48 protein-coding genes and 1 pseudogene (1 of these 49 cut by a window edge) are annotated in these 56,687 nt (G+C 72.1%); 19 read left to right on the top strand and 30 right to left on the bottom strand.

Annotation, left to right across the window (positions count from 1 at the left end; genetic code table 11):
* Positions 1-95, bottom strand: the beginning of a protein-coding gene (locus ACFV8T_RS14040) for a class I SAM-dependent methyltransferase (RefSeq protein WP_385327314.1). It extends 751 nt beyond the left edge of the window; 95 of the gene's 846 nt are visible here — the first part of the coding sequence; the start codon lies at positions 93-95; its stop codon lies off the left edge, out of view.
* A gap of 117 nt (positions 96-212) precedes the next feature.
* Between ACFV8T_RS14040 and ACFV8T_RS14035 the strand changes: the two genes are divergently transcribed.
* Positions 213-824, top strand: a complete 612-nt coding sequence (locus ACFV8T_RS14035; RefSeq protein ID WP_385327312.1) for a TetR/AcrR family transcriptional regulator — start codon at positions 213-215, stop codon at positions 822-824.
* Positions 825-893: 69 nt separating this feature from the next.
* Here ACFV8T_RS14035 and ACFV8T_RS14030 read toward each other — a convergent pair whose 3' ends face one another.
* Positions 894-1,655: a MerR family transcriptional regulator gene (locus tag ACFV8T_RS14030; RefSeq protein WP_385327311.1), complete on the bottom strand. Its 762-nt coding sequence runs from the start codon at positions 1,653-1,655 to the stop codon at positions 894-896.
* A gap of 350 nt (positions 1,656-2,005) precedes the next feature.
* Positions 2,006-4,444 (bottom strand): polysaccharide lyase 8 family protein, encoded by a 2,439-nt coding sequence (locus ACFV8T_RS14025; protein ID WP_385327309.1) that lies wholly within the window; start codon positions 4,442-4,444, stop codon positions 2,006-2,008.
* 376 nt (positions 4,445-4,820) lie between these two features.
* On the opposite strand from ACFV8T_RS14025, the gene ACFV8T_RS14020 reads away from it, so the two are divergent.
* Together ACFV8T_RS14020 and ACFV8T_RS14015 are read left to right on the top strand one after the other, a co-directional pair.
* Positions 4,821-6,104 carry an ROK family protein gene (locus tag ACFV8T_RS14020; RefSeq protein ID WP_385327307.1) on the top strand — a complete coding sequence of 428 codons (1,284 nt, stop codon included), beginning with the start codon at positions 4,821-4,823 and terminating at the stop codon, positions 6,102-6,104.
* Positions 6,101-7,930: a family 20 glycosylhydrolase gene (locus tag ACFV8T_RS14015; RefSeq protein WP_385327306.1), complete on the top strand. Its 1,830-nt coding sequence runs from the start codon at positions 6,101-6,103 to the stop codon at positions 7,928-7,930. Before ACFV8T_RS14020 ends, ACFV8T_RS14015 begins: the two co-directional genes overlap by 4 nt.
* Before the next feature lie 91 nt (positions 7,931-8,021).
* Here ACFV8T_RS14015 and ACFV8T_RS14010 read toward each other — a convergent pair whose 3' ends face one another.
* On the bottom strand, positions 8,022-10,403 hold the full coding sequence (locus ACFV8T_RS14010) for a SpoIIE family protein phosphatase (protein ID WP_385327304.1): 2,382 nt from the start codon (positions 10,401-10,403) through the stop codon (positions 8,022-8,024).
* 159 nt (positions 10,404-10,562) lie between these two features.
* On the opposite strand from ACFV8T_RS14010, the gene ACFV8T_RS14005 reads away from it, so the two are divergent.
* The gene (locus ACFV8T_RS14005) at positions 10,563-11,486 is read left to right on the top strand and encodes a metallophosphoesterase family protein (RefSeq protein WP_385327302.1); all 924 of its coding nucleotides are present in this window, start codon (positions 10,563-10,565) and stop codon (positions 11,484-11,486) included.
* Here ACFV8T_RS14005 and ACFV8T_RS14000 read toward each other — a convergent pair.
* The 6 genes from ACFV8T_RS14000 to ACFV8T_RS13975 form a co-directional block, all read right to left on the bottom strand.
* Positions 11,464-11,829 (bottom strand): VOC family protein, encoded by a 366-nt coding sequence (locus ACFV8T_RS14000; RefSeq protein WP_385327300.1) that lies wholly within the window; start codon positions 11,827-11,829, stop codon positions 11,464-11,466. The two genes, ACFV8T_RS14005 and ACFV8T_RS14000, sit on opposite strands and share 23 nt — an antisense overlap.
* 60 nt (positions 11,830-11,889) lie before the next feature.
* Positions 11,890-12,792 carry a glycosyltransferase family 2 protein gene (locus tag ACFV8T_RS13995; RefSeq protein WP_385327298.1) on the bottom strand — a complete coding sequence of 301 codons (903 nt, stop codon included), beginning with the start codon at positions 12,790-12,792 and terminating at the stop codon, positions 11,890-11,892.
* 103 nt (positions 12,793-12,895) lie between these two features.
* Entirely contained in the window at positions 12,896-13,297 is a 402-nt protein-coding gene (locus ACFV8T_RS13990; protein ID WP_385327297.1) for a MazG-like family protein, read from the bottom strand.
* 54 nt (positions 13,298-13,351) lie between these two features.
* Complete coding sequence (locus ACFV8T_RS13985; protein WP_385327295.1) at positions 13,352-14,269, bottom strand: PhzF family phenazine biosynthesis protein; 918 nt, start codon at positions 14,267-14,269, stop codon at positions 13,352-13,354.
* Between the two features lie 80 nt (positions 14,270-14,349).
* Positions 14,350-14,817 (bottom strand): lamin tail domain-containing protein, encoded by a 468-nt coding sequence (locus tag ACFV8T_RS13980; protein WP_385327293.1) that lies wholly within the window; start codon positions 14,815-14,817, stop codon positions 14,350-14,352.
* Between the two features lie 113 nt (positions 14,818-14,930).
* Positions 14,931-15,704: an SDR family oxidoreductase gene (locus tag ACFV8T_RS13975; protein WP_385327291.1), complete on the bottom strand. Its 774-nt coding sequence runs from the start codon at positions 15,702-15,704 to the stop codon at positions 14,931-14,933.
* 261 nt (positions 15,705-15,965) lie between these two features.
* Between ACFV8T_RS13975 and ACFV8T_RS13970 the strand changes: the two genes are divergently transcribed.
* Positions 15,966-17,594 (top strand): alkaline phosphatase D family protein, encoded by a 1,629-nt coding sequence (locus ACFV8T_RS13970; RefSeq protein ID WP_385327290.1) that lies wholly within the window; start codon positions 15,966-15,968, stop codon positions 17,592-17,594.
* Between the two features lie 22 nt (positions 17,595-17,616).
* Here ACFV8T_RS13970 and ACFV8T_RS13965 read toward each other — a convergent pair whose 3' ends face one another.
* Positions 17,617-18,621, bottom strand: a complete 1,005-nt coding sequence (locus ACFV8T_RS13965) for a Gfo/Idh/MocA family protein (protein ID WP_385327378.1) — start codon at positions 18,619-18,621, stop codon at positions 17,617-17,619.
* A gap of 86 nt (positions 18,622-18,707) precedes the next feature.
* Here ACFV8T_RS13965 and ACFV8T_RS13960 point away from each other — a divergent pair, with 86 nt between their 5' ends.
* Complete coding sequence (locus ACFV8T_RS13960; RefSeq protein ID WP_385327288.1) at positions 18,708-20,030, top strand: multidrug effflux MFS transporter; 1,323 nt, start codon at positions 18,708-18,710, stop codon at positions 20,028-20,030.
* A gap of 53 nt (positions 20,031-20,083) precedes the next feature.
* Here ACFV8T_RS13960 and ACFV8T_RS13955 read toward each other — a convergent pair whose 3' ends face one another.
* On the bottom strand, positions 20,084-20,734 hold the full coding sequence (locus tag ACFV8T_RS13955; protein WP_385327287.1) for a hypothetical protein: 651 nt from the start codon (positions 20,732-20,734) through the stop codon (positions 20,084-20,086).
* A gap of 105 nt (positions 20,735-20,839) precedes the next feature.
* Positions 20,840-22,147 carry a hypothetical protein gene (locus ACFV8T_RS13950; RefSeq protein ID WP_385327285.1) on the bottom strand — a complete coding sequence of 436 codons (1,308 nt, stop codon included), beginning with the start codon at positions 22,145-22,147 and terminating at the stop codon, positions 20,840-20,842.
* A 141-nt stretch (positions 22,148-22,288) separates the two neighbouring features.
* On the opposite strand from ACFV8T_RS13950, the gene ACFV8T_RS13945 reads away from it, so the two are divergent.
* Positions 22,289-23,287: a small ribosomal subunit Rsm22 family protein gene (locus ACFV8T_RS13945; protein WP_385327283.1), complete on the top strand. Its 999-nt coding sequence runs from the start codon at positions 22,289-22,291 to the stop codon at positions 23,285-23,287.
* 16 nt (positions 23,288-23,303) lie between these two features.
* Here ACFV8T_RS13945 and ddaH read toward each other — a convergent pair whose 3' ends face one another.
* Positions 23,304-24,188, bottom strand: a complete 885-nt coding sequence (gene ddaH / locus ACFV8T_RS13940) for a dimethylargininase (RefSeq protein ID WP_353962564.1) — start codon at positions 24,186-24,188, stop codon at positions 23,304-23,306.
* Positions 24,189-24,572: 384 nt separating this feature from the next.
* On the opposite strand from ddaH, the gene ACFV8T_RS13935 reads away from it, so the two are divergent.
* A complete protein-coding gene (locus ACFV8T_RS13935; RefSeq protein ID WP_385327281.1) occupies positions 24,573-25,319 on the top strand; it encodes a bifunctional DNA primase/polymerase in 747 nt (248 codons plus the stop codon).
* 57 nt (positions 25,320-25,376) lie between these two features.
* Here ACFV8T_RS13935 and ACFV8T_RS13930 read toward each other — a convergent pair whose 3' ends face one another.
* From ACFV8T_RS13930 to ACFV8T_RS13900, 7 genes are all read right to left on the bottom strand, one after another.
* The gene (locus ACFV8T_RS13930) at positions 25,377-26,315 is read right to left on the bottom strand and encodes a hypothetical protein (protein WP_385327280.1); all 939 of its coding nucleotides are present in this window, start codon (positions 26,313-26,315) and stop codon (positions 25,377-25,379) included.
* Positions 26,248-27,219, bottom strand: a complete 972-nt coding sequence (efeU, locus tag ACFV8T_RS13925) for an iron uptake transporter permease EfeU (protein WP_385327278.1) — start codon at positions 27,217-27,219, stop codon at positions 26,248-26,250. Before efeU ends, ACFV8T_RS13930 begins: the two co-directional genes overlap by 68 nt.
* Before the next feature lie 53 nt (positions 27,220-27,272).
* Positions 27,273-28,547, bottom strand: coding sequence for an iron uptake transporter deferrochelatase/peroxidase subunit (efeB, locus tag ACFV8T_RS13920; protein ID WP_385327276.1), 1,275 nt, complete (start codon positions 28,545-28,547; stop codon positions 27,273-27,275).
* A 19-nt stretch (positions 28,548-28,566) separates the two neighbouring features.
* A complete protein-coding gene (gene efeO, locus ACFV8T_RS13915) occupies positions 28,567-29,703 on the bottom strand; it encodes an iron uptake system protein EfeO (protein WP_385327274.1) in 1,137 nt (378 codons plus the stop codon).
* 191 nt (positions 29,704-29,894) lie between these two features.
* Positions 29,895-30,737 carry a heme ABC transporter ATP-binding protein gene (locus tag ACFV8T_RS13910; protein WP_385327273.1) on the bottom strand — a complete coding sequence of 281 codons (843 nt, stop codon included), beginning with the start codon at positions 30,735-30,737 and terminating at the stop codon, positions 29,895-29,897.
* Positions 30,734-31,828: a FecCD family ABC transporter permease gene (locus ACFV8T_RS13905; RefSeq protein WP_385327376.1), complete on the bottom strand. Its 1,095-nt coding sequence runs from the start codon at positions 31,826-31,828 to the stop codon at positions 30,734-30,736. The genes ACFV8T_RS13910 and ACFV8T_RS13905 overlap by 4 nt, the downstream gene beginning before the upstream one ends.
* Positions 31,829-31,833: 5 nt before the next feature.
* The gene (locus tag ACFV8T_RS13900) at positions 31,834-32,913 is read right to left on the bottom strand and encodes a hemin ABC transporter substrate-binding protein (RefSeq protein ID WP_385327271.1); all 1,080 of its coding nucleotides are present in this window, start codon (positions 32,911-32,913) and stop codon (positions 31,834-31,836) included.
* Between the two features lie 133 nt (positions 32,914-33,046).
* Between ACFV8T_RS13900 and ACFV8T_RS13895 the strand changes: the two genes are divergently transcribed.
* The 3 genes from ACFV8T_RS13895 to ACFV8T_RS13885 all read left to right on the top strand — a co-directional run bounded on the left by ACFV8T_RS13895 (position 33,047) and on the right by ACFV8T_RS13885 (position 36,864).
* Complete coding sequence (locus tag ACFV8T_RS13895) at positions 33,047-34,444, top strand: HtaA domain-containing protein (RefSeq protein WP_385327269.1); 1,398 nt, start codon at positions 33,047-33,049, stop codon at positions 34,442-34,444.
* 47 nt (positions 34,445-34,491) lie between these two features.
* On the top strand, positions 34,492-36,087 hold the full coding sequence (locus ACFV8T_RS13890) for an HtaA domain-containing protein (protein ID WP_385327267.1): 1,596 nt from the start codon (positions 34,492-34,494) through the stop codon (positions 36,085-36,087).
* Positions 36,088-36,165: 78 nt separating this feature from the next.
* Positions 36,166-36,864, top strand: a complete 699-nt coding sequence (locus tag ACFV8T_RS13885; protein WP_385327265.1) for a PhzF family phenazine biosynthesis protein — start codon at positions 36,166-36,168, stop codon at positions 36,862-36,864.
* Here ACFV8T_RS13885 and ACFV8T_RS13880 read toward each other — a convergent pair.
* Both ACFV8T_RS13880 and map read right to left on the bottom strand, forming a co-directional pair.
* Positions 36,854-37,519, bottom strand: coding sequence for a heme oxygenase (biliverdin-producing) (locus ACFV8T_RS13880; protein WP_385327263.1), 666 nt, complete (start codon positions 37,517-37,519; stop codon positions 36,854-36,856). The two genes, ACFV8T_RS13885 and ACFV8T_RS13880, sit on opposite strands and share 11 nt — an antisense overlap.
* A 270-nt stretch (positions 37,520-37,789) precedes the next feature.
* Positions 37,790-38,647 carry a type I methionyl aminopeptidase gene (map, locus tag ACFV8T_RS13875; RefSeq protein WP_385327261.1) on the bottom strand — a complete coding sequence of 286 codons (858 nt, stop codon included), beginning with the start codon at positions 38,645-38,647 and terminating at the stop codon, positions 37,790-37,792.
* A 58-nt stretch (positions 38,648-38,705) separates the two neighbouring features.
* Between map and ACFV8T_RS13870 the strand changes: the two genes are divergently transcribed.
* Complete coding sequence (locus tag ACFV8T_RS13870) at positions 38,706-38,936, top strand: hypothetical protein (RefSeq protein WP_266420007.1); 231 nt, start codon at positions 38,706-38,708, stop codon at positions 38,934-38,936.
* 42 nt (positions 38,937-38,978) lie between these two features.
* On the opposite strand, the gene ACFV8T_RS13865 is transcribed toward ACFV8T_RS13870, so the two are convergent.
* A complete protein-coding gene (locus ACFV8T_RS13865; RefSeq protein WP_385327258.1) occupies positions 38,979-40,286 on the bottom strand; it encodes an MFS transporter in 1,308 nt (435 codons plus the stop codon).
* A gap of 78 nt (positions 40,287-40,364) precedes the next feature.
* Positions 40,365-40,967: a hypothetical protein gene (locus ACFV8T_RS13860; RefSeq protein ID WP_385327256.1), complete on the bottom strand. Its 603-nt coding sequence runs from the start codon at positions 40,965-40,967 to the stop codon at positions 40,365-40,367.
* 119 nt (positions 40,968-41,086) lie between these two features.
* On the opposite strand from ACFV8T_RS13860, the gene npdG reads away from it, so the two are divergent.
* Complete coding sequence (npdG, locus tag ACFV8T_RS13855) at positions 41,087-41,797, top strand: NADPH-dependent F420 reductase (RefSeq protein ID WP_385327254.1); 711 nt, start codon at positions 41,087-41,089, stop codon at positions 41,795-41,797.
* A 204-nt stretch (positions 41,798-42,001) separates the two neighbouring features.
* Positions 42,002-42,175 (top strand): hypothetical protein, encoded by a 174-nt coding sequence (locus tag ACFV8T_RS13850; RefSeq protein WP_385327252.1) that lies wholly within the window; start codon positions 42,002-42,004, stop codon positions 42,173-42,175.
* Between the two features lie 16 nt (positions 42,176-42,191).
* Here the strand turns inward: ACFV8T_RS13850 and ACFV8T_RS13845 are convergent, their stop codons facing one another.
* Positions 42,192-42,998, bottom strand: coding sequence for a site-2 protease family protein (locus tag ACFV8T_RS13845; protein WP_385327250.1), 807 nt, complete (start codon positions 42,996-42,998; stop codon positions 42,192-42,194).
* A gap of 203 nt (positions 42,999-43,201) precedes the next feature.
* Here ACFV8T_RS13845 and ACFV8T_RS13840 point away from each other — a divergent pair, with 203 nt between their 5' ends.
* Positions 43,202-46,516, top strand: a complete 3,315-nt coding sequence (locus ACFV8T_RS13840; protein ID WP_385327248.1) for a BTAD domain-containing putative transcriptional regulator — start codon at positions 43,202-43,204, stop codon at positions 46,514-46,516.
* A gap of 9 nt (positions 46,517-46,525) precedes the next feature.
* Here ACFV8T_RS13840 and ACFV8T_RS13835 read toward each other — a convergent pair whose 3' ends face one another.
* The 3 genes from ACFV8T_RS13835 to panB all read right to left on the bottom strand — a co-directional run bounded on the left by ACFV8T_RS13835 (position 46,526) and on the right by panB (position 49,419).
* The gene (locus tag ACFV8T_RS13835; RefSeq protein WP_385327246.1) at positions 46,526-47,380 is read right to left on the bottom strand and encodes an ABC transporter permease; all 855 of its coding nucleotides are present in this window, start codon (positions 47,378-47,380) and stop codon (positions 46,526-46,528) included.
* Positions 47,377-48,399, bottom strand: a complete 1,023-nt coding sequence (locus ACFV8T_RS13830; protein WP_385327374.1) for an ATP-binding cassette domain-containing protein — start codon at positions 48,397-48,399, stop codon at positions 47,377-47,379. Before ACFV8T_RS13830 ends, ACFV8T_RS13835 begins: the two co-directional genes overlap by 4 nt.
* A 132-nt stretch (positions 48,400-48,531) precedes the next feature.
* The gene (gene panB, locus ACFV8T_RS13825) at positions 48,532-49,419 is read right to left on the bottom strand and encodes a 3-methyl-2-oxobutanoate hydroxymethyltransferase (RefSeq protein WP_385327244.1); all 888 of its coding nucleotides are present in this window, start codon (positions 49,417-49,419) and stop codon (positions 48,532-48,534) included.
* A 193-nt stretch (positions 49,420-49,612) separates the two neighbouring features.
* Here panB and ACFV8T_RS13820 point away from each other — a divergent pair, with 193 nt between their 5' ends.
* From ACFV8T_RS13820 to ACFV8T_RS13805, 4 genes and pseudogenes are all read left to right on the top strand, one after another.
* Complete coding sequence (locus ACFV8T_RS13820; protein ID WP_385327242.1) at positions 49,613-51,229, top strand: MFS transporter; 1,617 nt, start codon at positions 49,613-49,615, stop codon at positions 51,227-51,229.
* A 140-nt stretch (positions 51,230-51,369) separates the two neighbouring features.
* A complete protein-coding gene (locus ACFV8T_RS13815; RefSeq protein ID WP_385327240.1) occupies positions 51,370-52,020 on the top strand; it encodes a TetR/AcrR family transcriptional regulator in 651 nt (216 codons plus the stop codon).
* Between the two features lie 257 nt (positions 52,021-52,277).
* Entirely contained in the window at positions 52,278-53,306 is a 1,029-nt protein-coding gene (locus tag ACFV8T_RS13810; RefSeq protein ID WP_385327238.1) for an endonuclease/exonuclease/phosphatase family protein, read from the top strand.
* A gap of 269 nt (positions 53,307-53,575) precedes the next feature.
* Positions 53,576-54,766 (top strand): annotated as a pseudogene (locus ACFV8T_RS13805) (MFS transporter); the annotation flags it as partial.
* Between the two features lie 6 nt (positions 54,767-54,772).
* Here ACFV8T_RS13805 and ACFV8T_RS13800 read toward each other — a convergent pair.
* On the bottom strand, positions 54,773-56,527 hold the full coding sequence (locus ACFV8T_RS13800) for an NAD+ synthase (protein ID WP_385327236.1): 1,755 nt from the start codon (positions 56,525-56,527) through the stop codon (positions 54,773-54,775).
* Positions 56,528-56,687 lie beyond the last annotated feature (160 nt).

Here is a 56,687-nt window from a genome sequence, read left to right as displayed (position 1 = left end):
TTCACGCGGTCCCAACGGTCCTGGTTATCGGCCCAGAACGTCCCCTCGTAACCGTTCCATGCCTGCTCCTGCTCCGTGTTGGCTATGTGTCGCATTGATGCTCCCCGGTGAATGCGGGCGCCCGGAGGTGTGGGACAACTAGTATGGGCGGGCGCCCATTCAAGGTATGGGCAATCGCCCATACTGTAAACAGGTCAAGAGGAAGGGGTGCCATGTCACCGCGTGGTGTGACGATCCCGGACGTCCGTGAGCGGCTGTTCGCCGCCGCGGAGCGGGTGCTGGAACGCGAGGGGCCGGGAGCCCTGACGAGCAGGGCGATCACGGGTGAGGCCGGCTGCGCGAAGGGCCTTCTGCACGCCCATTTCGACGGACTGGACGAGTTCGTCGCGGAGTTGGTCCTGGACCGGTTCGCGCGAGTGGCCCGGCACGCCGAGGAGCTCCGGGGGAGGGCGGGGCAGGGCACCGTCGCGGAGAACCTTCTCGGTACCGCTCTCGCGCTGCTGTCCTCGGCCGGCCCCACCGTCGCAGGCCTGGCACTCACCCGTCCCGCGGCGTCCTTGCGCATCCGGGAGGCGTTGGAGGGCGGTGCGCCGGGCTTCGACACGGTCCAGGACGCGATCACCGACTACCTGGACGCGGAACGGCACGGCGGCCGAATCGCCCAAGGAGCCGACACCGCCGCCGCGGCACTCGCCCTGGTCGGGACCCTCCACCACCTGCTCATGACCGGCGGGCACGACCGACAGAACGAGCGGGAGCGGGCCGGGCACCTGGTGGCCCTGCTCGAAGCCGGCCTCCGGCGCGGGCCCTACGACATCGGGTGAGCCGGGGCGGGAGCGGGGGCGGGGGAGTGCCGCCGCGGACCCGTTCCCGCGGCGGCACCCCCGTCCGGTTCAGCTCAGCCGGTTCGCGGCGTACGCCTCGATGGCGTCCCGCTGATACGCGGCCAGGCCCGGCGCGATCGACTCGTACGCCGCGTGCCACTGCTCGTTCTCCACGCAGGAACGCCCGATCGCGCGGTACTCCTCGGCACAGACCCTCCGCAGCGCGGTCAGGGCCCGGTACTGGGCCTCGATCTCGGCCTGCACGGGGTCGGCCCCGGCGGGCACCCCCGCGGCCAGCAGCTCGGCCAGCCGGATCATCTGCGCCGTGCGCTCGCGATGTCCGGCCTCGATCTGCGCCTTGCTCATCGTCGAGGTGTGCCGGTCGATCTCCTCGGCCAGCTCGGGGAAGTCGCGCAGGCTCTCCCTGTACTGGGCGGGCCGAATGCCCTCGAAGAGGTTCTCCGGTCGGTTGATGGCGGTCATGGGACCACCGTCCTTTCTGGACTCCTCCAGTTCGGTGATCGTGCGGGAGACGGTGCCGGCCAGCGCGTCGATCCGGTCGCGCTCGGCGAGGAGCCGGCGGTGGTGACCGCGCAGGGCCTCCACCTCATCGACCTGTGCGGCCAGGATCCGCCCGATCTCGGGCAGACCCAGGCCCAGCGCCCGCAGCACCAGGATCTGCTGCAGCCGCAGCAGCTCGCCCGCCCCGTAGCGGCGGTGGCCGTTGGAGCCGATCCCCGCGGGCGGCAGCAGGCCGATCTCGTCGTAGTGCCGCAGCGTCCGGGCCGTCACGCCCGACATCCGGGCGACCTCCGCGATCGGCCAGACCATCGCCGCCTCCCCTCACGATCACCTCACCGGGCCGGTCTCTCCGGCCCTGGTCAGGACGGTAGAAGCTGCCGCTGCGGCAACCGCAAGCCCGGCATCCAGGATCTCCCGCCGGTGCCCGGGGGGCGCGCCGGGCCGGCCCGTGTTCACGGAGTCCGGCCCGGCGATCAGGGTGGTCACGGAGCCCGGTCCGGCGATCACGGAAGACCCGACCCGCGACCACGGGACCCGGTCATCCGTAATCACCGCACGATCACCGCACGCGGCCCACGATCACCGCACGCGGCCCACGATCACCGCACGCGGCCCACGATCACCGCACGTGGCCCACGATCACCGCACGTGGCCCGCGATCACCGCACCCGGACGCGCACCGTGTGCGTGGCGCCGCGGCTCTTGCTCAGGTCGCCGTAGGTCACGGTCACCGACGAGCCGGTCCGGACGTCGCCGACGCTGTCCGCCTTGGACAGGACGGACTTGACGGGCCGCCGCCAGGTGAGGGTGAGACCGGTGACGGTGCGGGACGGGTCGGAGACGCAGATCGTGGCGGTGCCGTCGCGCTTCTCGTGGATCTGCACGCAGACCGGCGCACTCGCGGTGACCTTGCCCGCCGTGCCCGCCGCCCAGAAGTTGACGCCGGTGAAACCGAGGGAGGGCACCCGGATGCCGGTGCGCCCGGCGTCATTGGCGAGGATCTGCAGCCAGCCGGTGTCCTTGGCACGGGCGGCGGTGCGCGTGCTGCTCGCGCCCGGCAGCAGGATGTACGCGTAGGTGCTGTCCGCCGGGTCGGTGCCGTGGTCCTGCCAAAGGGTCAGGTAGCGGCGGGTGTTGGGCGTGGCGGTGCCGCCGTCGTTGATGTCCTTCCAGGCACCGGTGCGCTCCTCGCGCAGCGCGTGCAGTTCGGCCCCGCCCGGGAAGACGTATCCGGCATGCCGGTCGAGGTGGGCCCAGGTGGTGGTGCGGGTGGTGGTCCAGCCCTGGGTGGTGGGCTGAGCCCGGCCGTCGAGCAGCAGCCGCTGCGTGCCGCTCGCGCCGAGGCAGCGGTTGTCGACGACCGTCTCGACGCCGGCGCCGTCGGCGGAGGTGATGCCGGAACCGAGGCAGACCACGCTGTCGTCCAGCCAGAACCACGACTTGCGGGCATGCATCGTGCTGGCCAGGCCCTGGAGATGCTGGCCGGTGGTGCCGAACTCGCCGTCGCCGGTGCCGCCGACCCACTGCGTGCCCGGCACCGGGTTGGCCCAGGCGCCGCCCTGCCCGTCGGCGAGCCGCTTCCGGGAGACGGTGGTGCCGGGCAGCCGGTACGGGTCGACGGTCGGCCAGTACGCGTCCGAGTACTGCTCCAGACCCGCGCCGTCGCCCCACCACTGCAGCCAGCCCGCACCGGTGTGCCAGCCGCGCTTGTTCTCCCCGTTGCCGAACTCGTAGTGGGCGATCCGCTCGGAGGCCATGGACAGACCGGCGCCCCAGCCGCGGCGGCGGTGGGTCACCCGGTCCATGTTGTGGAAGACGCGGTGCGCGGACGGCTCCGGCGACGCGGTGACGGTCGCGTCGTCCAGCAGCGTCTGCAGCCGGGCGGTGTTGACCAGGCTCAGGGAGCCTGCCTTGAGCGCCGGGGCGTAGTAGTCGCGCTTCAGCCAGCCCTTGACCATGGCGCGCCAGCGGGCGTTCTCCTCGGGGCCGGCGCCCATGCCGAGCAGCACGATGGAGGCCATGACGCCGTGGGCGCGGGTGTGGTCGCTGGAGCCGACGCGGGTGATGCCGCGGCCCGAGACGTTGTCCATCATCAGGCCGTCGTAGATGAACGGGGCGATGGCCGCGTCGATGGTGTCGAGGAACTGCCGGCTGCCCGGATCGGTGATCTCCCAGGTCGAGCCGCGCAGCAGGGCGAAGAGCCGGCCGAGCCCGTCGTTGAGGACCGCGCCGTAGCCACCGATGTACGGGATGGAGGTGTGCTGGACGAAGGAGCCGTCCGGGTAGAAGCCGTCGCCCGTCGTGACGTACGGGAAGACCGGCGAGAGCGCGGCGACCGCCAGCGTGACCTTGGCGGCGTCGGCACCGACGATGCCGCGCAGGATCATGCCGCGGCACAGGTCGACGCGGTTGGCACCGGTGCTGGTGCCGGTGTACGAGCCGACGGCGGAGTCGGGCAGGAACTTGTCGACCGCCTTGCAGTAGGCGGCCCGCTGGGCGTCCGTCAGGGCGTCGTGGAGCAGCACACAGGTGTCCATGAGGGCCTGGGGCGCGCCGATCTGCCAGTTCCACCAGTTCCCGTAGCGGGTGGTCGTCTCGTTGAAGACGTCGGCGTGGAGGTGGTCGAGGCCGGTGATGACCGCGTCCCGCAGGCCGGTGTCGCCGGTGACCCCGGTGCCGGGCTGGGAGTACGCCTCCGCCATGGTGCGCAGCCGGTTGTAGCCGGTGTTCATGTTGGCGGAGAAGCCGAACGACTCGGTGTCGGTGTCCGGGTCGGGGTCGAGATAGACCAGGTCCGGCCAGAGGGAACCGGTCGCGGGGGCCATCGTGGAGCGGTAACCGGTGGCCTGGGCGCCGAGGTCGGCGAGCTTGGACTTGAACGGCTCGGCAGTCGGGCTGAAGCCGGTCCCCAGGTACAGATCGCGCCACTTCGCACGAAGGGCGGCGAATTCGTCGGCGGCGCCGACAGCGGCGGTGGCGGGCGAGGGGGCCGGGAGGGAGGCGGAGTCGGACGCGGACGCGGCGGTCGGCAGGCCGAGGGCGAGCGCCGCACCGCCGCCCGTGGCCAGCAGGGCACGGCGGGACCAGGAAGATGTCATCGAAGCTCCGGGGGAAGAGTGAGCCAGTGCGGGAAGGCCAGCGTGGTAAGCGTTTTCTAGCATGGGGGCGTTGGGGGACTCAAGAGGCTGCTCGGGCCGCTGTCGGTCTCTCGGAGGGGGAGTACGAGCGCGACTGTGCCCCTGGTCACGAACGGGAAAAGGATCCGAGGGATACCTTCCGGCGGGGTTGACGGCCTCGCCGGTCCCGGGTCAGGGTTCGTTTCAAACAGGCAGGCTCCCTGTTTGAAAGAGCGTCATGTCCCTCCCCGTCGGCGGCCTTTCGGGCCGATGCGCGGTGCGTGGCTCGACGCCCGCGCGCCTCCGGGCTGTCCGCGCGGGCCGGCTCCCGACTCCTGCGTACCGAAAGCGAAATGACATGACACGTCGCGCCGCCCGGTCCGGACTCGTCCGGGCCGTCAACGACCGGCTCGCCCTCGATCTCCTCGTGGAGTACGGGCCGTTGAGCCGCTCGGCGCTGGCCGACCGGACCGGCATGTCGAAACCGTCGGTGGCCGAGTTGATCGACCGGCTGCTCGACGCGGGCCTCATCGAGGAGACCGGCATCGGCGGCGTGGGGCGGCGCGGCCCCAACGCCCGGCTGTACGGGCTCGTCCACGACCGGGCGTTCGTGGCCGGGGCGGAGGTCCGGGGCGGCGAGGTCACCGCCGTGATCACCGGCATCGGGGGCCGCGCCGTCGCCGAAGCGGCCATCACCACCCGGCCGCGCGACAACACCATCACCCTGGTGCGGGACGCCGTGGTCGCGGCGGCGGCGGACGGGGGCGCCGACCTGGACCGGCTGCACGGTGTGGTCGTCGGAACGCCCGGCATCGTCGATCCACGGTCGGGCGAGATCGGGTTCGCCGCCGATCTGCCCACCTGGGGAGGCGGGCTGCGGGATCTGCTGCGCCGTGAACTCGCCCACCCCGTACGGTTCGAGAACGAGGTCAATCTCTCCGCGCTCGCCGAGCACCGCGTCGGCGCGGCGCGCGGCCAGGAGACGTTCGCGCTGATCTCGCTGGGCGAGGGCGTCGGCATGGCGCTGATGCTCGACGGCCGGCTCGTGCGGGGTGCCTCGGGCGGCGCCGGGGAGATCGGCTACCTGCCGCTCGGCGACGGCGCCCTGGCACCCGTCCGGCCCGCCGAGGGCACCTACGCCGGAGGCTTCCAGGCGCTGGCGGGCGCACGGGCGGTGCGGTCCCTCGCCCGGCAGCACGGCTTCGACCGGCGCACGGCGACGGCCGCCGTCCGGGCCGCCCACGCGGCGGGGGAGGGCGGAGCCGCCTTCCTCGACGCGCTCGTCGAGCGCGTCGCCGCCGGTGTCGCCGCCGTCTGCACCGTCGTCGACCCCGGGCTCGTCGTCCTGACCGGGCCGCTGGGGCGCGTCGCCGGTGAGCTGCTCGGCGAGCGCCTCGCGGAGCGGGTCGGCGCGGCGACCCCCGTGCGCCCCGAGGTCCGTCCGTCGTCCATCGAGGGCAACCCCGTGCTGCGCGGCGCCGTGCTCTCGGCTCTCGACGCGGCCCGCGACGAGGTCTTCGGCCCCACGCTCCACGCACCGGCTCCGCACTGGTCCCGACACCCCCGGCAGGCACGGGACCGGCACTCCTCACGGGCGCCGGTCCCCCTCGAAGGAGAACAACCGATGGCAAGGAAGAAGTGACCCCCGCCGAGAACGCCGACGCGACGCGATTGCCCGTCGTTCCCGTGCCGCACCGCTGGGTGCCCGGCGACGGGGAGTTCCGCCTGCACCGCTTTTCGCGGCTCGTGCTCGGCGACTCGCTCGCCGACGCGGTCGCCCCCCTGCTGCCCGGTCTGCGGACGCTGACCGGGCTCCCCCTGCCCAGCAGCACGCTCGCCCTCGCCGGTGACATGGGCGTACGTCTCGACCGCCGACTTCCCCCGCAGGGCTACCGGTTGAGCGTCACCGACCGCGCCGTCCTGACCGCCGCCGACCCGGCAGGCGCCTTCTACGGCCTCCAGACCCTGCTGAAACTGCTCGGCTCGGCAGCCGACGGACGCACCCTGCCGCAGGGCGAGATCCGGGACGCCCCGCGCGCCGCCGTGCGGGGCGTGATGCTGGACGTCGGACGAAGGCGGTGGGACCTCGACGGCCTTTGCGCCTTCGTGCGCCGCGCTGCCTGGCTCGGCTGCAACCGGATCCAGCTGCACCTCACCGAGTGGAACGGCTTCCGCGTCCGGCTCCCCGGATTCGAGGAACTGGCGGCCGAGGACGCGTACACCCCCGCCGAGATCAACGAGTTGATCGCCCTCGCCGCCCGCCACCACATCGAGGTCGTGCCCGAGATCGACCTGCCCGCCCATGCCACCGCCCTGATCGCGCACCGGCCGGGCCTGCGCTTCACCGGGACCGGCGGCAGGGCGCTGAACGACGGCTCGGAGTGGACGGGCGAGCCCACCGACGGGTGGGTCATGGACATCACGAAGAAGGACAACCGCGACTGGATCGCCGGACTGCTGACCGCGTTCGTCACCGCGCTCGACTCCCGTACGGTCCACCTGGGCGGCGACGAATGGCCGCCGGAGCCGAAGCTGTCCCGGTGCGCCGCCCTGACCGCGTACGCCCGCTCGCTCGACCCGTCCTACCGGGCGACGGACGCGCTCGTCGCCTTCCTCAACGACATGGCGGGGCTCGTACGCGCCCTGGGGCGCACGGTGGAGCTGTGGAACTGGTGGGAGCACGCGGCGCGCCACGACGTGCGCGTCGCCCCCGACCAGGACATCCGGCTCACGGTGTGGGAACCGCACGACGCCGAACCCGGCCGCGGCACCGACTACTTCACCGACCGGGGTTACGAGGTCATCACCTCCCCCCTGTCCACCCACTACGTGACACCCCGTACGGCCCCGGGCAACCGCCCCGGCAACAACCATGTGGCCCCCGACCCCAGAAGGGTCTACGCCGGCTGGGAAGCCGACCCGGGCGGCGCCCACCAGGTGTGCGTGTGGGCGGACTGGGCCGAGGAACAGCCCGACGCCTACTTCGCCTGGCACGCGCGCCGCCCCCTGGAAGTCCTGGCCGACCGCATGTGGGGCGGCCCGCGCCACGCACACGTGGACCGACTCCTCGACGTGCTCGACCAGTTGGACCAGGACGAGCTGACGCGGGGGCGCGGCGGGCCCGCGGCGCCACGGGCCGAGGCCACGGGGCCCGAGCCGATCGCGCCGGCCGGCGGCCCCACCGTGGTGCGGCGCGTCAGGTTCCGCCCGCCGGTCGGGCCGGACGGCGAGGGCGAAGGTCAGTGGACCGCCGCGACCGCGGCGCTGCTCGACGCGACGCTCGGGGTCCGCTTCCAGGGCGCCGACGGCCCCGACGGCCCTTGGCACGACCTCGCCGAGGTCGTCCACCAGCCCACCGCGACCTGGAACGAACTGCGCGTCGAGGACCCGGCACCGGAGCCGTACCGGTGGCTCCGGGCGTACGGCGCGCCCGGCGGACTCGCCACGCGATGGTACGGAGGGCGCTGAGAGCGCCGAGAGCGCCGAGGGAAGGCGTGATCGGCCGTTTCCGCGTATCCGCCGAAGCGTGCGTGGGCCAGCCGGTCCGCATGCGCGTGGGTCAGCCGCTCCGGGCATGAGGGGCGTGCGGGGTGTCCGGGAACGGCTGCTCGGCCCAGATCGTCTTGCCGCGCCGGGTGTAGCGGCTGCCCCAGCGCGTGGTGAGCTGGGCGACCAGATACAGGCCGCGGCCCCCCTCGTCGGTGAGGAGGGCCCGGCGCATGCGGGGCTGGGTGGCGCTGGGGTCGGAGACCTCGCAGGTCAGCTGTCCCGCTCGGATCAGCCGCACCTCGACCGGGCCGCCGGCATGGCGGATGGCGTTGGTGACCAGCTCGCTCAGCACCAGCTCGGTGGTGAAGACGAGCTCCTCCAGCCCCCAGGCACGCAGCTGGCGGGCCGCGTCCTGCCGTACCCGGGCGACGGCGACCGGGTCGGCGTCCACGGGCCAGACCGCCGTGTTCCCGGGCGGCACCGCGTGGGTGCGGGCGAGCAGCAGGGTGACGTCGTCGGCGAGTTGGTGCGCGGGACGGCCGGAGACGATCTCCTGGCCGAGCTCCCGCAGCGGTGCGGTGGTGGTGCCCGGCCGGGACAGCCGGCGGCTCAGTTCGGCCATGCCCTCGTCGAGGTCGCTGTCGCGTCCCTCGATCAGCCCGTCGGTGTAGAGCACGAGGAGGCTGCCGGGCGCCAGTTCGACCTCTGCCACCTCGAAGGGCAGACCGTTGACGCCCAGCGGCGGACCGGGGTTCAGGGACACGTACGAGACGCTCCCGTCCGGGGCCACGACGGCGGGCGGGGGGTGCCCGGCGGAGACCATCGCGCAGCGCCGGGAGACCGGGTCGTAGACGGCGTACAGGCAGGTGGCGCCGACCGGGTCTGCCCGGTGGCCGCCGGGTCCGCAGGACGCGCCGGGCCGGTCGGGTTCGTCGGGCTCGTTGGGCTCGTCGCGGAGCTGGGAGACCAGGTCGTCGAGATGGACCATCAGCTCGTCCGGTTCGAGATCGAGGTCGGCGAGGGTGCGGACGGCGGTACGGAGCCGCCCCATGGTGGCGGTGGCCCCCAGGCCGTGGCCGACCACGTCCCCGGCAACCAGGGCGACCCGGGCGGAGGACAGCGGGATCACGTCGAACCAGTCGCCGCCGACGCCGGTGGCGGTATCGGCCGGCAGATAGAAGCCGGAGGTGGTCACGGCGACGGTCTCGGCCTGCGCGGGCGGCAGCAGACTGCGCTGCAGGCCGACGGCTGCCCGGTGCTCCCGGGTGTAGCGGCGGGCGTTGTCCAGCGCGAGGGCCGCACGGGCGGCGATCTCGCACAGGAGGTCCAGGTCGGCCGATGCGTAGCCGGGCCGATCGGGGCCGCGCCGGACGGTCACCCGGCCGAGGAAGATGCCCCGGGCCCGCAGCGGGGCGGTCATCGACGCCGGGGAACGACCGACGGCAGGGGCGCAGTCGGCATCGGCCGGGACCACGGTGCCGGTCGGCACCTCCGCCGCCCCCTCCCCGGCCGCAGCGGTCCGGCGCAGCGGCAGCAGCCCGTCCTCGCCGGGAGCGGGCTCCTCGCCCGTGAACACCGACTCCGCGATCTCCACCACGGCGAGGTCGGCCAGTCCGGGCACCAGCACGGCGGCCAGTTCCTCACCGGTACCGGCGACGGACAGCGATCCGCCGACGGCCGCGGTGGCGTGATGCAGAATCGCCAGGCGCTCGTCCGAGCGGCGCTGCTCGGTGACGTCCGTGAACAGTGCGGTGACGCCGAAGACCTGCCCGTCCGGTGCCTGGAGCCGGAACGCCGAGATGGCCATCACCACCCCGCCGCCGGGATCCTCGATGGTCCGTACCGTCTCCTCCGCCAGGATCAGCGGCCGGCCGGTCCGCAGCACCTCGTGCAGCCGTCGCTCGACCGCCGCGGCGCCCTCGGCCTGCAGGAAGTCCCCCAGGCGCCGGTTGCGCAGGTCCGGCGGGAGGCCGGTGTACGGCAGCAGCTGGGTGTTGGTCCTGACCAGCCGCAGCTCCGCGTCGAACACGGCGAGACCCAGCCGGTCCTGCAGGAAGAGTTCCCGGGTGAACGCCTGGTCCTGCCGCCAGCGGTCGACCGTCCCGACCGGGGCCCAGAGCACGAGGTACCCGGTCGCGCCGTCGGCGGACGCCAGCGGCAGCGCGTGGAAGACGATGCCCAGGTCCTCGCCCCGGCCGGTGCGCACCACGGCCTCGCCGGACCAGGCGGTCTCCTGGTATCCGGCCGGCGGTTCGGGACCGGCCGCCGGGTTCGCGAGCAGCTCCAGGGCGGGACGGCCGCAGACCTGCTCGGCCGGAAGCGCGAACAGCTCCGCCGCCGCGGGTGTCCAGCCGATGATCAGTCCGTCCGCATCGAGCAGGGCCCCGGCCGCGCTGTCCGCGAACGGGAGCCCGTTGTGCCCGGGTGCGCCCGGGAGGGTCTTGCCGTCCACCTCGTTCTCAGCTCCCTCTCACGGCCCTGCCGGCGGTCCCGCGCCGCGTCCACGGACGTCTCCATCATGCCTCCGCTCGTTCCGGCCGCCAGTTCCGGCAGCCGGGCCGGTCCGCGGTGGGGCAGTATTTCGTTCAGGCACCTCGGCGGAAGGTTCTGCATGTCCGATCGCACCGATGGAAGCACCGGCTCGCTGCTGGCAGTGAGCGACCTTCATGTGGGGGTGGCGGACAACCGCCCCGTCATCGAGTCCCTGCGGCCCGATTCCGACGAGGACTGGCTGATCGTCGCCGGTGATGTCGCGGAGCGGATGGCGGACGTGGAGTGGGGTTTGCGGCTGCTCGCGGACCGGTTCGCCCGGGTGATCTGGACCCCGGGGAACCATGAGTTGTGGACGCCGGAACGCGATCCGGTCCGGCTGCGGGGCCAGGAGCGGTACGAGCACCTGGTCGGGCTGTGCCGGAGCCTCGGGGTGGCCACTCCGGAGGACCCGTACCCGTTGTGGCCGGGCCCCGACGGGCCGGTGGCCGTCGCGCCGGTGTTCGTGCTGTACGACTACAGCTTCCGGGCGCCGGGCACCACGACCAAGGAGGAGTCCCTGGCGTACGCGCGCCGGACCGGAGTGGTGTGCACCGACGAGTACCTGCTGCACCCCGACCCGTACCCGAGCCGCGACGCCTGGTGCCGGGCTCGGGTGGCGGAGACGGAACGGCGCCTCGCGGCACATGACCCGGAGGTCCCGCTGGTCATCGCCGGCCACTGGCCCCTGGTGCGCGAACCGATGGACGTCCTGTGGTACCCCGAGTTCGCCCAGTGGTGCGGCACGCGGCTCACCGCCGACTGGCACCGGCGCTTCAACGTGACGGCGATGGTCTACGGCCATCTGCACATCCCCCGCACGACCTGGTACGACGGAGTGCGCTTCGAGGAGGTCTCCATCGGCTACCCGAGGGAATGGCGCAAACGGGGCCACCCCAGGGGCCTGCTGCGGAAGATCCTCCCGTACGACGGCGACGGCGACGGCGACGGCGATGGTGACGGCGTGGCCGGGCCGGGGTCCGTCAGCGGTGGCCCAGCACGTTGACGACGCGGCCGTTCGGGTCGCGGACGAAGAAGCGGCGTACGCCCCACTCCTCGTCGCGCAACGGGTACACGATCTCCGCGCCGCTCTCCACCATGGCCGCGTGGGCCGCGTCCACGTCCTCCACCTCGATGCTCATGTCCGGTGTGACCGGGGCGGTCGCGTCGGCGCCCATGATGCTGAGCTGGGCCGTGGGGTGGGAGGCGGAGGCCAGCGTCATGATCCAGCCGTGGTTCATGACCTCCTGGAAGCCCAGCAGACCGTAGAACTGCGCGCTCCGCTCCATCCCTTCGGCGGCGGGGCCACCGGCGGTCCGGATGTTGGGGACGATTCTGCGGACGGACATCGGCAACTCCTGTCGCGGGACTGACTCCGTGCCACCCGTCATCGGCGGACCCGGAGCGGATCAGATGACCGGCGGCCGTCCCAGTTTCGTCATCTGCCACACCGTGCGCCACCGCATCGGCTGCCTTCGCCCGCACGGGGTACGGACACCCTCGGCGAAGCCGCCGGCCCAGGCGCGCAGACCCGTCGCCGACCGGGTGCGGGCCACGGTGAGCAGGGTCCAGATGCCCAGGTAGGCCGGGACCAGGGGGAGGGGCAGGTTCCGGCGGGCCAGCCAGACCCGGTTGCGGGCCGTCATCCGGTAGTAGACGGAGTGCCTGGCCGGGGAGGTCTTGGGGTGCTGGAGCAGCAGATCGGGCTCGTAAAGGATCTGCCAGCCCGCGTCGAGCGCCCGCCAGGACAGGTCCGTCTCCTCGTGCGTGAAGAAGAACTCCGCCGGCCAGGGCCCCGTCTGGGCGAGCATCTTCATCGAGAAGGCGTGGCCGCCGCCCAGGAACGCGGTGACCGGTCCGCGCCGCATCGGGTCGGAGGCGCGCAGGCGCGGTACGTGACGGCGCTGGGTCTCGCCGTGCTCGTCGGCGATCCGGAAGCCGATGATGCCGAGTCGCGGGTCGGCGGCGAACAGCTCCCGGACCTTGCGGAACACCCCGCTGTCGACCAGGAGTCCGTCGTCGTCGAGCTCGATGACGACATCCACGTCGCCGAACTCCGCCAGCTTGGCCAGGGCGACGTTGCGGCCCCCGGGGCAGCCCAGGTTCTCCGCCAGCTCGATCGTCGTCACACCGCCGGGCAGATCGGACAGGCCGGGAAACGCGCCGAAGTCCGGGAGGGGCGATCCGTTGCCCACGACGACGAGCCGGGCCGGACGGACGTCCTGCCCGGCCACCGAGGCCAGCAGGGCCTCGACCTGCTGCGGGCGGTCGCCCATGGTGATGATGGATACGGCGATGCGCGGTTCGGACACGGTCGGCACTCCTGGTCTCGCTGCGGTGTCCGCGATCGTAGCCCCAAGAGATCGTCGCCCGTTGTTCAGCCACCCGTTGCCGCCCTGCCGTGCCCCGTGATTCTCAGGGTGCGGTGCCGGGGGCCTGCCGGGACGGGCCGAGCGGGGACCGCGGACGTGCCGCGACGCGTCGCACATGCCGGTCGAAGACGGCCGCCGCGTCGGGGGTGAGGGTGCGCAGCGCGACCATCGCCGTCACGATGACGTCGCAGAGCTCGGCCTCCACATCCTGCCAGGAATGGCTGGCGCCCTTGCGCGGGTTCTGGCCGGTCGCCCCGATGACGGCCTGGGCGACCTCACCCACCTCCTCCGACAGCTTCAGCATCCGCAGCAGCAGATCCTGCTCGGGCGGGATGCCGGTCTCCGCGTCGAGCCAGCCGTGCAGCTCGTCGATCGTCCGCCAGGTCTCGTGGTCCCGGTCGTGGGGGGTGTCCTGCCGGGGGCGGTGGGTGCTCTGCTGGTCCATGGTGCTCAGCCTGCCAGCCGCGACCGGCCGGCCGAGCGTGTCGGCGCGGGCCCGTCAGTCCCCGATGCGGGTTCCCGTCCCGCTCACCCGCACCCGGGCGTCGCCCGCCCGCAGTTCGACCGTGAGCGTGCCGGGGCGGCCCATGTCCTCGCCCTGGTGGAGGGTGAGCAGCGCGGTGTCGGGAACGAGGCCCTCGGCGCGCAGATAGGCGCCGAAGGCGGCCGCCGCCGCGCCGGTGGCGGGGTCCTCGACGACGCCGCCGACCGGGAACGGGTCGCGGACGTGGAAGACGGCCGGCGCCGCCCGCCACACCAGCTGCAGGGTCGTCAGGTCCAGCCGGTGCATCAGCGCTTCGAGGCGCGCGAAGTCGTAACGGAGGTCGGCAAGCCGCTCACGGGTCGCGGCGGCCAGCACCAGATGGCGGGCGCCCGCGAAGGCGATCCGGGGCGGCAGGGCCGGGTCGAGATCGGCGGCCGGCCAGTCCAGAGCGGCGAGCGCCTCCGCCAGGTCGTCGGGGGCGATGTCCGCGACATCCGGTTCGACGCTGGTGAGCGTGGCGCGGAGTTCGCCGCCCTCCCGGGTGACGGTGACCGGGACCGTGCCCGCGCGCGTGCCGAACACCAGGTCGCCGGGGCCGTCGCGCTCGGCGAGCGCCAGGGCCGTCGCGACGGTGGCGTGGCCGCAGAACGGGACTTCGGCCTTCGGACTGAAGTAGCGGATGGTGTACTCCCGGGCGCCCGACGCCCCCGCACCGCCCGACGCTCCCGCACCGCCCGGCGTTTCTTCCCCACCCGCCTCTTCCCGCCCGGTCAGGAACGCCGACTCGCTGTAGCCCAGCTCCGCCGCGACGGCGAGCATGGCGGCGTCGTCGAGACCGGACGCGTCAAGGACGACCCCGGCCGGATTGCCGCCCTCCGGGTCGGCGGAGAACGCGGTGTAGCGCAGGACCTCGATACCTGGAATCTGACTCATGTCGCAGGTCAACCCTGCCGCGGCCCGGGGCATTCCCTTCCCGTCGGCAAGAAGGGGTGCCCCGGCCGCGGTCGCCCGGCTCAGTGGCAGTTCTTGGTGCCCTTGCTCGACTTCGTCCAGGAGCAGGAGTCCTGGAGCTTGCCGTTCGGCTTGATCAGCCGGGCCTTGTCGCCGGTGTTGTTCCAGACGTACGAACCGCGGTTCCAGTACACGTTGCCCGAAGCGTTCTTGCCCCGGCCGGTGTGGACCTTGACGGTCTTGCCCGCGGCGATGGTGTAGCTGCCGAAGGTGTACGTGTAACCGGTGTTGTCCTTCAGCTTGTAGCCCTTGAGCTGCAGCTTCGACTTGCTGTTGTTGTGGATGTCCACCCACTCGGCGTTGAGGGACGTGTTGCTGCGGGTGTCCTTGCCGGGGCTGTCGTACTGGATCTTGCCGAGGTGCAGCCCGCCCTGGTGCGGGGCGGCGGAGGCGGGGGCGGCGACGAGCAGCGAGCCGGCCAGGGCGGTGGCGGCTGCCAGGGCGAAGGGGGCCGCGGTGCGTATGCGCATGCTGTGTTCCTTGTGTGGAGTTTTGGTGAAGGAGTGTCAGCATAAGGGCAGCGCACGGCGACCCGGCGCGCGGGGGCTGCCGCCCGCGCCGGGGTGTTCGTCGGAGCGTCCCGTCAGCCGCGGCCCACGTATGGCATCGCCGTCGCCAGGACCGTCGCGAACTGCATGTTCGCCTCCAGCGGCAGCTCCGCCATGTGGAGCACCGTCCGGGCCACGTCCGCCGCCGCCATCACCGGCTCGACCGCGAGTTCGCCGTTGGCCTGGAGGACACCGGTCCGCATCTGCTCGGTCATGTCCGTGGCCGCGTTGCCGATGTCGATCTGCCCGCAGGCGATCCGGTACGGACGCCCGTCCAGCGACAGCGACTTCGTCAGCCCCGTCATGGCGTGCTTGGTCGTGGTGTAGGCGACCGAGTGGGGGCGCGGCGCATGGGCGGAGATCGAGCCGTTGTTGATGATCCGGCCGCCCTGCGGGTCCTGTTCCTTCATCAGCCGGTACGCCGCCTGCGCGCACAGGAACGCACCCGTCACGTTCACGTCCACCACCGCGCGCCAGTCCGCCACCGAGAGGTCCTCCACCGGGACGGAACGCGGGCCGAACGCACCGGCGTTGTTGAAGAGCAGATCGAGGCGGCCGAAGCACTCCCGCACCGAGGAGAAGAGCGCGCTCACGTCGTCGGGGCGCGACACATCGGCGGGGACGGTGATCACCCGAGCGTTCTCCCCGGCCAGTGCGGCGGTCCCGGCGAGGGGTTCCGGGCGCCGGCCCGCGAGCGCGACCGACCAGCCGGCACCGGTCAGGGCGAGCGCCACCGCGCGGCCGATCCCGGAGCCCGCGCCCGTCACGACTGCCGTCCTCGCATCGGAATTCAACACTTTGTTGTTCATGGCGCCGCAGCGTACGCCGTTCCTCCCCGGGTGCGCGTGAGGCCACATGGGGTCAAGGCGGCGCGTGGGGCGGCGCGTTCGCACGTCGGCCGGGCGCCGAAGATGATCATTGTCTCGTCTCGGACGCGTGTTTTGTCCCCGCGGACCCATTGCTGCCGCATTCCTCATCCACGCGACGCCCGAGCGACGCGAACACGACAGCCGCTCGATGTGCTGAGCCGGTGAACTGCTCGCGTACACCACCAGCCAGGGGAGGGTCAGATGACAGATTCATCGCACCAGCAGGAGATGCGCGAGGCCGCCAAGCAGGTCGGGCGCCGCCGCTTCCTCACCGTCACCGGCGCCGCCGCCGCGCTCGCCTTCTCGGTCAACCTGCCCGCCGCGGGCACCGCGAGCGCCGCCGAGCTGGACTCCAGGAAGATCGGCGACGACCCGTTCACCCTCGGCGTCGCCTCCGGTGACCCGCTTCCCGACTCGGTCCTGCTGTGGACGAGACTCGCACCGCGCCCCTACGAGGCCGGCAGCGGACTGCCCCGGGCCCGAGTGCAGGTGCGCTGGGAACTCGCCCGCGACGAGCGCTTCTCCCGCGTCGTACGGCGCGGATCGGCCACCGCCCACCCGGAGTTCGACCACAGCGTCCACGTCGAGGTCAAGGGACTCGACGCCGACCGCGTGTTCTACTACCGCTTTCGCACCGGGACGTGGACCAGCCCCGTCGGCCGGACCCGCACCGCCCCCGCCCGCGGCGCCCGCAACAGCTCGCTGAGCCTGGCCGCCGTCTCCTGCCAGGCGTACCACGACGGCTACTTCACCGCGTACAAGCACCTCGCCCAGGAGGACGTCGACGTCGTCTTCCACCTCGGCGACTACCTCTACGAGTACGCCGTCGACGCGACCGGCGGAGCCCGTAAGTACGTCGACCGCAGGCTCCCCGCCCACTACAACCGGGAGACGGTCACGCTGGAGGACTACCGGCTGCGGTACGGCCTCTACAAGTCCGACCCCGACCTGCGCGCCGCCCACGCCGCGCACCCCTTCGTCGTCACCTGGGACGACCACGAGACCGAGAACAACTACGCGGGCGACATCCCCGAGAACGACGTGCCGCCGGAGGAGTTCCTGCTGCGCCGCGCCGCCGCGTACCGCGCGTACTGGGAGAACCAGCCGCTGCGCGCCCCGCAGCGCCCCACCGGCCCGGACATGAAGCTCTACCGGCGCCTGCAGTTCGGCCGGCTCGCCCAGTTCGACATCCTCGACACCCGCCAGTACCGCAGCGACCAGGCGTACGGCGACGGCTGGCAGACGCCCGGACCGGAGTCCCAGGACCCGTCGCGCACCATGACCGGCGCCGCCCAGGAGCGCTGGCTGATCGACGGCTGGCACGCCTCGAAGGCCACCTGGAACGTCGTGCCGCAGCAAGTCACCTTCGCCCAGCGGCGCGACGTCCCCACCGACGCCTTCAAGGTGTCCATGGACGCGTGGGACGGCTACCCCGCCTCCCGGGGCCGCATCCTCAAGGGCGCCGAGGCCGCCGGGGTCGCCAACCTGATGGTGCTGACCGGCGATGTGCACGTCGGCTACGGCTTCGACCTGAAGAAGGACTTCGACGACCCCTCGTCCCGCACCGTCGGCACGGAGATCGTCGCCACCTCCATCACCAGCGGCAAGGACGGCTCGGACCGGCCCGGCAGCTGGAACAACCAGATGCAGGCCAACCCGCACATGAAGTTCTTCAACGGCCGCCGCGGATACGCCGTCGTCACACTGGGCCGGGACCGGGCGCGCGCCGACTACCGCACGGTGTCCGCCGTCACCACGCCCGGCGCCCCCCTCGCGACGGCCGGGTCGTTCGTCACCGAGGTCGGGAACCAGGGCCTCACCCCTGCGTGAGGCCCCTCCCGGACAGCCCCGGTCAGCCGAGGTCGTCGGCCGGGTAGCGGACGCCGACGCGGTCACGTACCGCGTCGAGCGTCCGCATCACGGCGAGCGACCCGTCCAGCGGCACCAGCGGCGACTCCGTCTCGCCCGCCCGCAGCGCCCGCGCCACCTCGGCCTGCTCGAACTGCAGGCCGCGCAGCCCCGCACCGGCCGCCCCGGCGGTGAACTCCTCGGGGTCGTGTCCCGCCCGGTGCAGCACGAACCGCTCCGGGTAGAAGAAGCCGCGCGGGAACTCGATCCGGCCCTTCGAGCCCGTGACCGCCGCGGTCTGCGGAGTGTCCGCGACGACCGAACAGTTCAGCAGCGCCGAGGCGCCCGCCTCCGACCAGCCCAACACCATCGCGGTGTGCAGATCGACGCCCTCGGGGGAGAGCACCGCGTCGGCCTGCACCCGGTCCGGCTCACCCAGCAGCAGATGCGCGAACGACACCGGATAGACCCCGAGGTCCAGCAGCGCGCCGCCGCCCAGCGCCCGGTCGCGCAGCCGGTGTTCGGGACCGAAGGGGCCCGCGAGCCCGAAGTCGGCCTGCACGGAGCGGATGTCGCCGATGGCGCCGTCCCGCACCAGCTCCGTCATGCGCCGGATGACCGGGTTGCAGTACGTCCACATGGCCTCCATCAGGAAGAGGCCGCGGTCCCGGGCCAGCTTCACCAGCTCGTCCGCCTCCCGGGCGTTGAGCGTGAACGCCTTCTCGCACAGCACGTGCTTCCCGGCCTCCAGGCAGAGCGCCGCCGCCTCCCGGTGCGCCGAGTGCGGCGTCGCGACGTACACCACGTCGACCTCCTCGTCGGCGGCGAGGGCGGCCCAGCTGCCGTACGCCCGGGGTATCCCGAACCGCTGTGCGAACGCCTGCGCCGAGGCATCTGTCCGAGATGCGACGGCCACCACTTCCGCGTCCGGCATCGACCGGAGATCCTCGGTGAACGCCGCGGCGATACCGCCGGTCGCCAGCACACCCCACCGCACAGCGCCGCTCATGCCTGTCATGTCTGCTCCCCAAAAGGTCTCGACCAGTCCGGCTGAGCTGAGAGCATAGATGCGGATTCAACGACATGGAGATGAGAATGCCGGAGAGCGGCGCAAGCCGGGCCCAGCAGGAACGCACACACATACCGACCGCCGGGACCGGAGCTTCGGAGCCCGGAACCACCGGCGCACTTCCCGGAAAACCGGCCGCTGCCGAAGCGGCCGGGCGCACCGGACTTCTCGTCACCCTCGTCCTCGGCGGCCTCACCGCGGTACCGCCGCTCTCCATGGACATGTACCTCCCCGCCCTGCCCGCGGTCACCCAGTCCCTGCACGCCCCTGCCGCCACCGTCCAGCTCACCCTCACCGCCTGCCTGACCGGCCTGGCGCTCGGACAGGTCGTCGTCGGACCGCTGAGCGACCGGTGGGGCAGGCGCAGGCCGCTGCTCCTCGGCATGGTCATCTACGTCCTCGCCACCGCGATGTGCATCTTCGCGCCCACCACCGGGCTTCTCATCGGCTTCCGCCTTCTCCAGGGTCTGGCCGGTGCGGCGGGCATCGTCATCGCCCGTGCCGTGGTGCGCGACATGTACGACGGCGTGGAGATGGCCAGGTTCTTCTCCACCCTGATGCTCATCTCCGGCGTCGCGCCGATCGTCGCCCCGCTGATCGGCGGACAGGTGCTGCGGTTCACCGACTGGCGCGGAATCTTCGCCGTCCTCACCGTCGTCGGCCTGGCGCTCACCCTCGTCGTCTGGAAGTGGCTGGGCGAGACCCTGCCGCCGCAGGACCGGCACACCGGTGGCCTCGGCGACGCGCTGCGCACCATGCGCGGACTGCTCGCCGACCGGGTCTTCACCGGTTACATGATCGCGGGCAGCCTCGCCTTCGCCACCCTCTTCTCGTACGTGAGCGCGTCGCCGTTCGTCATGCAGGAGATCTACGGGGCGTCGCCGCAGACGTTCAGTCTGCTCTTCGGCATCAACTCGGTCGGCCTGATCGTCGTCGGTCAGATCAACGGCAAGCTGCTGGTCGGCCGGGTCAGCCTGGACAAGGCGCTCGCCTTCGGGCTCTGCGTCATCACGCTCGCCGCGCTCGCGCTGCTGCTGATGACGACCGGGGTCTTCGGGGAGGTGGGCCTGGCCCCGGTCGCCGCCGGGCTGTTCGTGCTGATGTCGGCGATGGGGATGGCGATGCCGAACACGAACGCGCAGGCGCTGATGCGTACGAAGCACGCCGCGGGGTCCGCCTCCGCGCTGCTCGGCACCTCGTCGTTCCTGATCGGCGCCGTCGCCTCGCCGCTCGTCGGGATCGCGGGCGAGGACACGGCCGTTCCGATGGCTGTCGTCCAGCTGGTGTGCGCGGTGGGCGCGATGGTCTGCTTCCTCGGGCTGTGCCGGCCCTGGCAGCGGACGTCGTGAGGTGCGCGCCGTGACGCGGGGCCTGTGACGCGGGGCGGGCCCCGGTCCGTGGGTCAGCGCCGGGTCTCGCCGCTGATCAGGTCCGGCCCGAAGTGGCGGGAGAGCACGGAGGCGAGCGGCGGCACCGGACCGTCCTCCATCGCGAGCTTGAAGGTGTGGACCACGCAGGTCCGCACCGGATGCGTCGGCCCGCCGGGGTACCCGCTGTCGTCGGCGGACAGCGGCCGGTGCTGCGGGTGCGCCAGGGCGAAGCAGACCAGCATCGTGCGAGGGTCCTCGAACCCGAAGTACTCGGTGATCGCCCGGTTGCCGAAGTCCATGCGGTCGAAGACGACGGCGATGTCCTCGTCGCCGTACGGGGCGGCCCGCAGAGCCGGCAGCACGTCGAGGACCGCGTCACCGGAAGCGAGCAGCCGGGCCTCCTCGTGGGAGTCGCCCCAGGGCGGCGGATCGTCGTTCGGCGGGCACCCGGGGTACGTCTCGGTCCGCAGCGACGTGCCCAAGGGAGGCCGGTCCCAGCGGGCCTGCCCGCTGACGCTGCCCCAGTTCGGACTGGCGTTGACGCAGAGCTTCCCCGCGACGAGCGCCCACGGTGTCCGGACCACGCGCTCACGCGCCAGCTCGACCACGAGACGGCCGAAGGCCTCCGGCCGCAGGAGAGTCGGCTCGGGCGGTGCGATGAAGGCGTCGGTCCAGGTACCCATGCCCTCTTGTAGCAGCGGGGTCCGGAGCGGGGCGAACGGATTTCCGCGCCCCGCCCCGGACCCCGCGACGCCTCTCGACGTTCTCCGCGACGCCCCTGCGCCGCGCTACGACGACCTCGGGTAGCCGATCAGATGCGGGCGGTCCTTCTCGTCCGTCCAGCGGAACAGGCCGACACCGTCCGCCGTCTCCATGCCCGGGACCCGTACGTTCGACGGCAGGGCGCCCGTCGAACCGCTCCTGACGGCGACCGCGACCGGGGCGCCGCCGCCGGCCAGCACGTCCGCCGCGTTGCGTGCGCTCGCCGCGCCGTACGCGGTGCCCTCGTCGTTCACGGACGCCAGCGTCAGCGGCTTGGTGCCGTCCGCCCCCTCGAAGCAGAACCCCCGCTTCGTGGCCAGGTCGAACGCGAGCGGTCCGGCCACCAGGTAGGAGCCCGAGGGCGCGGAGACGAGCTGCGGGTACTGGCCCGGCTTTATCGCGGGCTTGCTGCACTCCACCGAAGCCAGGGTCTTGCCCGTCTCCGCGTCCTGCACCGCCCACATGTCGTGGGTGGTGGCGCGCTTGGCGCCCTTCGCGAGCTGCCACTTCGCCAGGATCAGACCCGGGATCACCGACGTCGGGATCCCGCTGAGCTTGTCCGTGCCCTTGGGGGCGACATTGCGGCTGAACCAGCCGCCCTGCACCCAGAACTCCTTGGACCCGCTGACCAGCAGGCCCTTCTGCGTCAGCCCGCGCACCTCGGTGAGCTGCTTGCAGGTCTTGCAGTCCTTCGGGTACTTGAGCGCGGCAGCCGTGACGTTCGACACCTGGCCGGTCACGGGGTCGACCACCGCGCTGTTCGTCCGGCCGTCGCTGATGAGGATGCCGGGGCCGGTGGTGGAGACCGTCGGAACGGAGTTCCACGGCACCTCGACGCGCCGCCGGGAACCGTCCTCCACGTCGTAGACATCCAGCGAGACGATGGTGTCGGCGGGGGTCAGCGCGTTCTCGCCGACCTTTCCGTACGCCCACGTCACGAAGTACTCGTGGTCGTCGACGGTGACCGGGAGGAGTCTCGGGAACTGGTGCGGGGAAGGAGGCCGCCAGCTCTCGCCGTGCCAGCCGTCCTCCCCCGTCTTGGAGTCGATGGTCCGCAGCTGGTACTTGGTCTCCGACTCCCGCACCAGATAGGCGAGACGGCCCGTCGTCCGGGAGATCGCATAGTCGGGCGAGGTCCCGATGAGCTCCCAGCCGTGCTCCGTCGCGTACGCGGAGGGAACGGTGAGCTGCGTCACCGTCGTCGGGCTCTTCCGGGCCTGCTTCTCCGGCTTGTCCGCGCTCTTCTCGCCGCTGCCGCACGTGGCGAGCAGAAGAAGCATGGCAAGCACGATCACTCCGCCGACCAGAGCCAGGCGCACGATCTTCTGTCTCATGGTTCCCCTCAATGGGCAATCCCGACCTCGCGGCGGTCAGCGTAGCAACTTGCGCAGGCATCGCGGCAGTTCGGATTCCGTGCAGTTCGGCGCGGATACCGGGGCGGGGACGACTGGGTCGGCTTTGCCTACAATTCGTCGGTGAATGCCACCCTCCCCACCGCGGAAGTCCTGCGCGCGGCGCTGGCCGGACTGCTCGACGGGCTGCCGCCCAAGCAGGCCGCCCAGGCCGTCGAACGACTCATCGCCAACTACCGCGGGACCACCCCGACCGACGCGCCGGTGCTCCGCGACCGTTCCGACGTCGCCGCGTACGCCGCGTACCGGATGCCCGCCACCTTCGAAGCCGTACGGTCCGCCCTCGCCGCGCTCCAGGAGGCCGCGCCGGACTGGACGCCCGCCACGCACACCGATGTCGGCGGCGGCACCGGTGCGGCGAGCTGGGCCGTGGCAGGGGCCTGGGAGGGGCCGCGGACGACCGTGCTGGACTGGGCCGAGCCCGCGCTCGCCCTCGGCCGCGAGCTGGCCGGCCTGTCCGGCATCCCCGCCCTGCGCGCCGCCGAGTGGCGCCGGGCCCGGATCGGCGCGGGGCTCGAACTCGCCCCCACGGACCTGATCACCGTCTCCTACGTACTCAAGGAGCTGACGGCGGACGTCCGCGCCGCCCTCGTGGACACCGCCGCCGCGGCGGCGCAGGCGGTCGTGGTCGTCGAACCGGGCACCCCCGACGGCTACGCCCGGATCATCGAGGCCCGCGACCGGCTGATCGCCGCCGGGCTGAGCGTCGCCGCGCCCTGCCCGCACAGCGAGGCCTGCCCGATCGAGCCGGGCACGGACTGGTGCCACTTCTCGGCCCGGGTCAGCCGCTCCTCGCTGCACCGGCAGGTCAAGGGCGGCTCGCTGCCGTACGAGGACGAGAAGTTCAGCTATGTGGTGGCGACCCGCTTCGGGACGGAGCCCGTCCGGGCGCGGGTCACCCGCAAGCCGCAGATCCGCAAGGGGCAGGTGCTGCTGGACCTGTGCACCCGCGACGAGGCCCTGCGGCGTGCCACGGTCACCAAACGGCACGGCGAGCTGTACCGGGCCGCCCGGGACGTCGCGTGGGGCGACGAGTGGCCGCCGCCCGGCGAGAACGTCTGAGGGGCGGCCCGCCCGCTCACCCCCGCAGCTCCTGCGTGCAGCACTTCACGCTGCCGCCGCCCTTGAGCAGCTCGCCCAGGTCCATCGGCACCGGTTCGAAGCCCCGCGCCCGCAGCGGATCGAAGAGCCCCGTCGCGGCCTGCGGCAGCAGCACGTGGCGTCCGTCGCTCACCGCGTTCAGGCCGAGCGCCGCGGCGTCCGCCTCCTCGGCGATCAGCGCACCGGGGAAGAGCCGGGCCAGCACCGCCCTGCTGCCCGGCGAGAAGGCGCCCGGGTAGTACATGATCTCGTCGCCCGCGTCGTCGAGCACGGACAGCGCCGTGTCCAGGTGGTAGTAGCGCGGGTCGACCAGATCGAGCCCGATCACCGGGCGCCCGAAGAACTCCTGCGCCTCGCCGTGCGAGAGCGGACTGGACCGGAAGCCCCGCCCGGCCAGGACGTACGACGCGGTGACCGCGAAGTCGCCCTCGCCCTCGTTGACGTGGTCCGGTTCATGGATCTCGGTGAAGCCGTTCGCCCGGAACCACTCGCGATGGGCCCCGGCCTCCTCGTACCGCTCCTGGTACGCGAAGCGGGCGCCCAGCACCCGGCCGTCGATGACGGTGGCGCCGTTGGCGGCGAACACCATGTCGGGCAGCTCGGGGCGGGGGGCGATCAGCTCCACGGTGTGCCCCAGGGCGCGGTACCGGTCGCGCAGGTCCTCCCACTGGGTCTGGGCCAGGGGGAGGTCCACGGGCTTGCTGGGGTCCATCCAGGGGTTGATGGAGTACGTCACCCTGAAGTGCGTGGGCGCGCACATCAGGTAGCGGCGGGGTGTGGCTTCACGAGGCAACGAAGGCTCCTCACGAAAGGCAGGGGTTGCCTGCCGGGGGACTTCGCACGGGTCTGTGCGTGAGCCCATGGTCCGCTCTCCGGGGCCCGCGCGCAGTGATCCGATCGGGTGGTTCCGCGCGACCGGGAGACGATACGCAGCGACTCGTCCCACTGCTGGATCGACCGGCATGGTAAAGACCCGGCAGCCAGACTCCGGCCGCCGCAGCGAGCGCTCGCGCCGCGCGGTCCATGACGCGGCGCTCGGCCTGGTCGCGGAGGTGGGCAACCCGAGGACCGCGACCACGCCCTGCGCAGGGCCGGCGCCCTGAGACGCACCCGTCATTTCATGACAAGAAGTGGCATAGTGCCCAGCTCGCGGCAGTGTCGTCCGTACCCCGCTTCGGGACTCCGGCCACCCGAGGCGCAGGATGGTGGGACCATGGGCAGGGGCAACGCTGAGGTAAGGGGATAGATGGGCGCCGATTTCGGCCGTTATCGCGGCTCAGAGAGCAAATTTTCCCAATGGCTTCGCCGCCGACCCAAACCGCAGCAGAGCGAGGTCGACGACGCCGCCCGGGAGGCGCTGCTCCTGGCCGTCGCCGAGGCCGGAATGCCGATCGCGCCGGCCGCCCATCCGGTCGGATACCGATGTTCGTGCGAACGCATCGGCTGTCCCACCCCCGCCCGGCACCCGATCTCCTTCGCCTGGCAGACACAGTCCACCACCGACCGGGCCCAGATCGAGCGCTGGGCCCGCAGCCAGCCGCAGGCCAACTTCATCACCGCGACCGGCATGATCCACGACGTTCTCGACGTGCCGCTGTCCGCGGGCAGCCAGGCGCTGGAGCGGCTCCTCGCCGCGGACATCGACGTCGGCCCCGTCGCCCGGTCCGGCGACGACCGGATGCTCTTCTTCACCGCTACCCGCGGTACGCCCGAGGACGAGGACGAATGGTGGCCGTGCGAGCTGGACTGCCACCCCGAGACCATGGACGAGCATCCGGGACTGCGGTGGCACTGCCGCGGCAGCTATGTGCTCCTGCCGCCGGCCCGGCTCCCCGGCGAACTGGACGTGCGGTGGGTGCGCGGTCCGGAGAACCCGCTGCCCGATCCGCTGACCCTGCTGGAGACGCTCACCGACGCGTGCGCGCAGTACGCGGACGAGGCGGACCAGAGCGATCTCGACCATGACTCGGTGGCGTGGCCGCTGAGCCGTTAGCGCACCGTCCGGATCACGACCGGGGCCGTTCCCGCACGCGGGGCGGCCCCGGTCGTGTCACGAGCCCTTCGCCGACGTCAGGCCCGGCAGCCTGTTCAGCACGACCACCTTGCCGCCGTCCTTCGTCGAGCCCTTCTTCGGGACGTACACCAGCTCGCCGGAGACCCGCTCCTTGGTGAGGGTGGACTCCACCTCACCGGTCAGCAGCGCCTCCACGTCCTGGTTGAGCGGCGGGCGCAGCCCCTTGGCCGCGGTCTGCCGCTCGAAGTGCTTGCTGCTGAAGAAGACCAGCGCCCCGCCGTCGTCCGTCTCCAGGCCGAGCGGGCCGAACGTACCGCTGTCCAGCGGCCGGTCGATGTACTGGTACGAGAAGCCCGCCCGCCGGGTGGTCCGGCGCGCCTCCCGCCAGCCCGAGGTGGCGGAGCCGGGGGCGAAGACGTCCGGGGTGCCCTTCTGCAGGTACTGCGTGTACTGGGTGCTCAAGTCCTCGGGTGCCACGGCCAGTTCGGTGCTGTCGGCGGCCACCGGCCTGGCCCGGCCCTCGCCGTCCTTCGCGAAGGACGGCAGCTGGGAGGTGGCGAGGACCGACAGATAGGAGGCCCTCCACCCGGCGCCGGGCCCGGACTTGACGAAGACGACCAGCCAGCGGGTGTCCAGCTTCCCGCTGTCCTGGTCGCGGTTGGAGTCGGTGTCCGCGAGGAACCACCGCGGCCAGCCGGCCTTCTTCGGGATGAGATACCGGGCGTCCGTCAGCTCCAGCGGCGAGTGGTCCGGGTTGCCGTCCGGATGGTTCTTCTGCCGCGCCTTCAGCCCGGCCTGGTTGATCGCACCGAGCGGGCCGGTGACCCGGTCCGCGTCCAGGGCCGGGTCGTACGCCTTGTCCGCCGCGTTGTACGCGGTGGTGAACGCCTTCAGGGCCTGCGCGGCCTCAGACCTGGTTGCCCCCGGCACCACTTCCAGCTCGCCGTGCACCGTCACGCAACCGCTCGCCGTCATGGACAGCACCGTCGCCGTCGCGAGCCCCGTCGCCAGCCGAATCGGCCTCAGGCTTCTCATCCGTTGCTTTCCGCACCTTCTGATCCGTCGCCCTTTCTGACCGTCCGAACCCTACCGGGGCGAGGAACAGCGCGAGGGTGGGGATCAGATACAGCGCCCACACCGTGATCTGGAGAACGGTCGGGTCGGGCTGGAAGTTGAACGTGCCCTTCAGCAGCGTGCCGTACCAGCTGTCCGGCGGAATCGTGGCGCTGATGTCGAACGCCTGGTTGTGGAGGCCGCCGATGAACTCGGCTTCCTGGAGGTCGTGGACGCCGTAGGCGAGCACGCCCGCGGCGACGATCACCAGCATGCCGCCGGTCCAGGTGAAGAACTTCGAGAGGTTGATCCTCAGGGCGCCCCGGTAGAACAGCCAGCCCAGCACGACGGCGGCCGCGATGCCGAGGAGCGCGCCGATCATCGGGTGCCAGCCGTCGTCCGCCGCGTGCACCGCACGCCACACGAACAGCGAGGTCTCCAGGCCCTCCCGGCCCACCGCGAGGAGCGCCGTGGCGACCAGCGCGCCGGTACCCATCGCGAGCGCCGCGTCGAGCTTGCCGTGCAGCTCCGTCTTCAGGTGCCGCGCGGTGCGCCGCATCCAGAAGACCATCCAGGTGACCAGGCCGACGGAGATGATCGACAGCGAACCGCCGAGCGCCTCCTGGGCCTTGAACGTCATCTCCTGCGAACCGAATTCGAGCCCGGCGCCGAACGCCAGGCTGACGACGATCGCGATCCCTACCCCGGTCCAGATCGGCACCAGCTTGTTCTTGTTGCCGGTCTTCACCAGATAGGCGATGAGGATGCAGACGACCAGGCTGGCCTCAAGGCCCTCGCGCAGGCCGATCAGGAAGTTGCTGAACACGTCTCGGTTCTCCTTTTCTGCTTCGAGTCCCGTTACTTCTGCTTCGAGTCCCGTTACGAGAACAGCGCCCGGCCCCACCAGTCGTCCTTGTCGCGGACGCCCGGCGGGACGGCGAAGTGCGCCGAACCCACGTGCTGGATGTACTCGTTGAGTGCGTCGTGCGCCGCCAGGCGCCGCTGGAGCGGGATGAACGCCTTGCGGACATCGCGCTGGTAGGCGAGGAAGAACAGCCCGGCGTCGAGCCGGCCGAGGCCGTCCGTGCCGTCGGTGAAGGAGTAGCCGCGGCGCAGGATCGTCGCACCGCCGTTGCTGTCCGGGTGGGCGAGCCGCACGTGCGCGGTCGGCAGCATCGCCTTCAGGAACGGCTCGTCGCGCTCCTTGGCCTTGCCGACCGGGGCGCCCTCGCCCTTGTCGCGGCCGAAGACGTCCTCCTGCTCCTGGAGCGGGGCGCGGTCCCAGGTCTCGATGTGCATCCGGATGCGGCGGGCCACCAGGTACGAACCCCCGGTCATCCAGTCCGCGTCGTCCTTCGGGCCGACCCACACGTGCTTGTCCAGGGCGGCGGTGTCGGTGCCGGAGATGTTCCGGGTGCCGTCCTTGAAGCCCATCATGTTGCGCGGGGTCTGGGCGTCCGGCGTCGTCGAGGATGTCTTGCCGAAGCCCAGCTGGGACCAGCGGATCGCGGTGCGGCCCATGCCGATCCTGGCGAGGTTGCGGATGGCGTGCACCGCGACCTGCGGGTCGTCCGCACACGCCTGGACGCAGAGATCGCCGCCGCTGCGGGCCGCGTCGAGGTTGTCGCCGGGGAACTTCGGCAGATCGACGAGTGCCTCGGGCCGCTTGTCCTCCAGGCCGAACCGGCCCTTGGCGAAGAGCGAGGGGCCGAAGCCGATGGTCAGCGTCAGCCGGGACGGCTTCAGCCCCAGTGCCTCGCCCGTGTCGTCCGGCGGGGCCTCGGCGAGACCGCCGTACGCCCCGTCGCCGACCGCGTGACCGGCCGTCATCCGCTCCGCCGCCCGCGTCCACTCCTTGAGCAGCGCGATCAGCTCGGCGCGGTCCTTCGTCGTCACGTCGAACGCGGCGAAGTGCAGCCTGTCCTGTACGGCGGTGGCGATACCGGCCTGGTGCGCACCGTGGAACGGCACGGCCGCACCGCTGTCCGCGGCCGGCACCGCGTCGTTCTCCGTGCGTACCGCGGCGACCGCGCCGCCGGCCGCGACGGCGCCCAGCGCGAGACCCGCGCCGCCCCAGCCGAGCAGCGCCCGGCGGGACGGGGCGGGACCGGAGGTCTTCTCCGGGGTTTCGCCGGTCTGTGTCTGGTCGGACATGACCAAAGCCTCCCGCTCGTTACTTCGTCACCGCGGCGGCGAGCCGGGACAGCGGCTCGGCCAGCGCGTTGACCGCGTCCGAGAGCTCCTTGCGGTCCGCCTTGCCGACCTTCTCGTACGAGGTGAACTCGTAGGAGCTCTTGTCCTTGCGGTACTTGTCCAGCAGCGTGTTCAGCTCCGCGAACCGCTTGTCCAGGGTGGCGGTCAGCGCCGCGTCGTTCTTCGAGGCGATCGGCTTCAGCAGCTCGTAGGACTTCTCGGCGCCCTCGACGTTGCCCTTGAAGTCGATCAGGTCGGTGTGGCTGTAGCGCTCCTCCTCACCGGTGACCTTGCCGGTGGCGACCTCGTCGAGGAGTTCCTTGGCGCCGTTGGCCATCGAGGTCGGGGTGATGTCGGCCGTGCCGACCCGCTTCTGCCAGTCGAGCAGGTCCTTGTAGAGGACCGGGGCGAGGGCCTTCTCCTCGGCGCCCAGCTTCTTGTCCTGCCACAGCGCCTTCTCCAGGCGGTGCCAGCCGGTCCACTTCTGGCCGTCCTCCAGGCCGTCCTCGCGGATGTCGACCTTCGGGTCGATGTCACCGAAGGACTCGGCGACCGGCTCGGTGCGCTCCCAGCCGAGCCGGGAGTCGGCGTAGATCTTCTTGGCGGCCTCGATGTCACCGGCGGCGACGGCGTCCGTGAACTTCTTGGCCTTCGGCAGCGTCTCGTCGGCCTGGGCCTGGACGTAGGTGCGGTACTCCGCGACGGCCTTGTCCATCTCGGGGCTGCGCTTGGCCGCGTTGCCGCCGGTGACCTCCAGCTTCTGCCGGATGCCGTGGCCCTTCATGCCGGGCTTGCAGGCGACCTCGTACGAACCGGCCTTGATCTCGGCCGTGATGGTGGCCTTGGTGCCGGGGCCGATGTTCTCGCGCTCGGCGACGATGCGGTCGTCCGGGAAGAGGACGTAGACCTCGGTGACCTTGGATCCCTTGTTCTGCACGGCCAGTTCGATGTGACCGGCCGGAAGCTTCTTCTTCGACACCTCGCAGGAGTCGTCCTTCGCGACGACCTGCAGGGCGCCGTCGCCCTTGCCGTCGCTCTTCTGTGCGCAGCCCGTGACGGCGGTCAGAGCGGCCACCGTGGCGGCAGCGGTGACGACGGAGAAACGAACGGCTCGCATACGGGCTCCACATGAGGACGAAGGAGAAGCGGGAGAAGATCCGGACAAAGTCAGGTGAGGCGGACCTAACTTAACCGAGGCTTACCTGAGCAATAACCACCCGTGCAGTGATTCAGCTCTCATCCGGGCGGCACGGGAACGGGGCGGTCACGGGTGACCCATGAATCACCCAAGTAAAGGTCAAGCAGTGGTCAAGTCCCTCTTGTCGGTACGACGAGAGGCGCCCCGGTCCGCGGGTGCGGGAACACCTCGACCGGCTGCCGGTAGACCTCGCCGAGCAGCTCGCCCGTGAACACCCCGGCGGGCGGCCCCGCCACCGCGATCCGCCCGTCGTGCAGCACGGCGGCCCGGTCCGCGTACGCCGCGGCGAGACCCAGATCGTGCAGCACCACGACGACCGCGTCCCCGGCGGCGGCCCGCTCCCGGCAGATCCGCAGCACCAGTTCCTGGTGACGCAGATCGAGCGCGGCCGTGGGCTCGTCGAGCAGCAGCAGCGGGGCGCGCTGCGCCAGCACCCTGGCCAGTGCGACCCGGGCCCGTTCGCCGCCGGACAGGGCGGAGAAGGGCCGCGCGGCGAACTCGGTGACCTCGGTCGCCGCCATCGACGCGGCGACGGCGGGATCGTCCTCGTCCGCCCGCTCCGTTCCGGCCCACGGCGCCCGCCCCATCCGTACGACGTCCTCCACCGGGAACGGGAACGACAGCGCGGCGGACTGCGGCAGCACGGCCCGGCGCAGCGCCAGTTCGGCGGCCGACCAGTCGCCGACCGGGCGCCCGTCGATCCGGATCTCACCGCCGGCCGCGGGCAGATCGGCGGCCAGCGCCGCCAACAGGGTCGACTTGCCCGCCCCGTTGGGCCCCACCAGCGCCAGCACCTCGCCCGCGTGCGCGGTCAGATCGATGGAGTCGAGCACCGTCCGCGGCCCCAGCAGCACCCGCAGCCCGCGCGCCTCGGCGACGGGGGAGCCGGGGGCGACGGGAGCGGGCAGCAGGCGCCGTACGCGTACCCGGAACGGATTCTTCAGGGACCTCATGCCCAACCACCTTGCTTACGACGGGTCCTGCGCAGCAGCCAGAAGAAGAACGGGCTGCCGAAGAGCGCGGTCAGCACACCGAGCGGCAGCTCGGCGGGATCGGCGACGGTACGGGCCGCGAGATCGCCCACCACCAGGACCAGGGCGCCGCCGAGCGCACTGCCCGGGACGAGGAAGCGGTGGCCGGGGCCGTTCGCCATCCGCAGCAGATGCGGCACCAGCAGCCCCACGAACGAGATGATCCCGGCGACCGCCACCGCGGCGGCGGTCAGCAGCGCCACGACGAGCACGAGCACGATCCGGAGGCGTTCGACATCGACCCCCAGATGCCGGGCGGGCCGCTCGCCGAGCGCGAGGAGGTCCAGCTTCCGGGCGTGGAACGGCGCGACGAGCAGCCCGAGCACCGCGCACGGCAGCACCGCGAGCACCTTGGGCCAGGTCGCCTGGGCCAGCGAGCCCAGCTGCCAGAAGGTGATCTGCGAGATCTGCGCGTTGTCGGCGAAGAAGATGAACAGCCCGATCAGCGCGCCCGCGAAGGCGTTGACCGCGATCCCGGTGAGGATCAGCGTCACCACCTCGGTCCGGCCGCCCGACCGCGACAGCGCGTACACCAGCAGCACGGTCGCGAGCCCGGCGGCGAACGCGCAGACGGTGACCGTCCAGTTGCCGAAGAAGTTCAGCCCGAGCGCGATCGAGGCGACCGCGCCGACCGCCGCACCGGAGGAGATCCCGATCACTCCGGGCTCGGCGAGCGGATTGCCGAACACTCCTTGCATCAGGGCGCCCGCGCAGCCCAGCGACGCCCCGACCAGCAGGGCCAGGACGACCCTCGGCAGCCGTACGTTCCACAGCACGCTCTCGCCGACCCGGTCCAGCGCGGCCCCGCCGAGGCCGAGCCGGTGCTGGACCGAGCCGAGGACGTCGCCGAGCGGGATGCTGTACGCGCCGAGTCCGGCGGAGAGCAGACAGCACACCAGGAGGGCGGCGAGCAGCCCGGCGGTCAGCGCGAAGGACGAGGAGCGCCGGGGCTTCGGTGCCATCGGCCCTTCCGGTGTCGCGGCGGCGTCGGCCCGGGTGTGTTCCGGGGACATGGTGGTCACTTGTCCGCCCCGTCCTCCGGGTGGAGCTGCGCGATCAGTTCGCTCAGCACCCGGTCCGTGCGCGGGCCGTAGTTCAGCAGCACCCCGTCGTCGATGGAGACGATCCGCCGGTCCATCCCGGCCGGGGTCTCGGCGACGCCCGGGATCTTCACGAGTCCGTCGACGCCGCCCACCGAGTCGAGCCCCTTGCTCATCACCAGGATGGCGTCGGGGGCGGCCTTGGCGAGTGCCTCGCTGGTGATGGCGGTGAAGTCCTTCGTCAGCCCGGACGCCTTGCCCGCGTCGACGGCCCCCGCCGCTTCCAGGAGCGAACTCGCGCCGGACTCCCGGCCGCCCAGCAGGTACACCGAGGCCGAGCCGCGCAGGTAGAGGAAGGCGACCCGGGGCTTCTCGTGCCCGTCCGCCGGGGCGGGCACGGACTTCCGTACGGCGTCGATACGCGACTGGGTGCGCGACTCCAGTTCGGCGCCCGAGTCCGGCACGCCCAGGGCCGCCGCCACGGTGCCGATCCGGCGGCCGACGTCGGAGAGCTGCTGGGCCGGTTCGACGACGACGAGCGGGATGCCGGCATCCCGGATCTGGTCGATGGCCTCCGCCGGGCCGGTCGTGGGCTCGGCGAGCACGACGGTCGGCCTCAGTGACAGCACGCTCTCCGCCGAGACGTCATGGGCCCGGGTCACCACGGGGAGTTTCGCGGCCTGTTCGAAGGTGGCGGTGATGTCGCGGGCCACGACCCGCTTGCCGAGGCCGAGCGTGAAGACGATCTCGCTCAGGCCGCCGGTCAGCGGAACGATCCGGTCCGTCGAGGCGACGGTGACCTCGGCGCCGTCCGCCGACTTCACCGTGACGGGCAGCTGTGGCTCCGGCGCGGTGGTGAGGGGTTCGACCCGGTCGGCGGCGGCCCCGGCAGCGGCGGCGGGCGCCTTCGTGTCCGTACCGCCGCCGCAGCCCGTCAGGACGAGGGCCAGGGCGAGAACGGCCGTCAGGGCGCCGAGCGGTCCACGGCTCCCGGACCGCCCGCGCCCCGGCCGTCGGCCGCCCTGACCCGGTGGGGCGAAGTCCTGCGAGAAGCGCACTGGGGCACCGTCCTGTTGTCGTGCGTGGGCAGTTGGTCATGGTTCGCGAGCGATGTGGTGGAAGGGGTACCTCCACGAGACGCGCATTGCTTAGGTTAGCCTTACCTCAGTTTCCAGACCTCGGAGGGGTTCCATGCTGCCGTCCAGACCTGCCCGCGCACTCGCCGTCACGCTCCTGACGGCGGTGCTGGGAGTCCTGCTCCCCGCCACCGCCGCGCAGGCGGCGGGCCGTACGGTGCAGGGCGGCAGGCTGGACTGGGGCATCAAGTCCTCCTTCCAGAGCTATGTCACCGGCCCGATCGCGAACGGCAGTTGGAGCCTGACCGGTGGCGCCGCCACGGTCGGCGGCAGCCAGTTCCGCTTCCACTCCGCCACCGGTTCCTACGACCCGGCGACCGGCGCCTTCGCCTCGGCCTTCGCCGGCGGGGTCCACTTCCTCGGCCACCGGAAATCCGACGGCAGCCATGAACTGGACCTCACCATCAGCCGTCCCACCGTCCGCATCGCGGGCGGCGGCGGCACCCTGTACGCCGACATGGTCAGCAAGGACCGGGGGAGCGGCCGGGTGACCTCGGCCGCCCAGGTGCCGCTCGCGACGCTCGGCCTGTCCGGGATCGACATGAAGGGCGGTACCACCCCCGTCGCCCTCCGCAACGTCCCGGCGACCCTGACCGCACAGGGCGCCAAGGCGTTCGCCGGCTACTACACGGCCGGCACCCCGCTCGACCCGGTCAGCCTCTCCGTGGACACCTCCGCCCCGGCCGGGAAGCCCGCCGCCTCCAAGTCCCCCGGGAAGAAGCCGGAGCCGAGGAAGACCGCGACGGCCGCCGGACGCTTCGAGGACGCCGCCGTCGACTGGGGTGTCCGCCGGACCTTCCGGGAGTACGTCACCGGCTCCATCGGCAAGGGGAAGTGGACCCTCGCCGGGGGCGCCCAGGACGGCGGGGCGCTCTTCCGCTTCCCGCGCGGCAAGGGCACGTACGACCCGGCGAAGCAGACCCTGGACGCCGAATTCGCGGGCAGCGTCCGGTTCACCGGCGCCGACGGGCTCGATCTGGAACTGTCCGCCGTCGCGGTCCGGGTGAAGGCGGGCAAGGGCACGCTCCTGGCCGACGTCCACGGCGACGGCGACCGGCGCAAGGCCGTCCCGCTCGTCACCTTCACCGCGAAGGACTTCGCGCCGAAGAACGGACTCGCCGTCCTCACCGAAGCCCCCGCCACCCTCACCGCCGACGGCGCCGAGGCGTTCGGCTCGCTCTACCGGGCGGGCACCGCGATGGATCCGGTCTCGCTGGCCGTCGCCGTCGATGCCGGGGCCGAACTGCCCGCCCTGCCCGACCTGGGCAGCGCCCCCGACCCGGCCTCCGAGCCGTCCGCCGCATCGACGGAGAAGGCCACTCCCGCCGCGGCTGCGGCAGCCGGCTCCAGCACCGGCCTGTATCCGGTCCTCGGCGGCGCGGGCGTGCTCGCCGTCGCGGCGGGCGCGCTGTACCTCGCCCGTCGCCGCGGCACCCCGCGGAAGACCGACTAGACCCCCGTCCCCCATCTCACCCCCTGTTCCTGAGGAGACCAACGACCATGGCAGCCACCCGCCGCCCCATAGCCCTCACCGCCGCAGTCGCCACCGCCGCCGCCCTAGGCGCCACCGTGTTCGCCCTTCCGGCGCTCGCCGCCGACGGCCCCGCAGCCGGTGGAGCCGCCGCCGCGGCGCCGACGCTGGAGCTGAAGGACGGCACGCTCGAATGGGGCGTCAAGGAGTCCTTCCGCAAGTACCTCGCCTCGTCGTTCTCCGGCGGGAAGATCACCGTCAAGGACGGTGCCACCCAGGCGCCCGACAACGGCGTGTTCACGTTCGGCGGCGGCAAGGGCACGTACGACACCGCCACGCACGGCACCGAGACCGCCTTCGGCGGCGACGTCAACTTCTACGCCCACGGGGGCGTTCTCGACATCACGCTCTCCGACGTGAAGCTCGCCACGACCGGTACGGGCGGCGCGATCACCGTCGACGTCACGACTCCCCAGGGCACCCGCGACGACGTGAAGTTCGCGGCTCTCGACCTCTCGGCGGTGAAGCCAGGCCGGGGCGAGGGCGGCGCGATGGTCTTCAAGGACATCCCGGCGACGCTGACGAAGGCGGGCTCCGAGGCGTTCGACGGCCAGTACAAGGAGGGCGACGCGCTCGACCCGGCCACCCTCTCGGTGAAGGCGGTCACGCCCCCGACCACCGAGCCCACGGAGGAGCCGACCACCGAGCCGACCGGAAAGCCCACCACGAAGCCCACCACGAAGCCGACCGGGCCGACCACCGAGCCGACCGCCAAGCCCACCTCGACCACGTCCCCGTCCCCCTCGGACACCGACAAGCCGGCCGCCGCCGACCGGGGCGACGTCGTCGACGGCACCCTGGACTGGGGCGTCAAGAAGTCCTTCCGTACGTACGTCACGGGCCCGATCGCCCACGGCAAGGTCGAGACGACGGCCGGTGCCACCGCCTCCGGTGACGGCTACCGGTTCCCCGACGCGACCGGCCACTTCGACGCCACGAAGCAGACCCTGAACGCCGAATTCCAGGGCAAGGTCCGCTTCCTGGGCCACGAGGAGAACGGCGCGTACACCCTCGACCTCTCCCTGACCGGCATGGAGATCCAGGTGAACGGCACGAAGGGCACCCTGATCGCGGACGTCTCCACCAAGGACCGCACGACCAAGAAGGTCTCCACGTACACCGGTCTGGCCGTCGCGGACCTGAAGGTGCCGAAGGGCCGACTCGCCGCCAGGAACGGCGTGGTGAACCTCTCGGCCGTCCCGGCGACCCTCACCGCCGACGGCACCAAGGCCTTCGGCGGCATGTACCGGGCCGGTGAGCAGCTCGACGCGCTGACCGTCGCGGTCGCCCTCGACAAGGACGCCGAACTCCCGGGCGCCGCGGGCGGTTCCGGTTCCGCGGGCGGTTCCGGCTCGACGGGCGGCACCGCGACCGCCGGTGGCAGCGCAGGCGGCTTTGCAGGCGGCTCCGTGGGCGGTTCGGCCGGCGGTTCGGTCGGCGGCGCGGGCTCCCTCGCCGCCACCGGCTCCGAACTCCCGGCGGGCGCCCTGTTCGCCGCCTCGGGCGTGGTCGTGGCGGCCGGTGCCGGAGTCGTGATCGCGGCCCGCCGTCGCCGTACCGCCTGACCCGTCCGCCTCCCACGACCGCACCGCCCGGGTGGACCGGCCGAACGGCCGCCACCCGGGCGGTGCTTGAATGCTGACGTGAGCGACAGCGACTTCGACGTACCCGCGGGCATCGACGTACTACGCGTGTTCTGCGGCCCCGACGGCCGGCACGGCAACGCCCTCGGCGTGGTGCGCGACGGCAGCGCCTACCCGGACCGGGCGTCCCGGCAGGCGCTGGCCGGGCGGCTCGGCTTCAGCGAGACGGTGTTCGTCGACGACCCCGAGCGCGGACACGTCGACATCTACACCCCGGGTCTCCGCCTCCCGTTCGCCGGACATCCGCTCGTCGGCACGGCCTGGCTGCTCGACCTGGAGATCCTGGAGCTTCCGGTCGGGGAGGTGTTCGCCCGTCAGGACGGCGAGTTCAGCTGGATCACCGCCCGCCCCGAGTGGGCACCCCCGCGCACGCTGGAGCGGTACGGGTCCGCCGCCGAGGTCGAGGCACTGACCGGGCCACCGTCCGGGGAGGGCTGGCTGTACGTGTGGGCCTGGGAGGACGAGGCGGCCGGCCGGGTCAGGGCGCGGGCGTTCCCCCGGCGCGACGACAACATCGTGGAGGACGAGGCGACCGGGGCGGCGGCGCTGCTGCTCAGCGCGGAGCTGGGGCGCGCCCTCAACATCACGCAAGGACGCGGCTCCCAGATCCTCACCGCTCCCGCGCCCGACGGCACGGTGGAGGTCGGGGGCCGCGTGACACTCGCCGCCGTCCGCGCCCGGCAAGGCGCTACGCGCTGAGCGGGAACACCTCGCCCAGCTCCCGGAACACCGCCGTGTTCAGCGCGAACGCGCGCTTGCACTCGTCGACGATCCGCTGCTTCTCCAGGTCGTCCGCGTCCACCGCGTCCAGCAGCTCGCGGTAACCCCGCTTGAACGAGGCGGGGTTGGATATCTCCTCGAAGACGTAGAACCGGACCCCGTCGCCCCTGCGCGCGAAGCCCCAGGTCTTCTCCGCCTTGTCACGGATGATCTGGCCGCCGGAGAGGTCGCCGAGGTAGCGGGTGTAGTGGTGCGCGACATATCCGGCCGGCCAGCTGCGGGCGCACTCGGCGACCCGGGCGGCGTACGCGGCCGTGGCGGGCAGCGGCTCCAGGCCCTCGCGCCAGTCCGCACCCCGCAGATGGGCCAGATCGCGCTCCAGCTCGGCGGTGCGCATCAGCTCGGGCCGTATGAAGGGACCGGCGACCGGATCGCCGTGCAACGCCTGCGCCCCTTCCTCCAGCGCCCGGTACACGAACCACAACTGCTCGGTGTAGCGCGTGTAGGCGTCCACTCCGAGCCGCCCGCCCAGCAGGTCGCTCATGAAGGTCGAGGTCTCCGCCTCGGTGTGCTGCTCGTGCGACGCGGTGCGGATGAGCGTCGAGAAGGGCGTGGTGGTGGCGGTTGCGTCCAAGGCGGGCCTCCGGGGACCGAGGGGGGACGGGAAGTCCAGAAAGAGACGGAAATATCGGCAGCGACCGCGTACTGCGGCGGTGGCTGTCGACAACCCCGATCTTCCTACTTAGGCTTACCTAAGTCAATAACTTCCCGACGCTCTGTCGGTAAAAACGATACGCCTGGTTCCACCTCTGCGGGGGGTACGCGAAAGCGGCCGCCCGGGGGGCGGCCGCTTTCAGGGAGGAACTGTCCGGGGGGACGGGGGACGGGAGACGGCGACGGGGGACTACGGGAGCGTCAGGATCTCGGCGCCCGTCTCCGTCACCACCAGCGTGTGCTCGAACTGCGCGGTGCGCTTGCGGTCCTTCGTCACCACGGTCCAGCCGTCGTCCCACATGTCGTAGTCGTGGCTGCCCAGCGTCAGCATCGGCTCGATGGTGAACGTCATCCCGGGCTGCATCACGGTGGTCGCGTGCGGGCTGTCGTAGTGCGGAATGATCAGGCCGGAGTGGAACGAGGAACTGATCCCGTGCCCGGTGAAGTCCCGCACCACCCCGTAACCGAAGCGCTTGGCGTACGACTCGATGACCCGACCGATCACATTGACCTGCCGCCCCGGCCGGACCGCCTTGATCGCCCGGTTCAGCGACTCCTCGGTGCGCTCCACGAGGAGCCGGGACTCCTCGTCCACGTCGCCGCAGAGATACGTGGCGTTGTTGTCGCCGTGCACACCGTCGATGTACGCCGTGACGTCGAGGTTCACGATGTCGCCGTCGCGCAGCACCGTGGAGTCCGGGATGCCGTGGCAGATCACCTCGTTGAGCGAGGTGCAGAGCGACTTGGGGAACCCGCGGTAGCCGAGCGTCGACGGGTACGCGCCGTGGTCGCACATGAACTCATGGGCGACCCGGTCGAGTTCGTCCGTGGTGACACCCGGGGCGATGTGCTTCGCGGCCTCCGCCATCGCCTGCGCGGCGATCCGGCCGGCGACGCGCATGCGCTCGACGGTGTCGGTGTCCTGGACCTCCGGACCGGTGTACGGGGTGGGGGCCGGCTTGCCCACGTATTCGGGGCGCCGGATCTTTCCGGGCACGGAGCGGATGGGAGTGATCTCCCCGGGTGCGAGCAGCGACTGGCCAGACATGTCAGCGAGTCTAACCAGCGCGCTTGGGGCAGCATGGCCCCGAGGGAAGGAGCCGCTGATGGCCCTGTTCAAGAAGCGCACGGTCGGCAAGCCGGGCGAGTGGTACTACTGCCTGGAGCATCACAAGGTCGAGGAGGGCCCCGAGTGCCCGGCCAAGGACCGTTTCGGGCCCTACACCTCCCGCGAGGAGGCACAGCACGCCATGGACACCGCCCGGGAGCGGAACCTGGAGTGGGAGAACGACCCCAAGTGGCATGACGGGGGCACGCCGCCCGATCCGGAGGCATGACCCGGGGCGCCGGGCCGGGCCCCCGCCCCGGGGGCCCGCTCCTCAGAGCCTGTCGGGTGACGGGCTGGACTTCCTGGCGTCCCGCCTGCGCAGCGCGTCCTCGTCCGTGTCGGAGTCGTAGGTGAGCAGCTTCGGAAGCGCTGCCGTGAGCAGCGCGACCGAGGCCACGCACGCCACACCGCCGCTCCAGATCGCCGAGCGGGTCCCCGTCCAGCCCGCCATCGCACCGGCCCGCACCTGGCCCAGCTGCGGGCCGACGCTGTACGAGAGCACCTCGATGCCCGCCAGCCGGCCCCGCAGCTCCTCCGGGATGGTCTGGTTCCAGATCGTGGAGCGGCCGAGACCGCTGAGCATGTCGCCCGCGCCCGCCACCGCCAGGCAGACCAGCACCAGCCACACATTGCCGAACCATCCGGCCGCCGCGATGGCCAGCCCCCAGACCGCCGCCCCGAACACCACGAACAGCCCGTGCCGCCGCACCCGCGACGTCCAGCCGCTGGTCAGCCCCAGCACCAGCGAGCCGACCGAGTCCGCGGCGTACATCAGGCCCAGCGCCCAGTCGGCGTGCAGGTCGTCCGCCAGGAACGGGAAGATCGCGTTCGGGAAGGCGAAGAACATCGCGGCCATGTCGACCGCGTACGTCCCCAGCAGCACCGGCCGGCTCCAGGCGTACTTCGCGCCCTCCACGATGCCGCGCAGCGACGGCTTCGCGTTGTCCCGGGCGGGCGGCGCGGGCGTCAGACGCAGACACAGGAGCACGGAGACGGCGAAGGTGGCCACCGTGACCGTGTACGCCGTGGCGTGCCCGGCGTAGGCGACCACCAGCCCCGCCACCGCCGGACCGGTGATCGCGCCGAACTGCCAGCGCAACGAGTTCAGCGCGGCGGCCGCGGTCAGCTGCTCGTGCGGCACGATCCGGGCCATCAGGGAGTCCAGCGCGGGCCGCTGGAGCCCGGCGAGCGCGGAGACCCCGGCCGCCACCAGATAGAGCGGCCAGAGCATCGGGGTGGGCAGCGCCGCGTTGACCAGGAGCACCAGGGCGAGCACCCCCAGCCCCGCCTCGGTGGCCAGGATCACCTTGCGGCGGTCCGCGGAGTCCGCGAGCGCCCCGCCGTACAGACCGAAGACCACCAGCGGCACCAGCTCGACCGCGCCCATCACGCCGACGGCCAGCGGCGAACCCGTCAGCTCCTTGATCTGGAGCGGCAGCGCGATCATCGCCATGAAGCTGCCGAAGTACGTCACCAGGCCCTGGATCCACAGCAGCCGGAAGTCGGCGGAGGAGCGCAGGGGCGAGAGATCGGGCAGCAGAGCGGCCAGCCGGGCGGCCGGGGACGGAGCAGTGGTCACGGGGGGCCATGCTCCGGCGCGGCAGGTGCCGCCGCAACAGCTTTTCCGCGGCGGCCCCTCTGTCCGGCCGCCGGGCTCTCACCAGCGGGCGGGAGGAGGGGACGTCAGCTGGTCGGCGAGCCGGGACAGCCGGTCCCGGAAGCCGCGGCGGCCACGCGGCGCGGGGGCGCTGTTCTCCCCGGCCGCCGCGCTCACCAGATGCTGCACGGTGTCCAGGTCGACGTCGTCGTCGCCGGTCACCGCGAGCGTCTCGTGGGCGAGCCCGCGCACCTCCGGGTCGCCGTCGTTCAGCGAGAGCACCGTGGCCCCCGCGCGCCGTGCGTCGTGCACCCGCTCCAGCAGCCCCGCGCCGGGCCGCTCCGGGGCCACCAGGAGCAGCGTCTCGCCCCGCCCGGCCGCCTCGATCCGGCCCAGACCGACGGCCAGATGCGCGGGGCCGCCCGGCTCCACCCGGTGGCGTACCAGGGTGGGGGCCAGCTCCGGCAGCCCGGACCAGGTGGACTCGTCGACCAGATGCGCCGCCAGATGCCACGGCTCGTACGCCGCCGTCCCCACCAGCAGCAGACCGCCGCCGTGCGGGACGACGGACGACCTCAGCGCTCCGGCGAACCGCCGGGTGGCGGCGGGCCACTCGGTCCCGGCGAGCACTTCACGGAGCAGGGCGACGCGTACGGCATCCATGGCCCGGCATCATGCCCCAGGACCGGTGCCCGGCACCGGGGAACGGCTCCGGACCAGTCGAACGGGGAACGAGGGGTGACACCGGGTCCCGCTCCGTGGCGGGCAGTAATGTCGGAGCCATGACTACGAATGGCAGTGACAGCGCGGCCAAGCCCCCCGCCAAGGACCCCTGGGACCTTCCCGACGTCTCCGGGCTGACCGTCGGGGTGCTCGGTGGCACCGGCCCCCAGGGGCGCGGCCTGGCCTACCGGTTCGCCCGCGCCGGGCAGCAGGTGATCATCGGCTCCCGGGCCGCCGACCGTGCGCGGAGCGCCGCCGAGGAGCTGGGGCACGGCGTCGAGGGCGCGGACAACGCGGAGTGCGCCCGCCGCAGCGATGTCGTGATCGTCGCCGTGCCGTGGGACGGCCACGCCAAGACCCTGGACTCGCTGCGGGACGAACTCGCGGGCAAGCTCGTCATCGACTGCGTCAACCCGCTCGGCTTCGACAAGAAGGGCGCCTACGCGCTGAAGCCCGAGGAGGGCAGCGCCGCCGAGCAGGCCGCCGCCCTGCTGCCGGAGTCCCGGGTCACCGCCGCCTTCCACCACCTCTCGGCGGTGCTGCTGCAGGACGAGGCCATCGAGGAGATCGACACCGATGTGCTGGTGCTGGGCGAGGCCCGCGCCGACACCGACCTCGTACAGGCGCTGGCGGGCCGGATCCCCGGCATGCGTGGCATCTTCGCCGGGCGGCTGCGCAACGCGCACCAGGTGGAGTCGCTGGTCGCCAACCTGATCTCGGTCAACCGCCGCTACAAGGCGCACGCCGGGCTCCGTACCACCGACGTCTGAGCCGGACCGGCCGCCACCGACGTCTGAGCCGGACCGGCCGCCATCGACGTGTGAGCCGGACCGGCCGCCATCGACGTGTGAGCCGGACCGGCCGCCACCGACGTGTGAGCCGGAGCCGCTGCCGGACCCACCCTGCGGCGAGCGGAAAGGGGCATGGGGGACACTGGACGGGACCGTGCATCACCCCCGACAGGAGCCGCCCCCATGCCCCGACTCGCTCTCTACGCCATCACCGTCTGTGTCCTGGCCGTCGTCGCGGCCGTGATCTCGTTCGTCCAGGGCAGCCTGCTCGGGATCGTCTGGGTGCTGCTGGCCGGGCTCTCGTCCAACATGGCGTGGTTCTACCTGCGCCGGCAGCGCGCACAGACCGCCGGATGACGGCCGGTCCGCCGGGTCACGGGCCGACCGCGCAGACCGGATACTCCTCGTTCCAGTTCTCCCAGAACCGGTAGGCGGCGCGGCCGCACTCCGTCCCCAGGCCGTTCACGCCCAGCGAATCCAGCACACCGTGGACCATGTCGAAGAAGACGTGGTTGACCTCCGGGATCCACAGCACGCCGAACACCGCGAGCAGCCCGAACTGCGCGAACGGTTCCACCTGGCGCCGGATCCGGTACGACAGCCAGGGCTCGATCACCCCGTACCCGTCCAGTCCGGGGACCGGCAGGAAGTTCAGGATCGCCGCGGTGACCTGGAGCAGGGCCAGGAACGCCAGCGCGTACCGGAACTCCCTCGGGACGCCGCCCAGCGCGTGCAGCCAGAACGGCGCCGTGCACACCAGCGCGAACAGCACATTCGTCAGCGGGCCCGCCGCCGAGATCAGGCTGTGCCTCCAGCGACCGCGGATCCGCCCCCGCTCGATGAAGACGGCGCCGCCGGGCAGACCGATACCGCCCATGATCACGAACAGCACCGGCAGCACGATGCTGAGCAGAGCGTGCGTGTAGGCGAGCGGATTGAGGCTGAGGTAGCCCTTCGCGCCGACCGAGAGGTCCCCGCTGTGCAGCGCGGTGCGGGCGTGCGCGTACTCGTGCAGGCAGAGCGAGACCACCCACGCCCCCGTGACGAAGACGAAGACCGCGAGGCCGTACGGATATCCGGTGCCCGTCCACACCGCCCATCCCGACACCGCCGTCACGGCGGCGATCCCGAGGAAGACCGGGCTGATCCGCCGGTCGCTGCGGGCTGCTGCGGTGGTCATCGGCGAACTCCTGAGGGTGGCCGGAAGGGAACGGTACGGCGGGCGGCGAGCCCGACCGTACCGCCGACACGCCACAAACGTCTCGCGCCGGGGCAGTGGTTCCGTAAAGGGTGGGGGCATGACGAACGATCCAGGAACACCGCGCACAGGGGCACGGTCGGACATGTGTGCCCATCCCGATCCCGGTCACGGACAATAGGCCGGTGCGCTACTGCATCCTCGGAACGACCCGGGCACTTCGCGACGACGGCACGGCCGTCGCCCTCGGCGGGGCGCGGCTGCGCGCCCTGCTCACCGTCCTCGCGCTGCGTCCCGGCCGCATCGTCCCGGCCGCCGTGCTCGTCGACGAGGTGTGGGACGGCGAGCCGCCCGCCGACGCGGTGGGCGCCCTCCAGGCGCTCGTCGGCCGGCTCCGGCGGGCCGTCGGCCACGACGCGGTGGTCTCCGCGGACAGCGGCTACCGGCTGGCCGCCGAGCCGGACGCCATCGACCTGCACCGCTTCGAGCGGCTCGCGGGGGAGGGGGCGCGGGCGCTGAAGGAGGGCGACGCGGCGAAGGCCCGGACCGTGCTCGACGACGCGCTCGGCCTGTGGCGCGGCCCGGTCCTGGCCGATCTGCCCGACCGCGGCGCCGACGCGGCCCGCTGGGAGGCCCGGCGGCTGGACGCCCGCCGCAACAGGCTCCGCGCGGACCTCGCGCTCGGCCACGCGGACGAGGCCCTGCCCGAACTGGCCGCCCTGTGCGCCGAGCACCCGATCGACGAACCCCTTCAGACGCTGCGGCTGCGGGCCCTGCGCGACGCCGGGCGCACGGCGCAGGCGCTGGCCGCCTACGACGAGGTGCGCACCGTGCTCGCCGACCGTCTGGGCACCGACCCCGGCCCCGAGCTGCGCTCGCTCCACGCCGAGCTGCTCCGCCAGGAGCCCGCGCGCCCGGCCGCACCGGCCGCCCCGCACCCGCCCGCCCGCACCGGGGCCCCCGCCGCACCGCAGGGCAACCTCCGGGCCCGGCTGACCAGTTTCGTCGGGCGCGAGGGCGATATCGACGTCCTGCGCGAGGACCTCTCGCACGCCCGTCTCGTCACCCTCCTGGGCCCCGGCGGCGCGGGCAAGACCCGGCTCTCCCAGGAGGCCGCCGAATCCGTCGCGCCCGCCTGGCCGGACGGTGTCTGGCTGGCCGAACTCGCCCCCGTCGACGATCCCGAGGCGGTGCCGGAGGCCGTGCTGACCGCGCTCGGCGCCCGTGAGACCGTCCTGCGCGGCGCCGGTGCCGAGGAGCTCAGGGTCGCCGAGGGAAACGTGAGCGCCCCCCTCGCACGCCTCACCGAGCACTGCTCCCGGCGCCGCATGCTGCTGCTCCTGGACAACTGCGAACACCTCGTCGGGGCCGCCGCCGCCCTCGCCGACCACCTGCTCGCCCACTGCCCGCACCTCACCGTGCTCGCGACCAGCCGTGAACCCCTCGGCGTGCCGGGCGAGTTCGTCCGCCCCGTCGAACCGCTGCCCGACCCGATGGCGCTGCGCCTGCTCGCCGACCGCGGCGCCGCCGCCCGGCCGGGCTTTCGGGCCGACGCCGACGAGGAGACCGCGGCCGCCGCGGCGGAGATCTGCCGCCGCCTCGACGGGCTGCCGCTCGCCATCGAACTCGCCGCCGCCCGGCTGCGGATGCTCACCCCGCGCCAGATCGCCGACCGGCTCGATGACCGGTTCCGCCTGCTCACCAGCGGAGCCCGCACCGTACTGCCCCGCCAGCAGACCCTGCGCGCCGTCGTCGACTGGTCCTGGGACCTGCTCGACGAACCCGAGCGCGCCGTGCTGCGCCGGCTCTCCGTCTTCGCGGGCGGCTGCACCCTGACCGCGGCCGAGGCGGTCTGCGCGGACGGACCCCGGGAGGCGCGCGAGGTCGCCGGGCTGCTCGGCTCCCTCGTCGACAAATCGCTCGTCGTCGCCGCGCCCGCCGAGGACGGCGAGATGCGCTACCGGCTGCTGGAGACCGTCGGTGAGTACACCGCCGAACGGCTCGGCGAGGCGGCCGAGCGGGACCCCGTGGTCCGGCGTCACCAGGTGTTCTTCCGGGAGCTGGTCCGTACCACGGAACCCCGGCTCCGCGGCGCCGGACAGCGGTCCGCCATCGCGCTCCTCCAGCGCGAGTACGAGAACATCCGCACCGCCCTGCGCCACGCCGTCGCCGCCCGCGACGAGCAGGAGGCGCTCTGTATGGTGCTCTCGCTGTGCTGGTACTGGCAGATGCGCGATCTGAGCAGCGACGCGCTGCACTGGGCCGAAGCCGCCGCCGCGCTGGGCCCCGACCCCTTCGCCCCGCCCGCCGAGCCCGCGCCCTCCATCCACGAACGCTGCACCGACGCACCGCCGCCCATGGGGCCCGAGCTGCTCCAGGAGGCACGCCGCCAGGCGGGCCTGATCCGGCTGGTCAGCATGGAGCACGCCACGGAGAGGTGGACCGACGAGCCGAGCATGGCCCGGCTGCGTGTCATCGCGAACACCTACCGGACCGGCCAGCCGCAGACCTGCCGGGTCCCGGCATCGCTCTGGTTCTTCGCGGTCATGCTCGTCGGGGAGACCGGCAGGCTGCGCGGGCTGCTGGACGAGACGGTCCGCGCCTGCCGGGAGTTCGGCTACGAATGGGAGCTCGCCGCGGCCCTCCAGATGCGGGCCAACGTGCTGGCCAACCGGCCCGAGTGGTCGGGCGAGGCGCGCACGGACGCCGACGAGAGCCTGGCGCTCTTCAGCCGGATCGGTGACGACTGGGGCATCGCCGAATCGCTCTCGGCACGGGGTGAGGCCCACGAGCGGCGCGGCGAGTACGCGCGCGCGGCCGAGGACTACCAGGCCGCGATCGGCTATGCGAACAAACTGGGCGCCCCCTCCCAGGTGGCGGTCCTGCGCACCAGATACGCGGCCGTGCTCACCGAGATGGACCGCGGCGCCGAGGGCGAGGCGATCCTGCGCGAGGTGATCGCCGAGCGGCTCGATGCGAGGTCCATCGCCCGGCTCCATCTGGCCATGTGGCTGGGCCGCAGTGGCCGCACCGGCGAGGCGCGCGAGCAACTGGCCGTACTGCGCGAGGAGTTCCACTCCGAGACCATGGCGATCTTCGAGGGGGTCGTACTGGGCGCGGTGGCCTGGCTGGACAACCAGGACGGGCGGTACGCGGACGCCCTGCCCCGGGGCCTGGTCGCGCTGGAGCGGTCCCACGACCGGCTGTCGCAGTTGGTGGCGCCGCAGATGTCCGTCATCCATCTCGTCTCCCTCGCCCGCTCGTTGGCCGGCATCGGCGGCGAGCGGCGGGCCACCACCGCGGCCCGGCTGCTGGGGACGGGCCGGGAGCTGCTGCCCCGGGGCCATGTGCCGACGTCGATGGAGCGGGACGACTGGGCCCGCGCGGAGGAACTGGCCGTCGGCGTACTCGGCCGGGCCGCCTACGAGAGCGCGTACGCCGAGGGCGGCGGCCTCTCCCTGGAGGAGGCCACCGCCCTCGTGGACGCGTACCGGGAGTGACCCCGTCCGTCAGGACTTCTTGCGGAACCTGGAGACCGCGAGCGGGGCCATCACCGCGGTGATGACCACGGTCCAGCCGAGCGTCACCAGGACCGAGTGGGCGAGCGGGCCGCCCATCATCAGGGCGCGCGCGGCGTCGGCCAGGTTGGACAGCGGGTTGTAGTCGGTGAACGTCTGGAGCCAGCCGGGCATCGTCTTCGTCGGGGCGAAGATCGAGGAGCCGAACTGGAGCGGCATCAGCACGAGCATCCCCATTCCCTGGACCGCCTGGGTCGTCTTCATGGTCAGCCCGAGCAGGATGAAGATCCACATGATGGCGGCGCCGAACGCGGCCGACAGCGCGATGGCCCCGATCAGCCCGAGCACCGACTCCTGGAGCTCCATGCCGAGGGCGAAGCCCATGGCCAGCAGGATGAGGGTGGCGACCAACATCCGGCCCAGCTCGACCACGATCTTCGCGATGAGCACCGAGGAACGGGCGATCGGCATCGTCCGGAACCGGTCCATGACGCCCTTGCGGAAGTCGTCGTTGACCCCGGAGCCGACCGCCATGGCGATGTTCATGCCCATCATCGCCATCAGGCCGGGTATCAGGTAGTTCAGATACTCCTGCCGGCCGCCGCCCATGCTGCCGCCGACCGAGCCGCCGAAGACGTACACGAACAGCAGCGTGAAGACGACCGGCATCAGGAGCGCGTCGAACATCGACTCCGGATCCTTCTTGATCTGGAGCATGTTGCGCCGCACCAGCGCCCCGATGTGCCGCAGATTGTTCCGCAGCCCTATCCGGCCCTCGTCGTGGACCGCCTTCGCCCGGGGGGACTCGGTGGGCGTGGGCGTGGGTGTCAGAGTCGCCGTGCTCATGCCGCGACCTCCTCGGGGATCGTGTCGGTGGCGGAAGCGGACTTCTCGCCGGTGATGGCCAGGAACACCTCGTCCAGGCTGGGCAGCGCGGTGGCCACATGCGCCAGCGGGAAGCCCCGGGTGCCGAGCAGGCCGATGACGGAGGTCAGCTGTTCGTCGCTGAGGATCGGTACGTACAGCAGCCCCTCGTCCGGGACGGCCTGCGCTCCCGCGACACCGTCCAGACCGGCCTCCCTGATGGCCTGCGCCATCGCGGCCAGCTGCGCCGGGTCCGAGGGCCGGATCTGCAGGGTGCGGCCGCCGACCTTCGCCTTCAGCTCGTCGACACCGCCGCGGGCGATGATCTTCCCCTTGTCGATGACGGTCAGCTCGTTGGCGAGCTGCTCGGCCTCTTCCATGTACTGGGTGGTGAGCAGCACGGTCGCCCCCTCCGCGACCATCCGCTGCACCTCGTCCCAGACCTCGTTACGGGTGCGGGGGTCCAGCCCCGTCGTCGGCTCGTCCAGGTACAGGACGGCCGGGCTGCCGATCATCGAGGCGGCCAGGTCGAGCCGGCGCCGCATCCCGCCGGAGTAGTCCATCGCGGCCTTTTTGGCCGCGTCGGTGAGCGAGAAGCGCTCCAGCAGCTCGTCCGCGCGGGACCGGGCGGTCTTGCGGGGCAGGTCGAGCAGCCGCCCGATCATATAGAGGTTCTCCCAGCCGGAGAGCTTCTCGTCGACCGAGGCGTACTGCCCGGTCAGGCCGATGGTGCGGCGCAGCTGCCGGGGCTGCTTCACCACGTCGTAGCCCGCCACGGTGGCGTGCCCGGCGTCGGGAACTATCAGGGTGGAGAGGCAGCGTACGAGCGTGGTCTTCCCGGCGCCGTTGGGGCCGAGCACACCGAGCACGGTGCCTTCGCGGACATCGAGGTCCACGCCGTCCAGAGCCTTGGTCGTGCCGTAGTGCTTGACCAGCCCCCGTACCTCGACGGCGTTCGTGCCGCTCCTGGGGTTCTTGTCGATTCGCGTCATGCCGACCATCGGACCAGCCGCCACCGACAGTCCACCGACAGCGGGCCGACAGCCCGCCGATGGGGGATGTCGGCGGGCTGTCGGTGGTGCGGGCAGTGGTCCGTGCCCCGGGACCCGGTGCGCGACCGGACCCCGGTGGAACTAGTGGAAGGTGTGCTCGGCGGCCGGGAAGGCGCCGCCCACGACCTCTTCCGCGAACTCCTTCGCCGCGTCGCCCAGCACCTTGCGCAGGTCCGCGTACTGCTTGGTGAAGCGCGGCACCTTGCCGCCGGTCAGCCCGACCATGTCGGTGTGGACCAGCACCTGGGCGTCCGTGTCGGGGCCGGCGCCGATGCCGACGGTCGGGATGTGCAGGGTGCGGGTGACCTCGGCGGCCAGCTCGGCCGGTACGAGCTCCAGGACGACGGCGAACGCGCCCGCGTCCTGCACGGCCTTGGCGTCGCGCAGCATCTGCTGGGCGGCCTCCTCGCCGCGGCCCTGCACCCGGTAGCCCATCGCGTTGACGGACTGCGGGGTCAGGCCGATGTGGGCCATGACCGGGATTCCGGCGTCCACCAGCAGCTTGATCTGCTCGTGGCTGCGCTCGCCGCCCTCCAGCTTGACCGCGCCGACGCCGGACTCCTTGATCAGCCGGGTGGCGTTGCGCAGGGCCTGGACCGGGCTCTCCTGGTACGCCCCGAAGGGCAGGTCCGCGACGATCAGGGCACGCCTGGTGCCCCGGACGACCGCGGCGGAGAGGATCGCGATCTCGTCCATCGTGACGGGCACGGTGGTCTCGTAGCCGAGATGGCAGTTGCCCATGGAGTCGCCGACGAGCATGACCGGGATTCCGGCCTCGTCGAAGACGGACGCGGTCATCGCGTCGTAGGCGGTGAGCATGGGCCACTTCTCGCCGCGCTCGGTGGCGGCGGCGATGTCGTGGATGGAGACACGGCGGGTGCTCTTGCCTCCGTACAGCGCCTTGCTGCTGTCGGTGGGGGCCCCCGCGGGGGATGTTGCGGACTGGTTCCGCGCAGCCTGAAGCGACATTGCGAACGGCTCCTTCGTCATCTCGAGGCGCCCTGACGGCGTCCCCGGACCGGTTCCATGGTGGCATCCCGTGACGGTCCACGGGAAGTGGGCCCGCACATTGACGGTGAGCGCATGGCCGGAAGGCGACCTCACCGGTCACATGTTTCCAATACGAGACGGTCTCGTATCGAAATCGGATAAGCTCCTTGCCATGTCGATACCGTCCGGTGCTCGCGCTGCCGAATCCCAGATCCCGGAGGCGGTCCACCGTCGCCGCTGGGCGATCCTCGTCGTCCTGATGTTCAGCCTGCTCATCGTCGTGCTGGACAACTCGATCCTGAACGTCGCGGTCAAGACCATCGCCAGTCCCGCACCCACGGGCCTCGGGGCCACCCAGAGCGAGCTGGAATGGGCGATCAACGCCTACACGCTCGTCTTCGCCGGACTCCTCTTCACCGCGGGCCTGCTCGGCGACCGCATCGGCCGCAAGAAGGTGCTGCTCTTCGGCATCCTGCTCTTCGGCGTCGGCTCCGCGCTGGCCGCCATGTCCGGCTCGCCCGCCCAGCTGATCACCTGGCGTGCCCTGATGGGCCTCGGCGCCGCGTTCGTCATGCCGGCCACCCTCGCCGTCCTGATGAACGTCTTCGAGCGCGACGAGCAGCCCCGGGCCATCGGCATTTGGGCGGGCAGTGTCGGTGTGGCCATCGCGATCGGCCCGATCACCGGCGGGCTGCTGCTCGAACACTTCTGGTGGGGTTCGATCTTCCTGGTCAATGTGCCCGTGGTGATCGTGGCGCTGATCGCGATGGTGCTGCTGGTGCCGGACTCCAAGGACCCGAACCCGGGCCGGACCGACCCGCTCGGTGTCGTGCTCTCCATCGTCGGCCTGGTGATGCTGGTGTACGGCATCATCCGCGGCGGCCAGCTCGCCGACTTCACCGAACCGGTCGTGCTCCTGTCGAGTCTCGGCGGTCTGCTCGTCCTGGCCGGGTTCGTCTGGCACGAGAAGCACACCACCCACCCGGCCATCGACATCTCGTACTTCAGGGAGCCGTCGTTCGCCGCGGCCGTCGCCGCCATAGCGCTGGTCTTCTTCGCCCTGATGGGGGTGACCTTCTTCTCCGCCTTCTACATGCAGAGCGTGCGCGGCTGGAGCGCGCTCCAGGCGGGTCTGATGCTGCTGCCGCTGGCCGCCACCCAGATAATCTTCGCGCCCCGGGCCCGGCTGTTCGTCGACCGTTTCGGCGCCCGCGCCACCTGCACCGTCGGCATGCTGCTGGTCGCGGTCGGACTGGCGGCGTTCGCGTTGTTCGACGGCACCACACCGGTCTGGGTGCTGTGTCTGCTCTTCTTCGTCCAGGGCACGGGCATGGCGCATGTGATGACGCCGGTCACCGTCGCGGTGATGCAGGCGCTGCCCCGGGAGAAGGCCGGTTCCGGATCGGCCGTCAACAACACCTTCCGGCAGGTCGGCGGGGCGCTCGGGGTTGCCGTGCTCGGCTCGGTGCTCTCCACCGTCTACCGGGGCGACATCGAGGGGCACCTCGGCGCGCTCCCGGCCGGTGCCAGGGCGGCGGCGGGGGAGTCGATCGAGGCGACGCTCGGCATCGCGGACAAGATGGGCCCGGCGGGCGCCCCGCTGGTCGCCTCGGCCAACGACGCGTTCCTGAAGGCCATGCATGTCACCGCCGTCGGTTCGGCGACCATCGCCCTGGTGGGCGCCCTCGTGGTCGCGCTGTTCCTGCCGGGGAGGCCGCGCGCCGAACCGGAGCCCGGCGGATCCGGCGAGGGCGACCGGTCGGTGCGCGCGGCGGAGGCGGGCCGGTGAGACCGGCGGCCCGGAAGAGCCGAGAGCGCCGCCCCGGTTCCCGGGCGGACCCCGGGAACCGGGGGCGGCGCACGGAGCCACCGCCACCGTCGGCGAGAATCGGGACGGCGGTCGGACGGTGCGGCGAGAGGTGGAGCGACGTGCGGGTACAGGCACAGGTGCAGGACCGGGACCAGCCGTTCCGGGAGGATCCGGAACCACGACGGGGCCGGCCGCGCAGCGCGGCGGCCGAGCGGGCGATCCTGGACGCCGTCGTCGAACTGCTGGAGGCCGGTGAGCCCCTGGCAGGCCTGTCCATCGAGCGGATAGCCCGGACCGCGGGGGTCGGCAAGGCGACCATCTACCGGCGGTGGAGCGGCAAGGAAGAACTCTTCGTCGACGTCCTGAGGGACATGGAGCCGCCGGAACCCGCCGTCTCCGGCACCGCCGGGCTCGACGACCTGCGGCTGCTGCTGGAATCGCTGCGCAGGCGCGGCCTGGCCCAGCGCTCCTCGGTCCTGCTGCACAACGTGTTCGCGCAGATGAAGAGCCACCCCAAGCTGTGGGCGGAGTACCACTGCAACGTCATCGCGCCCCGCCGCGTGGCCATGCTGGCCGCCGTGCAGCGCGCGGTCGACGCCGGCGAACTCCGCGCGGACCTGGACGTGGGGCTGATGGACGACCTGTTCCTGGGGCCCATGCTCGTACGCACCGTCCACCGGCCCGACGCGCCGCTGCCCGAGGACCTCGCCGACCGCATCGTCCGGGTCCTGGTCGAGGGCCTGGCGCCCCGTCCGGCCGACGACGCCTGACGCTCCCGGGCACCCGGCACCCCCGTACGGCCACTCCCGGGCGCCTGACACTCCCGGACCCGGAAACCGGAATCGGACCCGTCCGATTGTGATCGTTCTGTCACAAGCCCGTATGGCCCCCGCCCGGTCGGAACCCGGCGGACCCCGCCCTTCGTCCTCGTGGCAGTACGGCCGTCGTCGACGGCAGGAAACCCGCCGCTCATCACCTAGGGTCGTGGACGCGGCGACATGCACGGCAAGGCAGTGAGGACAGCGCGATGGTGCAGGCGTACGGAGCGGACACCGGGAACGACCGTGCGGAACCGGAGCGTGCCGGGACGGGATCCCGCCTCCGGGACCTGCGCGACAGGTGGACCCGTGACCCGGGCATCTGGCGGCGCGGCATCGTCCTCGCCCTCTGCTCGGTCCTCCTCACCCTCGTGATGGTCTTCCACGCCAGGATCCCGAACGCCATCGGCAACCTGGGCAGCCTCTCCGAGACGTTCCTGCCGTGGATCGGGGTGTTCGTCCCGCTGCTGCTGGTCCTCGGCCTGGTGCGGCGCTCGGCGACCGCGCTGATCGCCCTGCTGCTGCCGGTCGTGGTCTGGTTCAACGTCTTCGGCGGTCTGCTCACCGACAAGTCCGGCAGCGGCGGCGACCTCACCGTGGCCACCCACAACGTCAACGCCGACAATCCCGACCCCAGGGGCACCGCCCAAACGGTCGCGGACTCCGGCGCCGATGTCATCGCCCTGGAGGAACTGCCGAGCGGCAAGGTGGCGACGTACGAGGCGGCACTCGCCGACCGCTACCCGTACCACTCGGTGCAGGGGACCGTCGGCCTGTGGAGCAAGTACCCGATGAGCGGCACGAAGCCGGTCGACATCAAGATGGGCTGGACCCGGGCGATGCGCTCCACGGTGACGACCCCGAAGGGCGAGGTCGCCGTCTACGTGGCGCATCTGCCGTCCGTACGGGTCAAACTGCACGCCGGATTCACCGCCAACCAGCGCGACGACAGCGCGGACGCCCTGGGCGAGGCCATCGCCGACGAACGGCTCGGCAAGGTGATCCTGCTCGGTGACCTCAACGGCACGATGAACGACCGCGCGCTGAACGGGGTCAGCTCCCAGATGCGCTCCACCCAGGGCGCGGCCGGCGACGGCTTCGGCTTCAGCTGGCCGGCCTCGTTCCCGATGGCACGGATCGACCAGATCCTGGTGAAGGGCGTCGAACCGATGTCCTCGTGGACGCTCGCGGCGACGGACAGCGACCACCTGCCGATCGTGGCGCGCGTGGAACTGTGACGCGGAGGTCCCTTCCGCCCCACCGAGGGCGAACCGTGACGCGCTGAGCCGTTCCGCCACCGAGGACGGACTCCGACGAAACGGTCCGTTCACCCGCGCGCACAAACCGTCTGAGAGAATTTGTTCCGTTCGGGAACCAAGGGCGTCCGGCGACGGCGCCGGACCCGGCCGCGCGCCGGCCCGCCCGGTTCCCTCCTCCGCCTCCCGCCCACCGGTTGGCCCTGCCCGGCCGGGGCGGGCCGGGCTTTCCTGCGGAAAGGTCTCTCCTCATGCCCCTGGCCCTGCTCGCACTCGCGGTGAGCGCCTTCGGCATCGGTACCACGGAGTTCGTGATGATGGGCCTGCTGCCCAATGTCGCGGACGACCTGGGCACCTCCGTACCCACCGCCGGCCACCTCGTCTCGGCGTACGCGATCGGCGTCGTGGTGGGGGCCCCGCTGCTCACCGCCGTCGGCTCCCGGATCCCGCGCAAGCGGATGCTCCTGCTGCTGATGGCCCTCTTCACCGTAGGCAACCTCGCCTCCGCGTTCGCCCCCGGCTTCGGCTGGCTGCTCGGCGGACGGTTCCTGGCCGGGCTGCCGCACGGGGCGTTCTTCGGCGTCGGCGCGGTCGTCGCGGCCCGGCTGGTCCCCGAGGGGCGCCGGGCGCGGGCCGTGGCCACCATGTTCCTCGGCCTCACCGTCGCCAATGTCGTCGGTGTCCCGGCGGCCACCCTGCTCGGCCAGCACCTCGGCTGGCGGGCCACGTTCCTGGTCGTCGCGGCGATCGGGCTCTGCGCACTGGCGGCGCTCGCCCGGCTCGTACCGCAGATGCCCGTCGACGCCCACCAGGGCCTGGGCCGGGAGCTGCGCGCCCTCGGCAACCGCCAGGTGCTGCTCGGCCTGCTCACCGCCGTGTTCGGCTTCGCCGGAGTCTTCGCCGTGTACTCCTACCTCTCGGCCATGACGACCGAGGCGATGGGCTTCGGCGAGTCCGCGGTGACGCCGGTGCTCGCGCTCTTCGGCATCGGCATGACGCTCGGCGCACTCGCGGCGGGACCGCTCACGGACCGGGCGCTGCGGCCGACGCTGTACGGATCGCTCGGCGCGCTCGCCGTCGTCCTCGCCCTCTTCCCGTTCGCCGTCCATGTGCGGTGGGCCGCGCTGGTGCTGGTGGTGCTGCTCGGCGGGGTCGGCTTCATGACGACGACGCCGCTCCAGATGCTGGTCATGAACAAGGCCAAGGACGCCCCGACCCTGGCGTCGGCCTCCAACCACTCCGCGTTCAACCTCGCCAACGCGGGCGGCGCGTGGCTGGGCGGCGTCGCGATCACGGCGGGCTGGGGGTGGACCTCCCCGGCCCTGGTCGGCGCGGCCCTCGCGGTCGCCGGCCTGGCGGTGGCGGTCACGGCGGGCCTGCTGGACCGGGAACGCGCACCGGGGGCGTCGAGGGTGGTGACCCGTGCGGACGCGCGGCCCGCGCCCCGCTCAGCCCGACTCGCGCCACCGGTTGGTGATCGGCAGCCGCCGGTCCTTGCCGAAGCCCTTCGGGGAGATCTTCGTGCCCGGCGGGTACTGCCGCCGCTTGTACTCCGCCGTGTCCACCATCCGCAGCGTCTTCGCCACCAGCGCCGCGTCGAACCCGGCCGCGACGATCTCGTCCAGCCCCTGGTCCCGGTCGACGTACAGCTCCAGGATCCGGTCCAGTACGTCGTAGTCGGGCAGCGAGTCCGTGTCGACCTGTCCCGGGCGCAGCTCGGCGCTGGGCGGCTTGATGATGGACGCCTCCGGGATCGGCGGGATCTGCCCGCGCTCCTCGGCGGCCCGGTTGCGCCACTTCGCGAGGCGGAAGATCGACGTCTTGTAGACGTCCTTGATCGGGCCGTACGCCCCGACCGAGTCGCCGTACAGCGTCGAGTAGCCGACCGCCAGCTCGGACTTGTTGCCCGGCGCGAGGACGATCTGGCCCTCCTGGTTGGAGACGGCCATCAGCATCGTGCCGCGCAGCCGGGACTGCAGGTTCTCCTCGGCGAGACCGGTCAGCCCCAGCGCACCCATGTACGCGTCGAACATCGGCTCGATCGGTACGGTGCGGAAGTTCAGCCCGGTACGGCGGGCCAGCTCGGCCGCGTCGCCCTTGGAGTGGTCCGAGGAGTACTTCGACGGCATCGAGATGCCGTACACGTTCTGCGCGCCCAGCGCGTCGCAGGCGATCGCCGCGACCAGCGCCGAGTCGATCCCGCCGGAGAGCCCGATCAGCACACTGCTGAAGCCGTTCTTGGCGGCGTACGCCCGCAGGCCCACGACCAGCGCCGAGTACAGCTCCTCGTCGTCGTCCAGCCGCTCGGCGTACCCGCCGGCCAGCTCCGCCGGGTACGCCGGGAGGGGCTCCTCGGAGAGCACCACGTGGTCGATCCGCAGTCCGTCGTTGACGACACCGGACGGCGGCTCCGGGGCGGCGGCCGGCAGCTCCAGGTCGAGTACGACGCTGCCCTCGGCGAACTGCGGGGCACGGGCGATCACTTCGCCGTCCCGGTCGACGACGATCGAGTCGCCGTCGAAGACCAGCTCGTCCTGGCCGCCGATCATCGCCAGGTACGCGGTGGTGCAGCCCGCCTCCTGGGCCCGCTTGCGGACCAGTTCCAGCCGGGTGTCGTCCTTGTCCCGCTCGTACGGCGAGGCGTTGATCGACAGCAGCAGCCCGGCGCCGGCGGCCCGCGCGGCCGGCACCCGGCCGCCGTCCTGCCAGAGGTCCTCGCAGATCGCGAGCGCCACGTCGACGCCGTGAACCCGTACGACCGGCATCGAGTCGCCCGGCACGAAGTACCGGAACTCGTCGAAGACGCCGTAGTTGGGGAGGTGGTGCTTGGCGAAGGTCAGCGCGACCTGCCCGCGGTGCAGCACCGCGGCGGCGTTCCGCGGGGAGCCGGCGGGCTGGCCGTAGCGGGGCTGGGCCGTCTCGGAGCGGTCGAGGTAACCGACCACGACCGGCAGTTCCCCGAAGCCCTCCGCGTCGAGCCGGGCGGCGAGCGCGCGCAGCGCCTGCCGCGAGGCCTCGACGAAGGACGGGCGCAGGGCCAGGTCCTCGACGGGGTAGCCGGTCAGCACCATCTCCGGGAACGCCACCAGATGGGCGCCCTGTTCGGCGGAGTGCCGGGTCCAGTGGACGATCGCCTCGGAGTTGCCGGCGAGATCACCGACGGTCGAGTCGATCTGATTCAGTGCGAGACGTAGTTGAGGCACGCGGACCAGTGTAATCGTCTGACTGACGCAATGTCCTGGGGGGGGGGGGGGGGAAGGACGCGACAAACGAGAGGGGGGGAGAGGGAAGGGGCGAGGTTCCCCCGGATGGGGGGAAGAAGAACACGGACAGCAGACGGCTCTAGAGTCCCCCCCACGCGAT

Source organism: Streptomyces sp. NPDC059832 (assembly GCF_042731715.1).
GTDB lineage: Bacteria > Actinomycetota > Actinomycetes > Streptomycetales > Streptomycetaceae > Streptomyces.
This window is presented reverse-complemented; position numbering and strand designations above follow the sequence as displayed.

What these genes read in the sequence shown, in the direction of transcription:
- map (WP_385327261.1), bottom strand. Translation starts at nt 38,647, where the DNA reads ATGTCTGGCCAGTCGCTGCTCGCACCCGGGGAGATCACTCCCATCCGC.
- ACFV8T_RS14005 (WP_385327302.1), top strand. Translation starts at nt 10,563, where the DNA reads ATGTCCGATCGCACCGATGGAAGCACCGGCTCGCTGCTGGCAGTGAGC.
- ddaH (WP_353962564.1), bottom strand. Translation starts at nt 24,188, where the DNA reads ATGGGCTCACGCACAGACCCGTGCGAAGTCCCCCGGCAGGCAACCCCT.
- ACFV8T_RS13860 (WP_385327256.1), bottom strand. Translation starts at nt 40,967, where the DNA reads ATGGATGCCGTACGCGTCGCCCTGCTCCGTGAAGTGCTCGCCGGGACC.
- ACFV8T_RS13960 (WP_385327288.1), top strand. Translation starts at nt 18,708, where the DNA reads ATGCCGGAGAGCGGCGCAAGCCGGGCCCAGCAGGAACGCACACACATA.
- ACFV8T_RS13895 (WP_385327269.1), top strand. Translation starts at nt 33,047, where the DNA reads ATGCTGCCGTCCAGACCTGCCCGCGCACTCGCCGTCACGCTCCTGACG.
- efeB (WP_385327276.1), bottom strand. Translation starts at nt 28,547, where the DNA reads ATGTCCGACCAGACACAGACCGGCGAAACCCCGGAGAAGACCTCCGGT.
- ACFV8T_RS13935 (WP_385327281.1), top strand. Translation starts at nt 24,573, where the DNA reads ATGGGCGCCGATTTCGGCCGTTATCGCGGCTCAGAGAGCAAATTTTCC.
- ACFV8T_RS13950 (WP_385327285.1), bottom strand. Translation starts at nt 22,147, where the DNA reads ATGAGACAGAAGATCGTGCGCCTGGCTCTGGTCGGCGGAGTGATCGTG.
- ACFV8T_RS13975 (WP_385327291.1), bottom strand. Translation starts at nt 15,704, where the DNA reads ATGAACAACAAAGTGTTGAATTCCGATGCGAGGACGGCAGTCGTGACG.
- ACFV8T_RS14030 (WP_385327311.1), bottom strand. Translation starts at nt 1,655, where the DNA reads ATGGTCTGGCCGATCGCGGAGGTCGCCCGGATGTCGGGCGTGACGGCC.
- npdG (WP_385327254.1), top strand. Translation starts at nt 41,087, where the DNA reads ATGACTACGAATGGCAGTGACAGCGCGGCCAAGCCCCCCGCCAAGGAC.
- ACFV8T_RS13980 (WP_385327293.1), bottom strand. Translation starts at nt 14,817, where the DNA reads ATGCGCATACGCACCGCGGCCCCCTTCGCCCTGGCAGCCGCCACCGCC.
- ACFV8T_RS13845 (WP_385327250.1), bottom strand. Translation starts at nt 42,998, where the DNA reads ATGACCACCGCAGCAGCCCGCAGCGACCGGCGGATCAGCCCGGTCTTC.
- ACFV8T_RS13930 (WP_385327280.1), bottom strand. Translation starts at nt 26,315, where the DNA reads ATGACGGCGAGCGGTTGCGTGACGGTGCACGGCGAGCTGGAAGTGGTG.
- ACFV8T_RS13985 (WP_385327295.1), bottom strand. Translation starts at nt 14,269, where the DNA reads ATGAGTCAGATTCCAGGTATCGAGGTCCTGCGCTACACCGCGTTCTCC.
- ACFV8T_RS13870 (WP_266420007.1), top strand. Translation starts at nt 38,706, where the DNA reads ATGGCCCTGTTCAAGAAGCGCACGGTCGGCAAGCCGGGCGAGTGGTAC.
- ACFV8T_RS13955 (WP_385327287.1), bottom strand. Translation starts at nt 20,734, where the DNA reads ATGGGTACCTGGACCGACGCCTTCATCGCACCGCCCGAGCCGACTCTC.
- ACFV8T_RS13890 (WP_385327267.1), top strand. Translation starts at nt 34,492, where the DNA reads ATGGCAGCCACCCGCCGCCCCATAGCCCTCACCGCCGCAGTCGCCACC.
- ACFV8T_RS13990 (WP_385327297.1), bottom strand. Translation starts at nt 13,297, where the DNA reads ATGGACCAGCAGAGCACCCACCGCCCCCGGCAGGACACCCCCCACGAC.
- ACFV8T_RS13820 (WP_385327242.1), top strand. Translation starts at nt 49,613, where the DNA reads ATGTCGATACCGTCCGGTGCTCGCGCTGCCGAATCCCAGATCCCGGAG.
- ACFV8T_RS14025 (WP_385327309.1), bottom strand. Translation starts at nt 4,444, where the DNA reads ATGACATCTTCCTGGTCCCGCCGTGCCCTGCTGGCCACGGGCGGCGGT.
- ACFV8T_RS13910 (WP_385327273.1), bottom strand. Translation starts at nt 30,737, where the DNA reads ATGAGGTCCCTGAAGAATCCGTTCCGGGTACGCGTACGGCGCCTGCTG.
- ACFV8T_RS14020 (WP_385327307.1), top strand. Translation starts at nt 4,821, where the DNA reads ATGACACGTCGCGCCGCCCGGTCCGGACTCGTCCGGGCCGTCAACGAC.
- ACFV8T_RS14035 (WP_385327312.1), top strand. Translation starts at nt 213, where the DNA reads ATGTCACCGCGTGGTGTGACGATCCCGGACGTCCGTGAGCGGCTGTTC.
- ACFV8T_RS13905 (WP_385327376.1), bottom strand. Translation starts at nt 31,828, where the DNA reads ATGTCCCCGGAACACACCCGGGCCGACGCCGCCGCGACACCGGAAGGG.
- ACFV8T_RS13850 (WP_385327252.1), top strand. Translation starts at nt 42,002, where the DNA reads ATGCCCCGACTCGCTCTCTACGCCATCACCGTCTGTGTCCTGGCCGTC.
- ACFV8T_RS14000 (WP_385327300.1), bottom strand. Translation starts at nt 11,829, where the DNA reads ATGTCCGTCCGCAGAATCGTCCCCAACATCCGGACCGCCGGTGGCCCC.
- panB (WP_385327244.1), bottom strand. Translation starts at nt 49,419, where the DNA reads ATGTCGCTTCAGGCTGCGCGGAACCAGTCCGCAACATCCCCCGCGGGG.
- ACFV8T_RS13810 (WP_385327238.1), top strand. Translation starts at nt 52,278, where the DNA reads ATGGTGCAGGCGTACGGAGCGGACACCGGGAACGACCGTGCGGAACCG.
- ACFV8T_RS13970 (WP_385327290.1), top strand. Translation starts at nt 15,966, where the DNA reads ATGACAGATTCATCGCACCAGCAGGAGATGCGCGAGGCCGCCAAGCAG.
- ACFV8T_RS13830 (WP_385327374.1), bottom strand. Translation starts at nt 48,399, where the DNA reads ATGGTCGGCATGACGCGAATCGACAAGAACCCCAGGAGCGGCACGAAC.
- ACFV8T_RS13835 (WP_385327246.1), bottom strand. Translation starts at nt 47,380, where the DNA reads ATGAGCACGGCGACTCTGACACCCACGCCCACGCCCACCGAGTCCCCC.
- efeO (WP_385327274.1), bottom strand. Translation starts at nt 29,703, where the DNA reads ATGCGAGCCGTTCGTTTCTCCGTCGTCACCGCTGCCGCCACGGTGGCC.
- ACFV8T_RS13965 (WP_385327378.1), bottom strand. Translation starts at nt 18,621, where the DNA reads ATGAGCGGCGCTGTGCGGTGGGGTGTGCTGGCGACCGGCGGTATCGCC.